The sequence below is a fragment of the Aliisedimentitalea scapharcae genome (assembly GCF_045277565.1).
GTDB lineage: Bacteria > Pseudomonadota > Alphaproteobacteria > Rhodobacterales > Rhodobacteraceae > Aliisedimentitalea > Aliisedimentitalea scapharcae.
Window position 1 is genome coordinate 113,759 of the sequence record NZ_CP123585.1, and the last position, 57,671, is coordinate 171,429.

Below are 57,671 nucleotides of genomic sequence, written 5' to 3' on the forward strand. Positions count from 1 at the left end.
GGAGGGCACGCGATCTGTGGCCGCCCCGCCTAGCAGATCGGACACGCTAAGCCCCAAATGTTTGCCCAGCAGATCGTGCAGGGCGATGTCCAGTGCCGCCTTGGCATAATTGTGCCCGTTCAACTGGCCGTTCATCATCCGGTGCAGAGGCAAAGGTAGCGCCTCGACACCAATCAATCCTGGTGCCATTCGTGCCAGCGCTGCCCGGGCCCCCCCGGCATGGGCTTCGGCATAGGTCGGACCCACTGGGCAGGTTTCGCCCCAGCCTGACAACCCATTGTCCGAAACCAATTTGACCAATGTCGTATCCAGAGCCCAGACCTGGGCATTGGCCATGGTATAGGGACCGTCCTTGACCGGCAGATCGTGCTGATAGATGTGAATCTCGGTGATTTTCAAACTGTGATATCCTTGAAGCCAACAAATGGCCCCACCATAACCGGCGGGGCAGGGGGGATCAGTATTCCTGGTTCAACTCGTCTGCAGCGGGAATTTCGCGTTCGCGTCGCGCAATATAGTCGCGCAGTTCTTCGTCCTTGGCGATGTCCAGTTTGGGTTCCTGATACTCGCTCAACAGTTTGCGGGCGTGGTTCAGGGCGCGTTCTGTGACTTCGATGCTGCCTTCAGCCACCCATTGTTCGATCGAATTGTTGTCGAACAACTCTGGCATGAAAAATGCGGTTTGAAAGTTATCCTGTGTATGTGGGTGGCCCAGATAATGACCGCCGGGGCCAATGTCGCTGACGGCATCAATCGCCTGATCAAAGTCGTCCCAATTCAGCCCCTGTGCCATGCGATAGGCCATGGCACATTGTTCGCTATCAACGATGAACTTGGCCACGGAACAATGCATTCCGGCCTCGTTCCAGCCTGCTGAATGCCAGATATAGTTGGCCCCCGCGTGCATCACCGCCTGCAAGGTGGTGGCAGATTCATAACCGGCCTGGGCGTCAAATGTTTTGGCCCCACCCAACGTATTGGACGTCCGCCAGGGCACACCATAGTATCGTGCCATCTGACCGATCATGAAATTCATCTGGCTGATTTCGGGAGTGCCTGCCATCGGGGCACCCGATTTCATCGAGACCGTAGACAGATAGTGGCCGTAGATCGCAGGCGCACCGCGGCGGATCACTTGGGTATAGGCCAATGCCGAAAGAGCTTCGGCATTCAATTGGGCAACAGAGGCTGCGACCGAGGCGGGTGTATTGGCCCCACCCAGGACAAAGGGAGAGCACAGCACTGGTTGATTGCGACGGCTGAATGCCCGCATCGCCCCCAGCATGGTTTCATCCCAGACCAAGGGCGAGTTTCCGTTGATATTGCCGGTCGTGACCGGGTGGGTATCGATGAAATCTTCTCCAAACAGGATGGCGCACATGTCCATAACGTCTTCGGCGTTCTTGGGGCTGGTGGTCATGCCCATGAACATTTTGTCAGAGTGTTTCATCGACGAATAGGTGATACGCAGATGGCGCTGGCTGATCGGGTGATCATAGGGTTCTACGATGTGATGGGCCGAACTGTGCAGCGCAGGCATCATGTGGCTGAGTTTGTGAAACATCGCCAGATCGTCCAGCATCGGATTGCGACGCACGTCGTCCAGATCACGCAGGAAAGGGGCCCCGGTCATCGGAACAAACACCGAATTCCGACCTCCCAGCCGTACGCTTTTTTGCGGATCGCGGGCGTGATAGGTGAAATCACTGGGAATGGTCGAGATCAGGTCGCGCACAAGGGCCCGGTCTAGAAAAACGGTCTCATCCACAACCTTGGCCCCGATGCGTTTCCAGTCGGCCAGGGCGATGGGGTCACGAAAATGCACGCCAACATTTTCCAAAATGTCCATGGATGCGTTGTCGATGCGCTCGACCTGACTGCCCGACATGATTTCGCACAGTGGCAAAGTGTTTTCCAACCCAGGCAGCATTTCGAAATTGGGTGCACTGCGCAGGGCGCGCCGTGCGTTGCGGCCTCCTGCGCGGCTGCGCGGTTTTGGGGTCTGATCATTCATGACGCGATCTCCTTTGATCCAAACCCTAGGGGCGGAAACTGCGTCCGACGTGTAGAATTGCGAAATCCATTTGCAGATTGCGACCTGTTTGGGTCCAACAGCGAAAGTGTCCAGCCCACTGAACCCCGTCGAATCGGTATACGGTCGACCCCGCCACACTGGCCTGGTGATGTCGGGGCGAGGCACAGCGCCAAGCCGCTTGAACCCTGCTCAAACGCCTTGGTACCTGTGGGATATGCTGGATTTAGTCGGAAGGCTGCTCGGCTTGGATCCGCCGGGCCACTTTTTGACGGAACCGCATCGCTCCTGCATCCAGTCCCAGGTTCAGATACGCAGACTTGCGATTGGCCATTCCGCGCTGGACCTCTTCGAGCACTTCCTTGTCCTCGGTAAATGCCATGATCGCCCCTTCGAACATATGTTTGTCGATCTCGGCGACGCCAGCATGGCGGTTGCGGTGCTGAAACCAGAAGTACAGCGAATTTTCATGATCCACTGGTGTGATGAAGTTGTAGGAAATGTTCACGAATGCTTCGTCAGACAGCGGCCTGTCCGCGCCACCCTGTCCGGCGGGAGCATAGACCGACATGTTGATTGCTGTAGATGGCACCCGACATTCGTAATGCTGTTTGCGGTCACAATTGTCACCAAAGGTCAGCATCGATGCATAATAGGGTGCGGCTGGCTCTGAATGGATCCAGCGGAAGATCGTGACATGGTCGTCGCTTTCTTCCATCTCCAGTGGCCTGTTGTCGGTGCCGGCTCCGGCAAATGACGTCAGGTGGACCCACGCCACATGACTGGGATCCAGTAGGTTATCGGTGATATAGAGATAGTTGCAGGCCATCCCCATTGATCCGCGTTCGGTGCGCCCCCATTGGGGATTGTCAAAGTTGGGGATGTCTATGATTTCGCCAGGGTCGGCAGTTTCTTCATCGCCCATCCAAATCCACAGGAACCCCCAACGATCTTCAACCGGATAGGATCGCACGGTCGCTCTTTTGGGGATCGCATTTTCCTGGGTTGGGGCGGCCACACAGGCACCGCTGCAATCAAAGGTCAGGCCATGGTACCCGCAGACCACGGTGCTGCCCTGGATTGACCCTCTGGACAGGGGCAGCTTGCGGTGTGGGCAGGCGTCCTCCAATGCGATGGGTTCACCGGACTCGCCACGAAAGATAACGACATCATCGCCCAGGAAACGGTTCGCCGTCAGGGATTGGCCAAAATCTTCGCTCCGCCCGGCAACATACCAGCAGTTGCGAATGAAGCCGTCACTGCCCGTTAAATCGTTTTGCATGAAATATCTCCCGATTGCGATCCGACCTCGTGATTAGGTCTGGAGCGTATTTAACCATCAGTTGAAAAATTTCATATCAAGAAAAAATGTTCCGAGCAAGAAAAAACACGGCGCAAAGCCCGGCATCAATTCATATCTGCACTTTCCGCCTTGGAAATCACGGTTACGAATGTGACCTTGGGTGTCAGCAATTCCACAGGACCATGAGCGGCGTTGGACACAAAAGACAAACTGTCTCCGGGCTTCATCGTGAACTGCCCATCGCCGCAACGATAAACCATCTCACCGTCCAGCACGTGAATGAATTCAATCCCGCGATGTTGGTACAATGGCCGCTTGCTGAGCGGTTGTTCCAGTGTGACGGCAAAACTCTCAAAGCTGACATGGTTCGCATCGGCGCGTCCAACCAGTTTGTAGGAGTGGCCAAAGGCACTGCCTTGGCGTTGGACTTGAACGCCTTCGCCTGCAGGAACAAAAGAGACATCCGTCTTTTCCACGGTTCCGGCAAAGAAGTTGATCAGTGGCACGCCGATCGCTTCGGCCAGCGCCCCCAGTGTGGTTAACGACGCCGAAACCTGACCGCGTTCGATCTTGGAAATCATTGCTGTGGACACAGAGGCGCGTTTTGACAATTCAGCCAAGGTCAATCCGGCGAGCATGCGGTCATTTTTGACAGCAGCACCGACGATCAGATCAAGAGATGGCCTGTCGTCCAAAGCCTTGCGGGGTTCTTTCATGATATCCTGTGGCGCGTTGTTTTGACTGGAACAGAGTTGCACGGAACGCCGCTCCTTGGAAGTCGTTGCCGTTGGCATTTTCCCATTTTCGCCAGAGCAGGGTCAGATTTTCACAGCTGCTGCTGTGGCAAAGGCGCAGCTGTCATCCCCGTTTCTTCAATCCATCCGTTGGCCGGGCGCGCCGTGAAGGAGCACGACGAAGAACAGCGGGGGCGATATCCAGAACATCGAGGCGCGCCAATAGTGTGTTCGCCGGGCCTGGGACCAGCACCGACAATGTCGATGGGGAGCGGGTCCATCCGATTGATCCTGTTGGGCGCACGGCAGAAACACAATGCTGGCCCCACAACATGAAGCACAATGCGCATTGCTGCGCATAGGGCGGCACGACGAATGGAGCCATGGGGGATTGGCTATTGCCCCTGCCGCCGCCTCAGACGCCCAAATATTGATTGGTCACATCATGAGACAGCTCGGCAAAGGCCCCGGTCCAGACAGATTTTCCTTTTTCCAGAATAACAGCCGTGTCAGCGACAGTGGACAATTCGCGTATGGATTTGTCGATGACCAGAATGGACAAACCAGCGTCTTGTTTCAACCGAGCGATGGCAGACCAGATTTCCTGGCGGATCACCGGAGCAAGCCCCTCGGTGGCTTCGTCCAAGATCAAAAGGCGCGGATTGATCATCAAGGCGCGCCCGATGGCCAGCATCTGTTGTTCACCGCCCGACAATGAAGCCGAAGATTGGTCCCGCCGTTCTGCCAGGCGTGGGAACAGGTCTGACACGGTCTCAAAGCTCCACGCGCCAGGACGCGCCGCTGCGATCAGATTTTCGTAGACTGTCAAGTTCGGAAAACACCGCCGCCCCTCTGGAACCAATCCGACGCCCAAACGGGCGACCCTGTGCGAAGGCAGGTGTGTCAGGTCTGTGCCGTCGAAATTCACAGCCCCGCCGCGGGCCTTTAGCATCTGGCATATGACTTTGACCGTGGTGGTTTTACCCATGCCATTGCGTCCCATCAGCGCAAGAACTTCGCCCGGTGCAATGTCCAGAGAGACATCGAACAACGCCTGTGAGGGACCATAAAAGGCGGATACATTGGTCAGCTTTAACAGGCTCATGACAGGTCCTCCTCTCCCAAATAGGCTTCGCGGACCGCCGGATCGGACCGGATGTCATCAGCGGTTCCAGTCGCGACGATCTGGCCATAGACCAGCACGCTGATCCGATTGGCGAGCGAAAACACAACGTCCATATCATGTTCGATCAACAGGATCGGAGCCTGATGGCGCAATGTGTCCAAAACACCCGTCAGATGGTGCGACCCTTCGGCCCCCAGACCGGCCATGGGTTCATCCATCAGGAACACCCGCGGGTTCAGGGTCAGGGCGACTGCGACCTCCAGTTGACGTCTCTGACCATGAGACAGGTCGGCGGTTCGATAATTGGCAAAATCCTCCAACCCGACGCGGTCCAATGCCGTCATCGCGGTCTCCAGCAGGCCAGCGTCCTTCATCACCCGGTTGAACAGGCGAAACACTGTGCCACGTTTCCCCAGCGCACCGAGTACCACGTTCTGTAAAACGGTGAATTCCATCGCCAGAGACGAGATCTGGAACGTGCGCCCCAGTCCCTTTTGGGCGCGTTTCACTGCATCCAGTGGTGTGACGTTTTCGCCCTGAAACCAAACCGTGCCGCTGTCAGATGCCTCGCTGCCCGCGATCTGTCGGATCAGAGTGGACTTCCCCGCACCATTGGGGCCGATCAAGGCGTGGATCTCGCCAGGACGCAGGTCCAGAGACACACCATTGGTCGCCTTGAGAGCGCCATAGGATTTATGCAGGTCCCGAACGTCCAGAATGGGCTTAGTCATGGGCGACCTCCCGTCCGGCCAGCAGTTCGATCAGGCCACCACGGGCAAACAACACAACCGCCAACAGCAATCCACCCAGATAGATGTGCCAGAATTCGGAAATGCCACCCAGCACATGTTCCAGCAGGATGAACAGGGCCGCGCCGACGACTGGCCCAAACAACCGGCCTACACCGCCAAGAATGACAAAAATCATGATCTCTCCGCTGGTTTGCCAACTGAACATTGCCGGGCTGACAAAACGGTTGAGATCCGCATAAAGCGCGCCGGACAAACCAGTGATCGCACCGGACAAGGTAAACGCCATCAACCGGACGCGAAACGGTTCGACACCGACGGTTTGCACCCTTTCGGCATTCTGCCGTGCGGCGGACAGCACCAGGCCAAACGACGACCCCGCAACCCGTCCGGAAACACCCAAAACCACCAGAAGCAACACAAAACAGATACCAAAGAACTGCATCGGATCCAGGGTGTTGAGGCCGGGGAATTCGTTGCGGACATAGATCGACAATCCGTCTTCGCCGCCATAAGCGGGCCAACTGATTGCAAAGTAATAGAACATCTGACCAAAGGCCAAGGTGATCATGATAAAATAGACGCCGGCCGTGCGCAGTGAAAGTGCGCCGATCAGCAAGGCCGCCAAGGCGCTGATTACAACAGCCAACACCCAAATCACAGGCATCTGGTTGCTGCCCTCGATCAGGAACGGCCATTCCATCAGCGGGGAATAGTCCTGTGCGTGGCTGGCCAGGATGCCCATGGCATACCCGCCGATGCCAAAAAATGCAGCGTGACCAAAGCTGACCAAACCGCCCAACCCAAGAGCCAGGTTCAACCCGACCCCGGCGATGGCAAAGATGACAACCTTGGTTGTCAGCGAGATGATAAAGATCTCGCCGGTCGATTTTGCCCACAGCGGCACGGCGATCAGCACCGCCAGAACCGCCAGATTGATCCATCGTTCACGTGTCATCTCAGGCCTTTCCATACAGTCCAGTTGGGCGGAACAGCAGGATGCCTGCCATCAACACATAGATTGACATCGACGCCAGCGAAGAGCCGACCGAATTGGCGGCCGCTGGGTCCATGAACAGGCCGAACACACCAGGCAGCAGCACGCGGCCAACAGTGTCGGTCAGGCCGACGAGAATAGACCCAACCAGCGCACCTTTGATCGAGCCGATACCGCCAATCACGATCACAACAAATGCCAGGATCAGCACAGGTTCTCCCATTCCGACCTGCACCGACTGGATCGCGCCCACCAATGCCCCGGCAAATCCGGCCAACGCGGCCCCCAAGGCAAACACCAATGTATACAGCCGGGAGATATCCACGCCCAATGCGGCAATCATTTCACGATCGCTTTCACCGGCGCGAATACGGATACCGATACGGGTCCGGCGGATCAGGGCGAACAGTCCGACGGCAACAGTCAGACCAATGGCGATGATGGTTAAACGATACAGCGGATATTCGATCCCACCGGGCAGGCTGACCGGGCCCGAAAGGGCAGGGGGGACATCCAGAAACAGCGGGAATGACCCAAAGATCCACCGCGTGCCTTCGGAAAAGATCAGAATCAACGCGAATGTGGCCAGCACCTGATCCAGATGATCCCGGTCATATAATCGGCGGATGATGGTGAATTCGACGATCGCACCGGCCAGCGCGGCCGCCATCAGACTGGCCGCCAGAGCCAGCACAAAGGATCCGGTGGCCGCAGCCACGGCCGAGGCTGCAAAAGCACCGATCATATAGAGCGAGCCATGCGCCAGATTGATCAGCCCCATCACGCCAAAGATCAGAGTCAGCCCTGCCGCGGTCAGAAACAGCATGACGCCAAATTGCAGCCCGTTCAAAAGCTGTTCGAAGAAAAGAACGAATGTCACAGGATTTCTACTTTGTTTGTTTTGATCACGCCCGCGCTCTTGTGATCGCGGGGGTCAACCTTTGGACGTGTCAAAAGGCGGTGGAGAACAATCAACGTCTTTGTCAAATCGCCACAGTTTGACGGACCAGGATTTATCCAGAGAGCGCCTGAGTTCATGCGATAGGCAATAGGACCGTGTCCTGAGATAGGGCGAGCCATCTTCAAGCGCGGTCTTGAAAGCCGCCATTTCTGCTTCGACTCGCGAATTTTCGACCAACACCAGTTCACCCCAATACAATTCGAAGAACCGGCGTTCGGCTGTTTTCCATTCAGGCGTGTCACGACCGGCGGTCGCAAGAACGGAAACTGTGGAAACAGCGTCGCGATACATTTCCAGCTGATAGTCGAGAAATGGTCGCTTGGCCTCAAGACGTTTGCTGATCAGAAACTCCGTCGCCCCCCAGGCGATACCCAAAAAGGCGACGAAGGTAGCCAGGAGCTTCAATTTGGCTTCCAGGGCCGAAGGCTCTTTTACCATGTTGATCTCCTGATCCTTTGCCTATGCTTACATCTTGCAATCGGCGGCGTAGACGTCGGCATGGTTGCTCAGCGCAGTGCCGATGATTTTATTGGTGAACACGTCACCTTCCTGAATCACCTCACGCACATAGATATTTTGGATTGGATGGTGGTTCGACCCAAAGGCGAAATCACCCCGGACACTGTCGAATTCCGCTGCTTTCAAAGCTGCTCGGAAAGCATCCTGATCGTTTACATCAGCCTTGGCCGCGGCGCTGATCAACAGGTTGGCCGTGTCGAAACCCTGGCTTGCATACAGGGAAGGCAAGCGGCCGTATTCGGCCTGGAAGCTTTCGACAAAAGCTGTGTTTGCCGCGTTGTCGATGTCCTTGTTCCACTGGCTGGTGTTTTTCACCCCCAGAGCGGCAGACCCAACAGCCTGCAAGATACCCTGATCAAAGCTGAAGGCAGGGCCGACAACGGGCAGGTCCACGCCACTGTCAGCATACTGCTTGAGGAATGCGATCCCCATGCCGCCGGGTAGGAAGAAGAAGACGCTGTCTGCGCCGCTGGCGCGGATTTGGGCGATCTCGGCGGCGTAATCCTTTTGTCCCAGCTTGGTATAGACCTCACCGGCCAGTTCGCCACCATAAGTCCGTTTGTATCCTGTCAGCGCGTCCTTGCCGGCGGGGTAATTCGGCGCGAGAATAAAGGTGTTCTTATAACCTTCGCTCTGGGCATAGGCCCCGGCCCCTTCGTGCAAGTTGTCATTCTGCCAGGCGACGTTGAAGTAGTTTTTGTGGCAGCGCTTCCCGGCCAGCGCCGAGGGACCTGCGTTTGGTGACAGATAGAATTTGCCCTGTGCGGTGGCGGAAGGCACTACGGCCATCGCCAGGTTGGACCAGATGATGCCGGTCAGGACATCGACCTTTTCGGACTGAATCATCTTGTCAGACAGCTGAACCGCCACGTCGGGTTTGCGCTGGTCGTCTTCGATCACGACTTCGATGTCATCGCGGCCCGATTGTTTCATCGCCAGCATGAACCCGTCACGCACATCGATGCCCAGACCAGCGCCGCCGCCGGACAACGTGGTGATCATGCCAACCTTCAGCCCTTCGGCTTGGGCATTTGCGCCGAATGCGACAACTGCGGCAACCGCCGCCAGAGTTTTGAAATTCATGTCCCTGTCCTCCCCTTGGGATCGTTTTTGCGCCCCTACCGTAAGATCGGAATTCTGATCTTACAATTCGCAAAGGGTCTTGGAGACTATTCCGCACTGAATGGAATTAAAATTCAACCCTAAAAATTTAGAGCTTAAAGTAATTGGATTTTGGAGGGCTCATGCAGGCGTATCCAGCGTCGCCCATGGTCCCGTGGAGCATTGAATTAATTATATAATATGCAGTTTGAACGGGCAGGGCTCATGAAGCGGACTCTACTGAACCTCAAGGGTACAGGTTCCGCAAATGTAGTTGTCATGTTTAGTAATATGAAAGCGAAACCAGGCCGTTCAGACAAATAGATCCAAAAGCGGATCACCTGGGGTCGGCCCGTTCAGATCAGTCGCGCTATAGGGATTATCAAACACCGTATCATAGCCCATATCTTCGAGAGCTGCGATGGTCATGAGGGACACAAAACTGTTGGTGTCCACATAGCCAGTCATGATTTCCGTATCAAATTCCGTTTCGTCCCAATGTCCGCCGGCGGTGCCAGGCCCGCCATCTGTTTCCACCGGCACACCCAACAGAGATCCTGAATCTGCACTTGCAATATCCGAGAATTCGGTTTGATAGACGTCGGTGGCATTGGCACCGGTAAACCGCATGTCGCCACCAGCAACTGAACCGCTGGTCAGCCCCATCAGAGACCACAACGTACCAAACCCCAAGGCGTGCATCATTTCGTGCAGTACAATGGTTTCCCAATTGCCAAGATCAAATTGGTCCTGCGCATCTGCGCTGTCAAAGGTCATGGCCCCTGTTGCGGACAAATAGGTGCCATCATTGCGGATCATGCGAGGTCCTGCACTTCCCAAGGTGCCGCCGATGCCGTCGATCCCTTCGAGTGTGGCCGTGATGGTGATATCATCAACCACAACCCCATCGACAACAGCGTCCGGAATGTCGGCTAGAATGATCGTGCTGAGATAATCGGCCGCTTCGGTGAATGCGGCCTGCAAGCTGGTGGTCCAGGTGCCGATGAATTCGATTGCGACGTTATACGAGGACGCAGCCGGACCGCCGCTGACATAGTCGGCAACTGGGCCGGTGACCGGGGGAACATCAGGGGTGGCTCCGGGATCGCGGCCGTATTCGGCGTTGTCATCGCCCGGCGCAATGCTGGGCGGGGTTACCCGTGGCGTACCAGGGGTTTCCCCGGTTGGGCGGCCGTTGTTTGTTGGGGCTGGCGGGGTTTCCGGTAGCGCAACAGGAGTCGGTGCCGGGTCTGCATCAATGTCTTCAGGCGGTGTGTCATCGGAAGCGGGCCCTGTGTCATCGCGACCATTGCCGCGGTCAGCCGCCATATCGCCCGAAAAGGGTGTTGTTGTGTCGTCACGCGTGTTCTGGTCATCAACCGGGATCGGTTCCAGATCCGACAGCGGCACGAATTCGAAATCGTCGACGCCCCAGGGGGTGATATCCTGGTCCAGGCGGGTTGTCTCCGGATCGCGCCCCAGGTTGACCAGAACAACATCTGTTTCTGCAATCACTGGAACCACCGGATTGCGTCCGGAGGGTCCAGATGCAGAACGATTGAGTAAGTTCTCGGACTCTCTGGAACGCATGGGCTATGACCTAAACAACAACTGACGTGTCGACCGTATCACCCATGGCCTATTTGCGAAATGACTTCCTACTTAAAATAGGGCCGGTTTCCCCACCAACATGTTACGCTGGTGGGGCATCGGGGATCGGGGACTATTCAGCCGCCGCACGCACCTGTTGTTCCGCATCAATCAGCTTTTGCAACCGGCGACGATACAACAGCGGGCCCGCGTCAATGGCAATGTCGATATTGCGGGTGGTTTTTTCCTCCATGCCCTTTTGCACTTCGATCAGAATGTCGCGGTCTTCGTTGAACGCGAACATCACCGAGTCGCTCATGTATTGAGAGATTTCTTCGTCGTCTGGCTTCACATTCCGGACCTGAAACCAGAAATACCGTGTGGTACGTTCGTCGACGGGTGTCATGAAGTTATAGCTGTCCATCTGGAAATATTGCCCATCGGGAAGATTTTTCGCGTCGCCTCCGGTGCCCTTTGGGGTGAAGATCGCCTTGATGTACGCCAGCGAAGGATAGCGGACTTCATAGTGTTGTTCGCGGTCGCAATTGCCCTCAAACGGAACCAGTTTCTTGTAAAAGGGTGCAACCTCGACGTCATACATCCAACGCGACACGATCACGCCGGTGTCCGTGCCGGTGACGGTCAGGGGCTCTTCTTCGCAGGCCGCATTCCCGAACGAACTTTGATGCACCCAGGCGACGTGCGAAGGATCCAGCAGGTTGTCGGTGATATACAGGTAATTGCAGGGAAACGGAATCGCGTCTCCCTTGTTGATCCCATAGTTGGGGTCGTCGAAATGTTCGACCACAAAGATCTTGTCTGGATCGGCCAACGCCGGATCGCCCATCCAGATCCAGACCAGCCCATAGCGGCTGACGACAGGATAGGAATGTACATTTGCCGCGCCGGGAATACGGTCCTGACCCGGCACCCGCACGCAGGAGCCCGAACAATCAAATGTCAGCCCGTGATAGCCGCATTCGATCTGATCACCTTTGATCCGGCCCTTTGACAGGGGCAATTTGCGATGGGGGCAGGCGTCCAACAGGGCGACCGGGTCACCGGCTTGGGTGCGGTACGTGACGATCTTTTCGCCCAAAATCTTGATCTGTTTGGGCTCTCGTGTGACTTCGCTGTCCCATGCAGCGACGTACCAGGTATTGCGGAGATACATGTTCAGCCTCTTCTGTCTGGAGCGTCCGGTGCCACCGGGCGCGGGGTTTTGGATGGATCGGCGGGGGGGTGTCGCAGCGACAGTGCCCTCAGGTGATCGGTCAGAGATTGTGCCAGGGACCGATCTGTTACGATGTGGACATCGCGGGTGTTGGTCCACCAGATCGTACAATCAAAATGGTTCAGCCGGGTGCGCACGGCGCGCGCCTGACGAATGGGGGCGCTGTGCAAATCGGCGCGGGTATACTGGGCGACGAAATGCAACGCCTCTACTCCGCGTAAACGCAGATGCGTTACGCCGTGGGAAATATCGGTTTGGCGAAAATCTCCCTCGGGGAGCAGACCGCTGGCCCAGATTACATCGGGCCAGAGCCGAAGGCACAGGCCCGTGCTGTCCGAGCGAACTTGGCCAAAGGGCAACGCCATGTCCAGCGTGGCAGTCGAGCCGGACAGCGACATCAGTGGCAGGAATTCTTCGTCCAGCCGCAGCCCCAGTGGCCCTGGCAGGAACCCGGCGGCATCGGTGGCGGGGCGCGGAAGCAGGGTTTCAGACATGCAGACGCTCTCCTTTTGGGTCATAGGCGCAAGCGGGTGTGACACGCACGCGGACCGATTGCCCGGCGATGGGGGAATGAGCCCAAAGGGTGTCACCCATACGGGCACGTCCGTTGGTCAGAAGCGCCAGGGCAATGGGGTGCCCCAAGGTTGGACTGAGGACAGCAGCTGTCAGGTGACCGCAGGTCTGCGCCAGTCCATTCGCATCCAGTTCCGTATCGCTGAGATGCGCGGCATAAGGAATCTGTGTGGTGCCATCTTCGGGGATCAACCCGACCAGCTGTTCGCGCCCTTCTGCTTGCAAGGCCGGGCGCTGTAACAGCCCGCGCCCGACAAAGCCCTTCTTTTGAGAGACCATGCCGCCCAGACCCAGATCAGCCGGTGTGCGCCGCCCGTCAATTTCTGTTCCGACCGAAAGGTGGCCCTTTTCAATCCGCAGCACGTCCAGTGTTTCCAACCCGTATGGGGTGATGTTCCATTGGCTGCCTGCGGCCATCACACGATCAAGCAAGATGTCGGCAAACCCTGCTGGAGTGTTGATCTCGTAACTCAACTCGCCCGAAAAGCTGACCGAAAACACCCTGACTGGTAGGTCATCCAGAAGCCCTTCGCGCACTGCGGCAAACGGAAAGGCGTCGCCCGATGCGTCAAAATCGGGCATGAGCGCGCTGAGAAGGTCGCGGGCATGCGGGCCTGCAATGGCCAGCGACGCCCAGTGATCACTGACCGAGGTCAGCGTCACATCCAACTCGGGCCACTCCACCTGTGCGCATCGCTGCATATGCCGCCAGACCGATCCCGAATTGGCGGTTGTGGCGGTGACCAGAAAATGGTTTTCGCTCAAACGTGCGATGGTGCCGTCGTCAAACAGATACCCATCCTCGCGCAGCATCAGCGCATACCGCAGCCGCCCTGGTTGTAGCTTGGCAAAGGCATTGCAATACAGCCGGGACAGAAACTCCAATGCGTCCGGTCCCTGAACGTCGATCTTGCCCAGGGTGGACATGTCGATACATCCCAGGCTGCTCCGTACGGCGTTACATTCCCGCGTGATGGCCTGGGCCATGGTTTCACCTGCAACGGGAAAATAGCGCGAATAAAGCCAATCTCCCGAGGTCTGGAACACGCACCCCATTCGTTCAAACCCAGTGTGAAATGGGGTGCGGCGGGTCGGGGTCATTTCGGTCCCGACTTCGGTCCCGACCAACGCGCCAATGGAAACGGGTGAAAATGGGGGGCGATAGGTCGTGTGGCCGATTTCGGCAGGGTCGTTGCCGGACAATTTGGCGATTTCCAGGATCCCATTGGTCCAGCTGGTCTTGCCCTGATCAGTGCCCATGCCAAGCGTTGTATAACGCTTGGTCAGCTCCACATCGCTGTACCCTTCGCGCTGTGCCAGCGCCACATCGGCGCGGGTCACATCATTTTGCAGATCGACAAACGCCTTTCCCGGCCCGGATTCGAACGCTTGTGTGGGGGCAGGTGTCGGGGTTGGGCGTGGCAGGTCGAGATGTTTGTGCTTCTCAAGTTCGGCCATGGCCTGATGTGCGCCGGCCTTGCCGTCGGTCAGACATTCGTCCAGGCCCAGAACGCCGCGGGCACCGCCAACAGGTTGCAGGATGCCATCCCTGGCGGGGGGCAGCAGGCTTTGAGCGTCTGCATCGAAACTGAGCCGTGGGCCCATATGAGCAAGGAGATGGGCGGTGGGCATCCAGCCCGCGGACATGGCGATCAGATCACAGTAGGTTCGATGGCGTTTTCCAGCCTCGTCGCGCCAGACAAGGCCGCTCAGATGCCGCTTGCCGGAGGTGCCCAGCAAACGGGCTCCAGGTTCCAGAGCAGCGACGACCTGGATATCGGCTGCAAGCAACGCGGCAATTGTATCTGCGCGTTCCGCCGGATCGGCAACCGCGACTATAGCGCGTTTGCCCGGAACAACAGCAAAGCGACGGATATAGCTGCGCACTGCGCCTGCCAGCATCACCCCAGGGCGGTCGTTGCCGGGAAAAACCACAGGGCGTTCAATCGCACCGGCAGCCAGGAGGATGCGTTTGGCGCGGATCTTCCACAGGATGGCGCGGGTGACGCTGCCGGGGGGCTGAGTCTCGACCGCCTGCACATATCCATGATCATAGTGGCCAAAGGCCAGCGTATGCGGCATCACGGTTACATTTGACAGCGCGGCCAACGCGTCGCGCGCGTCCTGGACCCAGGTCCGGGCTGATATGCCTTGTATCTGGGTGTCGCTGTCCAAAAGAGCCCCACCCAATTCGTGGTCCTGTTCCACAATTATGATCGTGGCTCCGGCCTGGGCCGCTGTGAGAGCCGCCGACAGACCGGCCGGGCCGCTGCCAATGACCAGCAGGTCGCAATGGCGATGGCGTTTGTCATAGAGGGCCGGATCGGCCGTCGGATCAACCTGACCATGCCCGGCTGCGCGGCGGATGATCGGGGCATAAGTCTTTGACCAGGCAGCCTGGGGCCATTTGAAGGTCTTGTAGTAAAACCCTGCGCTCAGCATCTTGCCGCCCAGCCCCAATACCGCTGCGCGGTCGTTCTCCAGGGAGGGATGGGCGTTCTGGCTGCTGACCTGCAATCCATCCCTCAGAAGAACTTCGGTGACTTTGAGGTTGGGCGTGCTGCCGGTTTCATCCGTGACGGTGACCAGCGCCGATGGTTCTTCGAGCCCGGCCGACACGATGCCGCGCGGGCGGTGGTATTTGATCGACCGAGCCACCAGATGACGCCCATTGGCCAGCAGCGCCGAAGCCAGCGTATCGCCGGCATGGCCAATCATCTTGTGACCATCGAACGTGAAAGTCAGTGTAGTTTCGCGGTCAATCAGACCGCCGGTGGACAGGCGCATCATATGTCCCCTGTCACAAAATCATGGGTGGCGGTGTCACGGGTCAGGGTGATCCAGCATTCACAACCGGATGTATGGTACCATAGCTCGCGCAACGGGCCTCGCGGGTTGACCCCATGATAGAGCGCGTTGTGACCAGTGTTTACGTCAGCCTCCAATGCAGGCAACGCGCGGGCCGGGCCACCATAGGAAAATTCACCTTCGTCGCGGGGGCCGCAGTTGGGGCAAGGGATCAATAACATCGCACCTCTCCTTAGTGCAGCCAGGGATATGGGCCGAGACCCGCATCATCTTGTTCGGTGCCGCTGGTGAACCGGTCCAACGCAAATGGCGCGATCAGGGCGGGTGTTTTCCCGGTGGCCAGCAACTCGGCCATCTGGTGGCCGACTGCCGGAGTTGCCTTGAACCCGGCGTAACCCCAGCCGCCATTGATCATCAGACCCTGGATGGGGGTGGGGCCCATTATGGCGTTGCCGTCCATCGGAATGTCGGCGGTTCCCGACCAGTGCCGCATCACCCGCAGTCGCGACAGAAAGGGAAACATTTGCATCGCTCGGGCCAGCACGTCTTCGATGCGCTCAAAGCTGCCGCGCCGGGCAAAGGAGCCATAGCCGTCAGTCGCTCCTCCCAGAACAAATTCACCCTTGTCTGTCTGGCTGACATAGGACAGGCCCGCATTGTAGTTCACCACTGCATCCAGAGCGGGTTTTACCGGTTCGGTCACAAAGGCCTGCACATTGATCGAATTCAGTGGCAGATCGACCCCGGCGAGGCCCGCAACATGGCTGCTGGCACCCGCGACGCTGATCATTGCCTGCTTGCAGCTAATGCGGCCCCGTGTTGTTTCTACTGCGTTCAAACGACCCTTCACGATGTCAAAGCCGGTTACCGGACAATTTTGTAAGATGTGAATGCCTGCCTTTGATGCCTTGCGGGCAAATCCCCAGGCCACTGCATCATGGCGCACCACCCCGCCGGCTTCCTGCACCAGAGCGCCGCTGACCGGGAACCGCTTGCCGTTGGACAGATCCAATTCCGGTACACGTGCTTGTAAGGCGTCACCCGTCAGGATCGAGGCGTCCGCCCCGCCCAACCGCATGGCGTTTGCCCGCAAGGTAAAATGCTCCAGTTCGCCGTCCGAATGGGCGAGATCCACATAGCCGCGGGGTTCATACATCAGGTTGAAATTCAGATCACGGCTCAGGTCGGCCCACAGTCCAAGAGCGAAATTCTTGAGCTCGAAGCTGGAATTCAGGAGGTAATCCGACCGCACGATTGTGGTGTTGCGGGCGGTATTGCCCCCGCCGATCCATCCGGCTTCAACTACGGCAATATTGCTTAGCCCGTGGTTGTCCGCCAGATAATAGGCGGTCGCCAGCCCATGACCGCCGCCTCCGACAATCACGATGTCATAGGTTGCGCGCATGTCCGGCGCAGCGATGATCGCTGGCCAATGCCTGTTTCCCGTGATTGCATGTCCCAAGAGGGACAGTCCTGAATAGCTCATGCTCGGATCCGTTTCGCGCTGAATCTGTGATCACAGTTAGCGCGGGAAATTCTATTTGGCAAGCTGCAGATTTTTATTGATCTGTGATCACAGAAGAGTCATAGCTGAGTCCATAACAAGACTTTTGCCAAAGGGGACGAAATGGCCGAGATCGCTTTGGAACAATTGGTACCTGGGGCACGTAACCTGTTGCTGGCCTGTGCGGGCGCACAAGCCGGGGACCGGGTTTTGCTGGTCGGCGAAGAAGGTCCTGATCTGTATTTCGATCCAGCCCTGTGCGACGCCGTTGCCAAGGTCGCCACCGATCTGGGCATGACACCAGAGGTGGTTATGGCAGCTCCCGTTACAGATGCGAGCGCGTTTCCTGCCAATGTGCGCGAGGCGATGGAGCGGGCAGACAGGACCATTTTCTTTTCCCGACTAGGCGATCAGGTGCGGTTCAATCTGTCGGGCGACAAGGCTAAGGCCGTGATGACCTATACGTTGGACCTGGGGTATCTTTCGGCCCCCTTTGCCAGTGCGGATTTTGCGGTGATGAAAAGGGTGCACGATGCGCTTCTGGATCTGATCCTGAGTGCGCGCAGTTACCGCATCAGTGGCGATTGCGGCACGGATCTGATCAGCGAGATCAAAGTGGGGCGCGAGGACGCCGTGGCCGATTTTGCACTAGAGCTGTTTCCGGTGATGATCTTTCCGCCAGTTATCTGTCATCGGATGCAGGGGACCCTTGCGATCAAGCACTTTGTCACGTCGTCTTCGACACGGGCCTATGACGACAGCACCCTGGTGCTGAACGAACCGATCCTGACCAGGGTCGAAGATTCGCGCATGATTGACTTTCAGGGGCCTGCCGACCTGGTGGCCCGGCTAAAGTCGCAGCTGGAACGCGCAGCGGCATTGACCGGTGGTGATCCTTATCTCATCAATTCGTGGCACACGGGGATCAACCCAGGCACGTATTATGTCGGCGATCCCTATGCAGATCTGGAAAAATGGGGCACGGTGACCTATGGTTCGCCGCGCTACACGCATATGCATGCAGCCGGGATTGATCCCGGAGATGCCGCCTTTCATCTGATGGACCTGACGATTGCATTCGATGATCAAGTGGTGTGGGACAGGGGGCGATTTGTTTTTCTGGACCGACCGGAAATTCAGGCCATGATGGACCAGGACCAGCAGAAGCTGCTGAATTCTTCGGTGTTGCACGAAATCGGGGTCTGATCAGGTGGGCGACAAACAGATTGCATGGGTGCAGGTCATCCCTCAGGATCATGCCAGCGGCGATCTGTCCAAAGCTTATGACGCGGTCAAGGGCAAGGATGGTCAAGTCGAAAACCTGTATCTCGCCATGTCACAGACGCCCGGGGCCATCCAGCCAGCCGATGCGCATTATTTGGCGCTGCTGCACAATCCGGACAACCCGTTGCCCTGTTGGTTGGCCGAACTGGTCAGCACCTATGTCGCGATCTTGTGTGGCAGTGACTATGCCGCTGCGAACCATGGTGCCAACTTCATCATGTACCTGGGGGATCCGGCACGGGGAGAGGCGATCCTGCAATCCCTGAGAGATGGCCAATTGGAGGGATTAGGCGATGCATCGACACAGGCGGCACTGACCTATACGCGCAAGCTGTCTTTGCACCCGGATCAGATGACCGAGGACGATGTCAAAGCTCTGCGGCAGGTTGGGTTCTGTGACAAAGGTATCTCTTATCTGATTCAACTGGTGGCGGCATTCGCCTATTGGGCGCGCATGATCAACGGGCTGGGAACGCAATTGGGTGGCACCGTCGGGTTGGAACATGTACCTGCCAAAGGGACCGGGCGGTGAAGCGGGCCGGGTTCATGTCGGGGTTGTTTGCGCGCATGACCTGTCGGTCGCCCTGGCCGTCCTTCGTAATTGATTGCCGCAGTTCACCAGCTCTCTGACGTGATTCCGAAACACCTCTTGCGAGAGGGCATGATTCACGATCGGGGCGCATGCGTCCTGACAGGAGAGACACATGGATATCATCAAAACAGAAACCGGCCATCTTGCCGAAGAATACAAACGCGAAGGCGTGGTTGTGGTGCGCGGGGCGCTGACACCGTTCTGGCTGGATCAACTGCGAGCGGCAGTCGAGCAAGAGTTGAAACGGGGGGAACGGTATTTCGCCTATCGCAATATGCGCACCAACCCCGGCATCTTTCAGGACTTTTGCCTAAAATCCGGGGTCGGGCGATTGGTGGCGGATATCGGCGGGTCGGACTGGACCTCGTTGATCTTTGACCAGATGTTCGTCAAGGAACCCGGGACCAAGACCCAGACCGGATGGCATACCGATCAACCCTATTGGCCGGTTGCGGGGCCAATCATCACGACTTGGATCGCGTTGGACGCGGTGGATGCCAACAATGGTGCGCTGGAATTTATTCCGGGCAGCCATGCCTGGGGCCAGAAATACCGCCCATTTACGACCGATCAGCTGGGCGGGTTCGTGGACTACGTCAAAAAGGACGATCCGCAATATGTAGACATGCCCGATTTCGAAGCCGAACGGGATCAGCATCGGGTTGTACAGTGGGATCTGGAACCAGGGGACCTGTTGGCGTTTGACGGGTTCATTGTGCATTCGGCCATGGGCAATCGGACATCGATCCGACGGCGGCGTGGATATGCAGTGCGGTTCGGGTTGGATCAGGCCCGATATGATCCCGATCAGGGAGTGGCGGAATGGTTGGAGGATGATCTTCTGTCGCCTGGTGCCCCCTACGTGAGCCAGAAGTTCCCTCAGATCTTTGCACGGTAGATGCCTCAATTGCCCCCGCTCGATATGGGCGGGGGCCGACCGACCCTAGCGTTTGCGCCGGGCTGTTTCGGCCCGGTGCTGATCCTGCATCCGCTGAACCGAGGGGCGGGCACAGATAGCGTCGCGGTGACGGGCGATATTGGGATAGGCGGTGATGTCACCTTCCGGGAAAATCACGTCCCAAAGCGTCTGCATCCCCAGCACGAAATCTGGCACCGTCGGGTGATCGCCAAAGAAGTAGGGCCCATCCGCAAGCGCAGTGTTTAACGTTTCAAACACCCCACGAAGCCGCTGCATCGAGCTGTCCCTAAGCTGAGCCTGCAGTGTCGGGTCTGCGTGGTAGAACTCTGGATGATACTGGATGATCACGTCCGGTTGCAGGGTCGTGGCCAGATAGTGAAACCATTGCAGAAAAGCACCACGGCGTTGGTCGCCCACCGGGATGACCAAACCTGCTTCGGGGTGGCGTTCGGCCAGATACAGACAGACCGCCCCGGTTTCAAACACTGTACCATCAGGGCCTGCCAAAGCAGGGGTGCGGCAGTGGGGGCTGGCCGCCAGAAACGCCGGATCTGGGTCATTCTCGAACAGGTGGACCCAGTGTACCGCATAGTCGGCCTGGACTTCTTCGAGGACAGCATGGGCCCCCATGGCGTAGGTGTCAGGGGCACAGAACAGAGTATAATCGGCCATGTCAGAGGCTCTCCAAGAGATCGAGTGTCTTCTCGCGCAGCTGGGCCCGCAGAACCGGCCGCCCGGCGTCTTGCCAGTTTTCAATACCTTCCCGTCGCATCAAGCCGGGGATCCACATTTCAGTTTCATAGCGTTCCAATGTGTGTGGGTCAGTCAAAAAGGAATTGTCAGCCGAGGCGCGGGCAATCACATCTGTGGCAATGGTCTCGGGGGTCACTTCGATCCCGGCACCGAACTTGGTCGCCATGGCGGCCATCTCATCACATGCCACGAGCATTTCCATCGAGCCGGTGCGTCCGCTCGACAGCACACCCAGATTATGGGTCAGCGCGGTACCCGCGACGCAGGTGCCATGCAGGCTCGCGCTGGCCTCGGCAAAGGCCTGGGGGCTGATGTCATGCGCGTCAGTGCAACCTGATCCAACCCAGCTGGGGATCCCGAGGTGGCGGAACACATCCGCGGCCCCTAATCCCGCCAGTGTGTATTCTGGAGACCCAATGGCCATATCGGCACGGCGCATGTCCATGGGCATGACGGATGACCCCGACATGACGGGGGCACCCGGGGCGGCAAGCTGGCTGATCACGATCCCGGCGACGGATTCTGCCGTCGCCTGAGTGATTGCCCCCGCCAAGGTCAAGGGACACGCCATTCCGGGAAAGATCGCCGGATAACAGACGACCGGCAGGTGCAGGCGGGCAGCCATCATCAGCCGCTGGCAGGTTTCCCCACCTAGCTTTAGGGGCGACACGGGACCCACCAAATCCAAGCCAAATGGCCTGTCGGCGAGGTTACCCATGCCGCCGGCGCGCGCTGCCATATCCTCCCAGATTGCGCGCACGCCGTGTTCGTCATGTCCGGTAAAAAAGATCGGTTTGGATGTGGTTTCCATCAAGGCCCGGGCGCTGGCAAGCGCTTCGGTGGCTGCGTCCACATCACTGGGATATCCCAGCGCGGCCGCTATATCTATATGGGGCAGGGCCTGTTGCAGACGTCCATGGTCCGAGATGTCGGATAGAACACAAGGGCGGTAATCGCCACTGCGCGGATCCAGAACCTGCACGCAGTTAACGGCCGTTCCAAATCGCGGCACCGCGTCGTCGGTGGCAAAGGCCTGATCGCCGTTCTGCGAAAAGAAGGCAATGCGCGCCGGTACGGTTTCCAATGCTCGGCGAACCAAGTCCGGAGGATAAAAAATCCGCTCGTCCTGCGCACGGGCACCTGCGGCCACCAGCATTGCCCGGGCTTCGGAGTCTTCGACCAGCATGCCGACGTTGCTGAGAACACTCAGCACCCCTTCAAAAATCATCTCGGCCTGATCGTTGGTGATAGTTTCCAGATAGGATTGCCGGGGTCTGCGTTGAGAGACAACAGAGCCAGCAACCCGCCTGCGACCACGGGATCGGATGGCCATTTCGGCACCTCATGTATTGGGGTTCAGTGGGAAAAAGGGCCAGCGCGCAAAACGCTGGCCCAAGTCAGAGGTAGGGGAGATCAGGTTATTCGTCGATCCAGGCAGTACGCTGCATCTGATAGAAACCCAACGGTCCCGAACCATGGGGAGTAATGCCCTGCACTTCGTTACGCGCCGCGTCGACAAAGTTGCGGAAGCCCAAGGTGATATGGCCACCATCGTCATGCAGCATCATTTGCATTTCGTCGTACATCTCTTTGCGCTTGGCAAAGTCGGTGACCGAACGGGCCTCGACCAAAAGCTTTTCGAACCGGTCGTTGCTCCACAGGGTTTCGTTCCAGCTAGAGGTGTTGGAAAACGCGATGGAAAAGATCAGATCCGGCACCGGGCGCGGATCCCAGCCCGAGGTGACCATGGGCTTTTGGATCCAGACCGCCGACCAGAAACTGTCCGAGGGCGGGTTGATCACATTCAGGTTGATGCCGCCCGCCTTGGCGCTTTGCTGCAGGTGCTGGGCTGACGCCAGCGCACCAGTGCCCGCCACGTCGGAGCCGTAGATGTCGATGGGCGTGTTTTCCAGGCCTGCCTTCTTGATGTGGAAGCGGGCCTTGTCCGGGTCGTACTGCCGCTGTGGGATATTGGAGTTGTAATAGGGGTCGATCGGCGCGATCGGGTGGTCGTTGCCGATGCTGCCCAACCCTTTGAGGATATTGTCGCGGATGCCTTCGCGGTCGACGGCGTATTTCATTGCCTGACGGAAATCGGCATTGTTGGTGGGTTCGCGGTCCAACATCATCGCCAGGTTGATGAAGGCACCTGACGGGGCGTCGATCACATAGCCGATGCCGCTGTTGTCGATCAGGCGGGTCGCCTTTTGATCCAGCTGCAACAGGACGTTGATGTCGCCGGCGATCAGCGCGTTGATGCGGGCGGTGTTGTCGGCGATGCCAACAAATTCCAGCTCGTCCACATAGGGCCCGTCATCACCCCAATAGTTTTCATTGCGCGCCATGACATAGCGGCTGCCGGGAGTGAATTCGACCACCTTGAACGGGCCGGTTCCCGGAGGTGTGCCGGTGAAATCTTCGAGATCGCGTTTGGTCACCTGCACGCGGGTGTCCGACAGGATCATGGGAAAGTCGGCGTTTGGTGCGACCAGGTCAAAGCGGACCTGATGTTCGCCCAGCTTCACGATATCCTTGATCTGGCTCATGAAGGATTTTGAAGGTGCTTCGGACCCTTCGCGATAGTGGCGCTTCATCGAATAGATGACGTCTTCGGCAGCAAAGTCCGAACCGTCATGGAAAGTTACGCCCTGTCGTAGATCAAAGACCCACGACGATGCATCAGCGTTGGATTCCCATGATGTTGCCAGCCAGGGTTGGGGTTGCAGATTCGCGTCCCGGTTCACCAGATTGTCATGCACCGCATAACCCATCTGGATATTCGAGGTGCTGAAATATTTGGTTGGGTCCAGGCTGTCCTGGGCTTGGGCAGATTCGATGCCAACGACCAGACGTCCACCCTTTTTCGGTGTTGCAGCCTGGGCGCGCTGCGCAGTCAACCCATTGATAACGCCTGCAGTAACCCCCGCTGCGGCCAAGGTTCCCATGAACTTGCGGCGCGAGATCTTGTTGGCCACATATTGTTTGAAAAGGTAGTTGTTGAACTTGTCGTCTGACATTCGCGCTTCTCCGCTGTTGGACGGTCCCGGCTGGTGCCGCCATTGGCTTGAACGGGGTCTTTTGCAACCCCTTATTATTCGCTATTTTCAAACTGTGATCACAGAATGATGCCAAAAGCAAGCATCTTTGATCACAGTTTCACGAATGCCCAGAAAATGCGCGACGCTGGATTAAATCTGATTCTCGGGCTAGGAATCAGCTAAACAACAGTGAGAAGCAGCCCATGGACAAAGCCGTGACGTCGGAAAATAGCGCACCTGAGAACCTGAGCGCCCGAATCTATTCCGACTTGCGGTTGAAGCTGATCGTTGGTGAATTGCGGCCCGCGGAATCTCTGTCGATTCGGACCCTGGCCGAAGAATACGACGTGTCGGCAATGCCTGTGCGCGAGGCGCTGCGCCAACTCGCGTCCGAAGATGCGCTGATCGGAGCCGCGAAAAAGGCCTACCGTGTGCCGGATCTGACCCCGGATGAGGCGGCGAACCTGTTTTTCGTACGGTCTGTACTCGAAGGCGCAGCGGCCGAAGTCGCGACTGAAAACATGCGCGAATCGGATATCAAGATGCTCGAAAAACTGGCGCGGGACATGGAAAAGGCGTGGGAGAAGCGCGACCCGAGCATGTTCCTGTTGGCCAACTTTCGTTTTCACAGCCGGATCTATGGGGTGACGGGCAACACGGCGCTGCAGTCGATGATCGAAGCGATGTATGTGCGCACCGGCCCCTGGTTGGCGCATGGTATCGTCAATTTGGTCAATCCAGACCATTGGTTGGGCGAGCACCCGGACATCATCGAGGCGCTTCGGAAAAAGGATGCTGCCGAGGCACGTCGCCTCATGGAAACAGATGCCCAGTGGGGCGTTGATCTATACCGACGGCTTGGGTGACATCAAACGGGCTGTCGAATTTTTTTTGATGTATGGCAAAGTAATCTCTTGCATTGAAATCAATCTGTGATCACAGTTAGCTCTGTTCTCCGGCCAGACAGGCCCAGCACGAAGGGGGAATTGGATGAGTTTGCTGGAAATCCTGGGAAAGCGGTTGGTACTGGGCGTGGGCACATTGTTGTTCGTGTCGGTTCTGGTTTTCCTGGGGACAGAAATTTTGCCGGGGGATGTTGCGAACGCAATCCTTGGGCAAGGTGCAACACCGGAACTGATCGCTCAAGTTCGTGAACGGTTGGGTCTGAACGAACCACTGCACATACGTTATATCGTTTGGCTGACGAATTTCCTGACGGGTGATTTCGGAACGTCGTTGGCGAATGGGGCAGATATCGGAACCGAAATCAGCCGTCGCGCCAGCAACACGATCATTCTAGCTGTTTGTACGGCGTTGATCGCGGTGCCGTTGTCGGTGTTGCTGGGCCTGGCAGCCGCCGTAAAACCGGGGGGGCTGTTGGACCGGATCATCACCTCGACATCTTTGGCGTTGATCTCCTTCCCTGATTTTCTGGTCGCGGTGGTGCTCGTCACTATCTTTGCGATCAAGCTGCGCTGGCTTCCGGCGATTGCGTCGATCCGGCCGAGTTATGATCTGGTCGATTGGATCCGCATTTTGATCCTCCCGGTGATGGGCCTGACCTTTACCATTCTTGCCCATATGGTGCGTATGACGCGCTCTGCGGTGCTCAGCGTTCTGTCCAGCCCGGCAATCGAAATGGCGATCCTCAAGGGTGTGCCGCGCCGCCGATTGCTGTTGCGACACGCGCTGCCCAATGCGCTGGGTCCGATCATCAATGTTGTTGCATTGAACCTAGCCTATCTGATCAGCGGCGTTGTCGTGATCGAAACCTTGTTCAACTTCCCGGGTCTGGGACGTTACATGGTCGAAGCGGTGACGAACCGCGACGTACCGATTGTCCAGACCTGTGCAATGATCTTTTGCACCTTTTATGTCCTGCTGAACATGACCGCCGACATCCTGTCGATCATGGCGAACCCGCGCGTGAGGTACAAGAAATGAACCCCGAAACCCGCACATGGCAAGGTGAGCTGCGCGAGGCGATTTTTGATCTGACGCCGGGTGTCAGCCTGTGCATCCTGATCCTCGTGTCTGTCTTTTTTATCGGGGCCTTTGCTCCTTGGCTCGCCCCATATGACGAAGGCGCTATCCTGACAAACGATAGCTTCCTTCCGCCGAACGCCGAACTGTGGCTGGGCAGCGACTATCTGGGTCGGGATGTGCTGTCACGGCTGATTTATGGTGTACGCGTCACGTTGTTCCTGGCGCTTATCATCACCTTCCTGTCCTTTTTTGCCGGAGTTGGCCTGGGGTTTCTGGCTGCCGCGTTTGGCGGGCGTGTCGACAATTGGATGAGCCGTATCAACGATGCGATGTTGTCCTTTCCGGCGCTAATGTTGGCATTGATTGTGATCAACTCGCTTGGATCGTCTTTCGTGGTTCTGGTCTTTACCATCGCCTTTATCGACATGACCCGGGTGTTTCGTGTCGCCCGAGCATTGGCCGTGAACATCATGGTGATGGATTATGTCGAAGCGGCCGTGGTCCGGGGTGAAGGCAAGGGCTGGATCGTCTGGCACGAGGTTCTGCCAAATGCGCTGACGCCGCTGGCTGCTGAATTCGGCATCCGGTTCACCTATGCGATCCTCTTCATCTCGGCCCTGTCGTTCCTGGGTTTGGGGGTGCAACCACCGCAGTCGGACCTGGGTGTGATGGTAAAAGAGAACATGCAGGCAATTCTGTATGGCGAATACACCACGCTCTACCCCGCCATCGGCATCGCGTTGATTGCCATTTCCATGAATGTCTTTGTCGATTGGCTGTTGCAACGGTCGAGCGCAAAGCTGCCTGACGAGATCTGATATGCGTGATACATCCCACATCGACCTGACAGAAAATCCTCTGCTCAAGGTGCGCAATCTCGAAGTTTCGGTGCGCGACAAGAAGGGCCATGAGTTCAAGATCGTCGATGACATTTCATTCGACGTGCAACCTGGCGAAGTTATCGCGTTGATTGGCGAATCCGGATCGGGGAAGACCACGATTTCATTGGGCTGCATGGGGTATACCCGCCCGGGCTGCCATATCACTGGTGGCACAGTGGATCTGGGCGAGACCAATGTTCTGGGGCAATCCCTGCCGGAACTTCAGGAATTGCGCGGCAAGGAAATCACCTATGTGGCGCAATCTGCGGCGGCGTCGTTCAACGGGGCGATGACAATTGACGCACAGGTGACGGAGATCCCTGTCATCACTGGCGCGATGAGCCGAGAACAGGCGTTGGCCAAGGCCGCCCGGCTGTACAATGATCTGGAACTCCCTGACCCGGAGACTATCGGCAAACGCTACCCGCACCAGGTTTCCGGCGGACAGTTGCAACGTCTGATGGCGGCGATGGCGATGATCAGCGACCCGCGTTTGCTGATCCTGGACGAACCCACCACCGCGTTGGATGTAACGACCCAGATCGAGGTGCTGTTTTCCTTTAAGAAGTTGATCAAAGACAACAATACGGCTGCGATCTATGTGACCCACGATCTGTCGCTGGTGGCCCAGGTTGCGGACCATATCCTGGTTCTGAAAAACGGCCAGATGGTTGAATATGGCGCGACGGAACAGATCATTTCCAATCCGCAACATGATTATACCAAGGCACTGATGGCCGCGGCGCATGTGATGCCTGACGAAATCCATTCGCCATCAATTGGAACCGAAGAGCAGCCCCCCCTGATGCAGGTGCGCAATGTGACTGCCGGATATGGGACTGAACAGGAGATCATCGCCCTGCGTGACATCGACCTAACCATTCAGGCCGGTGAAACTGTTGGGGTGATCGGTGAATCCGGATCTGGCAAAACCACTTTGGGTCGTTTGATGTCGGGTCTCATGAATGCCAAATCCGGCGGTGTTTTTCTGGATGGCCAGCAATTGGCACAGAGTGTTTCCAAACGCTCACGCGATGAACTGCGGCAAATCCAGTTTGCGTTTCAAATGGCGGATGTGGCGTTGAATCCGCGCCAGCGGCTGAACAAGATCCTGAGCCGCCCGATGATGTTCTATCGCGGGCTGTCCCAGTCAGAAGCGACAAAGGAAGTGGCCCGGTTGTTGGAACGGGTCGACCTGCCGACCGAATTCGCCTGGCGGTTCCCGCCAGAGCTGTCGGGCGGTCAACGCCAGCGGGTCAATTTGGCTCGCGCGCTTGCGGCGGAACCCCGATTGATCATCTGCGACGAGATTACGTCGGCGTTGGATACGATCGTGGCGCAGCAGATTCTGGATCTGCTGGAGGATCTACAGGATGAATTGGGCCTGAGCTACATGTTCATCACTCACGACATTGCGACGGTGTCCAAGATATCCGAACGCATTGCGGTGATGCGGCATGGGCGCATCGTGGCACAGGGCCCGGTGAACGAGGTCCTGACCCCACCCTGTCACGAATACACGCAATTGCTGCTGAACTCGGTTCCTGAAATGCGCACCGACTGGCTGGACGAGGCCGTGGTCGAGCGGCGCAAGCTGGTGGCCGCGCTGGATGGTGCCTGAGACGCGCAACACGAAACCCTGAAACCTGAACACTGGGAGGCCCGGGATGAACAAGCGATTCATGATGATGATGGAAGAAACCTGGGCCGGGGCCTGTCGGGAAATGTTCCCACAATCAGGCACCATTTTTCAGGAGATCAGCAATGGCACACCGCCGCTTTGGCCGTCTCACCGGCACATTTGACTTAACACCCGCATCCCGGCAGCTGACCGAGGTGACATCATGAATTCGACAGCACGTGTGGTGGTGATCGGCGGCGGCGTTGTCGGCTGTTCGATCCTGTATCATCTGGCGAAAAACGGCTGGACCGACGTGACCCTGTTGGAACGGCAGGAGCTGACATCCGGTTCCAGCTGGCACGCGGCGGGGGGGCTGTTCACCGTGGTGCGGCCCAATGCATCCGCCGAAATGCACCGCTATACCTTTCAGATTTACCGTGAGCTGGAGGAAAAATACGACCAGCCCTGTGGCTTCCATTTTACCGGCGGGATCAATGTCTGCCGGACCCAGGATGAAATCGACAGCAACGCCATGATGCAAAGCGCCTGTCGCCGACTGGGGATCGAGGGACATTTCATCTCTTTGGAAGAAGCCAAGGACAAGGCCCCGGTGCTGGACACCGACCATATGATCGGCGCGTTTTGGGAGGAAGAGGGCGGCCATGTGGATCCGGCCTCGGCCACGATGGCGTTTGCGGGGGCGGCGCGCAAACTGGGCGCAACGATTCACCGGCACACGCCGGTCATCGCCACCACGCAGCGGGCCGATGGCACCTGGGATGTGGTAACCGACAAGGGCACGATCCACGCCGAATATGTGGTGAATGCCGCCGGTTTGTGGGGGCGCGAGGTCGCGCGGATGGCAGGTATCGAACTGCCGTTGATGCCGGTCGAACACCACTATCTGGTAACCGAAAACATACCGTTGATCGAAAACCTTGGGTTCGAGCTGCCGCAGATCAACGACAATGAAACCGGATCCTATGCACGCCAGGAAGGCATGGGGATGCTGCTGGGTGCCTATGAGCTCAAGATGACCCATTGGGCCAAAGAAGGCACGCCGCTGGATTTCGGGCATGAATTGTTGGCCGACAATCTGGAATGCATGGAGTGGAATTTCGAGAAATCGGTGGAGATCATGCCGGTTCTGGGCGAAGCCGGGGTGAAACGGGTGATCAACGGGCCGATGATCTTTTCCCCCGACCTGGGGCCGCTGATCGGGCCGCATCCAGCCTTGCGGAATTACTTCTGCGCCAATGGGGTGATGGCCGGGTTCAACCAGGGCGGCGGCATTGGCCGGGTTATGGCGGAATGGATTATCGGGGGCGAGCCCGAGATCGACATCTTCAACTGGGACGTGGCGCGGTTCGGCAAATTCGCCACCGCGAAATACACCGAGGAGATGACGCGGTATTTCTATGAACACCGCTCGGAAAAGATCTTTCCCTATCAAAGCTTCCCTGCCGCGCGGCCCCAGGCGAAATCGCCGGTGCATGACCGGCTGGCGGCCGAGGGCGCAGTGTTCGGCACCGGTTTTGGCAGCGAACACGCCACCTGGTTTGCACCCGCAGGGGTGGAGGCCGAGGACAGTCTGACCTACCGCCAGCCCAACTGGTGGGAGCCGGTCGCACAGGAGGGCCGCGCGGTGCGCGCGGCCGTCGGGCTGTTTGAATTCTCCGACATGGCGAAGTTCGAATTTTCCGGCCCCGGAGCCGAGGCGTATCTGGACCGGATCATGGCCAATCGCCTGCCGAAACCAGGGCGTCTGTGCCTGACCCCGATGCTGTCGGAAAAGGGGCGCGTGGTGGGGGATTTCACCATCTCCAATCTCGGCGATCGCTATCTGGTGGTTGGGACTTATGCGATGCAGTTGGCCTTTATCCGACATTTCAACCGCTACATGCCGGACACGGGCGTGGTGATGCGGAACCTGTCGGATGATCTGGCCGGGCTGCACATCGCCGGGCCGAACGCCACGGCGGTTCTGTCCGATCTGCTGGGGACGCCTGCGGACCTGCGGTTCATGGATGCGCGGCAGATGTCGCTGGCGGGCATCGACGGGGTCACCGTTCTGCGTGTCTCCTACACCGGGGAGACGGGGTACGAGCTGTACCTGCCGCGTGCTGACCAGCCGCAGCTGTTCGATGCGCTGCGTGAGGTGGGCACCGGTCACGGGATGCGGTTGTGTGGTCTTAGGGCGCTGATGATGTTGCGGCTGGAGAAGAGTTTTCCCGCCTGGGGGCTGGAGATCACCGCCGACTATCAGGCGCATGAATGCGGGATGATGCATCACGTAAAGCTGGACAAGGGCGCGTTTGTCGGGCGCGACGCGGCGGCAAGCTATGGCCCGGCCGAGGAACGTCCTGTCACCCTGACTGTCGATGCCGGGGACCTGGCGATCTGGGGGGACGAGGCGATTTTCCTTGATGGCAAACCGGTGGGTTACATTTCATCCGGCGGTTGGGGGCCTGTGGCGCGCCAGCATATCGCTTTGGGATATGTGAACAGCGGTGACTATAGCGAAAGCGGAACATACGAGGTCGAATTGTTCGGATCATTGCACAAGGCACGCCTGCACCTGGAGCCGCTTTATGATCCATCAGGACAGAAGATGCGATAAAACTAACAGGAGAGTGAAGTCATGTTCGTTTCTGCCAACCAGCCCTATCAGGGCTACAGCGTCGGAATTTTGATGTTCGACGGATTGGAATTCCCGATGCCGCCCGGCGATGTGGGGAATGCGACCACCTATCCGTTTCCGGTGCTGCTGCGGGTGATGGAAGGGGTATTCGACAACCCCTTTCCCCCGCTGACAAATCCGGATGGCAGCTATACCGAACCAGTCCAGAAGTGCATCGCCGCCGCGCAACAGATGGAGAAAGACGGAGTGCGCGCTCTGGCGATGTGCTGTGGGTTCTTTTCGCTGATCCAACCCATTGTTGCGGCACATGTGGCCATTCCGGTGATGACTTCTCCGCTGATGATGATCCCGGTCATCCATCAGATGTTGAAACCCGATCAATCGGTGGCGGTGGTGACTGCGGATGGCAAATTGCTGACCAACGAATTCTTCACCGCCGTTGGCGCTGATCTGGACAATCGTATCACCGTGGCAGGGTTGGAGAACGCCCCGACCTTTCGGTCGTTTTGCATGTTCGGATCGGAAACCAGCTATGAAACAGACGATGTGCGCGACGAAGTCATTGCCTCGATTGCCGAGGCGCGCCAGCGCGACCTCAATATAGGCGCAGTGGTGTTGGAATGTACGTCGCTGACACCATACGCGCATGACGTGCGGGCTGCGACTGGCTTGCCCGTTTATGATTTCATCGCATGCGTGGAATGGATGCACCGGGCCGTCGTCCCAAAACAGTATTCGGGATATATCTGATACCATGAGCGCGCTATTGGCATATTTTGACGTGATCCATTCGGAAACCTGGGCGGGGGTGTCTGGGGGTTGAGCCCCCAATCCACAAACCCAACAGGAGTATCGAAATGGCCCGTCGCCGCACCCCTCGTAAACCCCGGACCTCCGGGATCACTCAACGCCCCTTTGCCGAGCTGCACAACCCGCTGCGTCCGGTTGAATTGATTTCAGCGGATCAGGTCGAAGCCATCCACCACGCCAGCCTTCGCGTGCTGCGCGATATTGGGCTCAAGGTGGACAGCGCGGTTGCCCGGCAGTTGCTGGGCGATATTGGTGCAAATGTCGACGCGGACAGCCATATCGTCCGCTTTGACCCGGCGCAGATCGAAGAGATGATCACGGGGATTCCTTCAGAATTCACCATTCATGCGCGTAACCCTGCAAAAACAGTAACTGTGGGTGGCAATTCTTTGACCTTTGCCACCGTATGCGGCCCATCGTTCGTTTCGGATCTGGATCGGGGTAGGCGGGCTGGAACCCTGCAGGACATGCAGGATTTCGTAAAGCTGTCGGCCTCGCTCAATGTCTTTCACCACGAAGGAGGGGCAGGGTGCGAACCGTTGGAGCTGCCGCCGGAAACCCGCCATCTGGACATGATGCTGGCGCAGACGACGCTGTGCGACAAGGGCTGGCAGCCATGTTGGATGAATACGGCCGAACGGGCCCGCGATTGTATCGAAATGGCCCGCATCGCGTTGCAAGTCAGCGAGGACGAGCTGCGCCAGAGGCCGGGAATTCTGGGTGGGATCAATACCAATTCACCTTTGTTGCTGGATGATGGCCAGGCCGAGGCGATGATCGAATTTGCCCGCGCCGGGCAGCCTGTTCACATCACGCCATTTACGTTGGCCGGGGCCATGGCACCGGCCACTGTGGGCGGAGCCTTGGTTCAGCAGAACGCCGAAGCCTTGGCGGGGGTGGTGTTGGGACAGGCCGCCTGTCGTGGTGCGCCGGTATTTTATGGGCATTTCACCTCCAACGTGGACATGAAAACTGGCTCGCCTGCCTTTGGTACACCCGAATATGCGCAATCGGTAATGGTCTCCGGCCAAATGGCGCGCCGTTATGGATTGCCGATCCGGTCTTCGAACACCACTGGCGCAGCCTGCGTGGACGCCCAGGCGGCATATGAATCCGACATGTCGATCAATGCATGTATTCAGGGCCATATCAACGTGATGATGCACGCGGGTGGTTGGTTGGAGGGCGGGCTGACCTGCTCGTTCGAAAAGCTGATCCTGGATGCGGAACTGTTGCAATTGCAATCGGCGTTGCTGGACCCGATCGACCTGAGCGATGCGGCCATCGGGCTGGATGCCATGGCTGAGGCCGGACCGGGCGGACACTTCTTTGGCACGGCGCACACGTTGGAACGATATGAAGATGCCTTTTACAGCCCGATCCTGTCCGATTGGCGCAACTTTGAAACCTGGCAGGATGATGGGGCCAGAACAGCGACACAACGTGCCAATGGCATCTGGAAACAACTGCTGCGCGACTATGAAAAACCACCGATCGACCCCGGTGTCGAGGAAGAGCTGGAGGCCTATGTTGCCAAGCGTAAACGTGAAATCCGTCCCGGTTCCTGAAAGGATTCCATATGGTGCCGCAGCTTTGGCGGTGGCGTCGCTGGCGATGTTTCCCGCCGCCGATGCCTTGGCCAAATCGCTAGCGGATCATCTGGGTGTGCTGGTCATCGTTTGGGCGCGCCTGTTGGGGTCGGCCGTGCTGATCAGCCCGATTTGGCTGTGGCAGCGTCCGGGCCGTCCCACCCGTCGCGCTGTCGCGACCGAAGCTCTGAGGGCCGTGATCATTATTGCCGCCTTTGGCAGCTTTGTTCTGTCGTTTCGCACAATCCCATTTGCCGAGGCGATGACCTATTACTCCTTTGCGCCAATCGTTGCCTCGGTCCTGGCTGTTCTGGTGCTGAAGGAACGAATGACCGCTGCCAGAACATTGGCCCTGATGCTGGGATTGATCGGAGTTCTCGTTGCCCTGAACCCCGGAGCAACCCCCGCCGTTGGTGCCTATTTTGCAATGCTGACCGGATGCCTGTACGGCGGGTACCTGTTTCTGAATCGGGTGGTGGCGGTGCGCTGGCATCCAATTCAAGCACTGTTCCTGCAATTCTGGATCGGAGCGATACTGTTGACCCCTTTGGTGTGGACACAGCTGGGTCCGCACGTGGTCGAATACCTGCCACGGCTAGCCGCGATAGCTGGGGTCTCTGTGATTTGCAATGTGTTGCTGATCTATGCGTTCCGGATGGCCGAGGCGTCGTTCCTCGCGCCGTTCATGTATATCGAAATCCCTTCGGCCCTGTTGATGGCTGTTGTGTTTCTTGGTGAAACTCCGTCACTCAATCTGTTGTTGGGGGCGGCAATGATCTTGGGGGCCGGATTGCTGGTGATCCGACCCCCCCGAGCTTCTCAAATGAATGGAAATTGACCATGCTTACACACGGCCCAGTCAGGACAAGTTTTGATTTTGACGCTCCTGGTAAACGCAGCGGGTTTCTGGACCTGACCCATTCCAGCAATGACTTGGCATTTAGCGCCATCCGCGTGCCGGTTGGTGTGATCAACGGGGGCGATGGCCCAACGGTATTGATGAGTGCGGGCAATCATGGCGATGAATACGAAGGTCAGGTGATTTTGCACCAATTGATGCAAACGCTGGACCCAGGCGACATTCAGGGGCGGATCATATTTCTGCCTGCGTTGAATACCCCTGCCGTGCGGGCGCGGGCGCGGGTGTCACCGCTGGACGGCGGCAATATGAACCGCAGTTTCCCCGGGAATCCGACATCAGGACCAACGGCAGCGATTGCAGCCTTCGTCAACGCGCATCTGATCGGGCGGGCAGATGTGGTGTTGGACTATCATTCTGGTGGTACTGCTACAGAGTATGTCGATTGCGGGTTTCTGTGTGTCGGACCGGACGCGACATTGAATGCGGCCAATTTGGAGTTGGCGCATGTGTTTGGTGCTCCGTTTACGATGGTTTGCCCAATTGACGGGACTGGTGGCGATTTCGACACCGCCGCATATCTGCAAAACACCCGGTTTCTGTCCTGCGAATTGGGCGGATTGGGGCGCTTTTCACCGGCCGCGTTTCAAATCGGCTGGGATGCCACGCGGCGCGTGCTGTCACATCTGGGTCTGATCCAAAAAGAGACAACTCCGCCCAAGACGCGTTTCATGGACATCTCTGGTCACAGCAGCTTTACCAGCGCTGCACATCACGGGTTGGCGCAATTGCATGTATCGCCGGGGGATCAGGTCGCTGTCGGAGATCTTTTGGCGACGTTGCACGACTTGCACAATTTTGGTGAGCAACGGGCGGCATATCACGCAGATCGGGCCGGAGTAATCTCGATCTGTCGGCGCAACCCTGTGGTCGCGCCAGGTGATCACCTGTGCCTGCTCAGTGCGGAAATTCCGGCCAAAGACGTGCTTTAGACCTGATAATAGTCGCGGTACCAGTCGACAAATTGGCGAACCCCATCGGTGACGGATGTGGTTAATGTGACCCCTGTCAGATCCTTTAACAGTTGGGTTTCGGCCCATGTGGCCGGAACGTCGCCGGGTTGCATGCCCATCATCCGTTTTTTTGCGGTCCGCCCGATGGCGTGTTCGATTGCAGCGATGAAATCCATCAGCGCCGTCGGCTGGCTGGCCCCAATATTGACCACCCGGAACGGTGCCACAGGGCTGAGGCTGTCGTGCGCGCCAACTGGCTGTTCTCCCGGCGGTGCATCGGCCAGCTTGATGATCGCAGTCACGAGATCGTCTATATAGGTGAAATCGCGTTGCATCTTGCCATGGTTGTAGATGTCGATTGGCTCTCCATCCAGGATCGCACGGGTGAATTTGAAATAGGCCATGTCCGGGCGTCCCCAGGGTCCATAGACGGTAAAGAACCGGAACATGGTGATCGGCAAGCGATAGAGATGCGCATAGGAATGGGCCATCGCCTCGCTCGCCTTTTTGGTGGCGGCATAGAATGACATCTGGGTGTCAACCTTGTCCGTCTCGCGGTAAGGCATCTGTTCGTTGGCACCATAGATCGAACTGGTTGATGCCAACAGCATATGTGCAGGTGGATGGGCACGGGCGGCTTCGATCAATTCAAAAGTGCCCATCAGGTTCGCTTCGACGTAATCGCGGGGGGCGTCGATGGAATGGCGGACCCCGGCCTGGCCGGCCAGATGGATGACAATTTCAGGGCTGTGATCGGCAAACAGCTGAATCATCTGACCGGGGTCTTCGACCTTGGCGATGATGGGGATGAAACTGTTGTACTTCGTCAGATGGGCCTGGCGATCCCGTTTCAGATCGGGGTCATAATAGGAATTCATCGAATCGATCCCGACAACCTTCCAGCCCGCCTTGAGCAAGCTCAGGCACACAGTGCTGCCAATGAAACCGGCCGATCCGGTGACCAAGGCAGTGCGGGGACCATTAGTGTCAGAATTCGCCATGGTGACTCCCGCGAATGACGTCATTGAGTGTGTGGGCCGTTTCTGTCAAATTGCACGGTCAAAGGCAACGCGCGATCCCGTTATGCCCCGGTCGCGCGTTCAAGGCCCCCGAGGATGTGGCAAAAAATGGCCGGATCCCAAACTGCGGCGGTTCACCTGCATTTGGATGGCACCAAGCGCCGTGCGCTGTTAAGGTTTCCGGGATGAAACCTATCCTGCCCTTGTCCAACCAATCCACCGGCCATAGTGCTGAAATTCCTGCATGGGTTGCAGCCCGGCGTGGTGAAACGGCAGAGATGGCTGCATTTTCCTCTGGTGCCGCGTTGGCTGTCCTGCATCCGTTCGTCGCGCAGCGACATGCCAGCGTTCCGGGGGCGTTGTTGCGTCAAAGGTTGGCATTGCAGGCCACGGAATATTGCCTGACGCTGGAAGGGCGTCGCGATAGCCCCGGCGACATTCGCGATGCGGTATGTCTGCACCGTGCGGGCGAGGCGTTGGGACCGGCAGGAGAGGTGTTCTCGCTGTGGTCGCAGGCAACCCGTTTGCCGATGACCCACCGCAATTGGCTCAACCTGCTGACTGATCTGCTTCCAGCGACATTGGGGCCAGACGTTCCCGCGCTGGTGGCCGAGGCCGGACATGGGGATCCGGTCGGCGGGGCGACATCTGTTTTGGTGCAAATGTTGACCCGATGGCCGCGGGCGGAAACTGCGGCGTTGATCTGTGCCGATGTGGTCCTGGCACGGGCGTTGGGATGGTTCCAACCGGTACCATTACTGGGTTGGACCTTGCCGCGCAAATTGGTGCGGCAGGCCGCCGATGGGGAAAAAAATATGACCGGCTGTCACCAGGCTTTGACTCAGGCGGCAACCCAAGCCATTCGGATCGTACGGGATCTGGAGCGGCGCGCCGAACAGCTACGGGCGGCGGCCCCCAAGCTGCGGGCTAAGGCATCGGATGCGGCGGTCGAGTTGTTTCTGACACAGGACGCAGTTTTCCCTGGAACCATGCTGACACCAATCGTTCGGGGGACTTCACAGCCCATGACCGATCGGGCGGCCCGCCGTCTGTGCGACCGGCTGGTCAGCCTGGGTGTCATTCGGGAGCTGACTGGCCGACCCAGTTTTCGCATCTACGGGGTGTAAACATGGCCAGGAAAAAGGATACGTCAGATCTGGACCGCGAACTGAAGGATTTGCCGCAGGCGCAACGCTGGCGCGAATGGATGCATCGGATCGAAGCGGTGCTATTTGCCAGTGCCACACCGGTGCCGCGGGCAGATTTGGCACGTGTGGTTGGTCAGGGCGTGTCGGTTGACCTGTTGATCGACGATATTCAGGCGGATCTGGTGGACCGCCCCTACGAAGTGATGGCGGTTGGAGACAGCTGGAGCTTGCGGACCCGCCCGAAATTCGGTGTCGTGATCCGGGCCGCAGCGGATGTACGGGATCAGTCACTGGACCTTTCCGAGTTCGAAGTCGCGGTATTGGGCGCTATTGCCTATCATCAACCGTTGGACAGGGCCGGGTTGCAAGACATTTTTGGCAAGGACGTTTCGCGCGACGTGATCTCCCGACTTCGCCAAAACGAACTGATTTCGACGGGGCCGCGCAGCCCCCGCCCGGGTGCGCCATATACTTATGTAACAACGGAAAAGTTTCTGATGATGTTTGACCTCAAATCCTTGCGTGACTTGCCGGACCGCGAGATGCTGGAAGATGCCGGGTTGGTGCAGAAGATCGGATGAGCGGATCAGCCAAGCAAAGCGCCAACGCCCCATAGGCCCAACCAGAAACCGATGCCACACAGGATCAGGCTGAGTCCGATGTTGCCTGCCGCGGTCAAAACGCTGCGGTCGCGGTGCAATTTCAGGGTCTGATAGGCAAAGCTCGAAAAGGTGGTGAACCCACCGCAAAAGCCGAATACCAGTTGACGCTCTTCTTCTCCCATCGAAGGGAGGCCGCCCAGGTTGGCAATCCAGGCACCCAAAAGCAGGCTTCCCATGACATTTACGACAAGGGTCGAGACCGGCAGGTCATGGGTGATCGTCTGGGCAATCCAATGACGCAGGACAGCACCCAGCCCACCACCCAGTGCAAAGAGACCATGGAGATAGAGGTCATTCATGAAAATCGCCCCCCCCCATACATCCAGCGACCGATGGTCTCTCCGATCATGGCGGCACCCAGACCACACAGGATTTCCATACCCGGAGCGGTGATCACATGAATGCTGCCGTCGGCTGCAAACCGGGCAATCTCTGCCATAAAGGACGAAAACGTCGACAGCCCGCCACAAAATCCAACTGCTCCCAAATGCACGATATGGGCATGGACCCGGTGACGTATCGCATACAAATATCCCAGCACCAGACAGGCGGTGACATTGATGGCGAACGTTGCACTTAGAAATGGCAGGCCGGGGATTTGAGCAGAAAACACTTCGCGCAGAACCGACCCAAACGCACCGCCGACAAAGACAGCCAGATACATCAGCCCCCGGTTCAAGATATCTGTCCTCTTGTGTTTTGGTGGTCAGGTTAGATTGCTTTTTGAAGAGGCCGCCAAAGGCGTGCAAGAAGAAAACATGTTCGGTATATTGGTTTGGAGCATGATTGTGCTGGAAAACCTGTATTTGATCAAAACCCATGTGGATGGGTATTTCTTGTCAAGCTGTATCATACGGCACCAAGTTGGCAGGAAGTGGCTGGTTTGACAGAAAATGAGACCAAAAGACCTCCAGGTGCCGTCCGGCATTGATTGACAGGAATGATAATTTGATCATAAATTCGGTCAAACGTCGCCTCTGTCCATCCGGTTGCTTTGACCGGTGTCGACCTGCAACGCGAAATCGCAACACCTGACGCGCCGGGCCGTACCGGAGCGCATGACATGGGGCCCTCTGTGGATCTGTTGACCGTCAATGACCAACCGGGGGTCTATCCGGCCTCTTATTATGCAGCGTCCGCAACGCCGCTGGCTCCGTTTGCTCAGGCCCAGGGGCAACTGCAGTGCGATGTCTGTGTGGTGGGTGGCGGGTTCACAGGGCTGTCGACTGCGCTGCATCTGGCGCAGCGGGGATATGACGTGATCCTGATCGAAGCACAACGCGTCGGCTTTGGCGCTTCGGGCCGCAATGGAGGGCAGGTCGGGCAGGGGCAGCGGGTCGACCAGGAAGAACTGGAAAACATGCTGGGTGTTGATCACGCCCGGGCGCTTTGGGCCATCGCGAACCAGTCGGTCGATCTGGTCCGCGGCCTGGCCAAATCCGATTTTGTCCATGCGGACTTTCATGATGGGATCATTCACGCGGATCATCGCAAACGTTATGTGGCACACAGCCGCGACTACGTTCGAAAGCTGAACGACGACTATGGCTATGACAGGGTGCGTTTCCTGGATGCCGAAGAATGCCGGCACCTGGTTAACTCTCCTGCTTACTTTGGCGGATCCATTGATATGGAGGCCGGCCATATTCATCCCCTGGAACTGGCACTGGGGTTGGCCCGCATGGCAGTTGCGGCCGGTGTGCGGATTTATGAACAGACGCGCATGACCAACTTGGAGCATGGAACCCCGGCAACTGTAAATACCGATCAGGCCCAAATCCGGGCGGATCACGTGGTGCTGGGGTGCAATGGATATCTAGGAGATGTGAACCGTCACGTGGCCGAACGGGTGATGCCGATCAACAATTACATCATTGCCACCGAGCCCATGTCACCCGAGGCCCAAGAAAACCTGATCCGAAACAATCATGCGGTGGCAGACAGCAAATTTGTGGTGAACTACTTCCGGTTCTCAGATGACCATCGGTTGCTGTTCGGCGGCACCGAAAGCTATCGCTACAAATTTCCCGATGACATCGCAGGGGCGGTGCGCCGCCCGATGCTCGAAATCTATCCCCAACTCAAAGAGACCCGAATTGATTTCGCCTGGGGTGGGACATTGGGGATCACCATGAACCGGATGCCCCATTTTGAGCGGCTGGCAGGTAATGTGATCAGTTGTTCGGGATTTTCAGGGCATGGTGTGGCGATGGCCACCTTGTCAGGTCAGATCGCGGCCGAAACCATATCTGGTCAAGCCGAACGTTTCGACCTGATGGCCAAGGTGCCGACGCCGACTTTTCCGGGTGGCGCGGCGTTGCGATCCCCTCTTTTGGTTTTGGCGATGCTGTGGTTTTCCTTGCGCGACAAACTGTAACCGGAGGGGGTAGACATGAAGCGCATTTATGAACCCATGGCCTACCAGAACCGCCCGATCCGTGACCGGTTTTGGGACGACACAGTGCCCAAACAACGACCGGAATACCCGGAATTGACCGGTGAAGTGGTCGCAGAATTTGCCGTGATCGGAGGAGGTTATACGGGTTTGTCCGCGGCGTTGCGTCTGGCCGAGGCGGGCGCAGATGTCGTGCTGGTGGATGCCGAGACGCCCGGGTGGGGTGCCTCGGGGCGCAATGGTGGTCTGGTGTCCGTGGGCGGATCCAAGGTCGAGGACGACTATATCATTCGTCGGTTTGGCCAAACCGACGCACGGCAGTATTTCGAAGCCGAACGGGGCGGTGTGGATCTGGTCGATGGATATCTGAACCGGTTCGAGCTGGATGTTGACCGGCATTCCGAGGGCTATACCTCTGTTGCCCATACACCTGCAGCGATTTCCGATCTCAGGGCTTATGGAGAAAGCTATTCAGCCCGCTATGGGTTGCCCTACCGGTTTGTGCCCAAGGGTGAAATGGCCGAGCAGGGTATGGACAGTCCCGATTTTTACGCTGCGGGGCATTTGCCGATCGGGTTTGCGTTGAACCCGATGAAGTTTGTTTTGGGTTTGACACGTGCGGTCAAGGCAGCAGGCGTTCGCATGTTTTCCGACACGCCGGTCTCTGCGATTCATCGGGACGGGGCACATGTGTTGACCACGCCACAGGGGCAAGTCCGGGCAAACAAGCTGTTGATTGCCACCAACGGATACTCCAGCGACGACGTGCCCGGTGCGATGGCCAACCGATATTTGCCTGTGCAATCGAACATTTTGGTCTCCCGCCCCTTGAGTGATCAAGAAATCGCTGCCCAAGGGTGGTCCAGTCGCCAAATGTTCGTCGATACGCGGACATTGCTGCACTATTTTCGCCTGCTGCCGGACAATCGAATGATGTTGGGTTTGCGCGGCTCAGTGCGGGTCAGCGAAGCCCATTTGACCCGTACCCGGGCCATTGCCCGGGCGGATTTTGACCGGATGTTTCCGGCCTGGACGCATGTCGAGACGCCGTATTTCTGGTCAGGTCTGATTTGCATGACCCGCGATCTGTTGCCTTTTGCAGGGGCGTTGCCGGGCGCTGATAATATGTGGGGTGCCTTTGGGTATCACGGCAATGGCGTAACGATGGCAAATTACTCTGGGGCTTTGATTGCTGATCTGGCGTTGGGTCGCCGCGCATTGCCCCACCCCGATTTGATGCAGCGCCGGTTGCGCCGGTTCGAACTGGGTCCATTTCGGCGCTGGTCGCTACCACCCGCTTTTGCCTGGTACCGGATGCAGGATAATCGGCGCAATTAGGGTCATTTCAGGTACGGCGAAAAAGGGGTTAGTAGCTTCCCGGACTGGTGGGTTGGAAAGCGATTGTTCGCCTCTCCGGCACGACGGAAGACGGCCCTCAGACGGAGGGAGATCAACACCCCAACCGGGATCATGCACGGCATAACGCTGCCGGGCGCTCGTCAGGCAGTCAATGATGGTTCTCGTCGCGTCACAGAGCTACAAAGCGGCGATTGCAATGACACTGGGGAGCCAGACTTTTTGTGTTTGGAACATTTAATGGACCCCTGGATCCCGGGGGAAAGACGCCATGATTGGTTACCTGAGCCTATTTGCTTCGGCGTTGATCGCGGCGACGGTTCTGCCGATGCAATCCGAAGCAGTCCTGGTCGGACTGTTGTTAAACGGGAGCCATTCGGTGGGTGTCCTGTTGGGTGTGGCGACGGTAGGGAATGTTTTGGGGTCGTTAGTCAACTGGGTACTGGGTCGGTTTTTGCTACGGTATCGGGATCAACGCTGGTTTCCCGTCAATGATCAACAGCTGCACCGAGCACAGGGGTGGTATCATCGTTATGGTCGTTGGTCGCTTTTGGGGAGTTGGCTGCCGATTGTCGGGGATCCACTGACCGTGGTTGCCGGTGTGATGCGGGAGCCGCTGGTTCCTTTTTTGGTGTTGGTCACGGTGGCAAAAGGCACGCGATACCTGGTTCTGGCTGCTGCCACTTTGGCCTGGGTGTAAGTCGGGCGTGGGACGAACCCACGCCCGGTTGATCCCGGTCAGCTCAGGTCAAAGCGGTCCGCGTTCATCACTTTTGTCCAGGCGGCGACGAAATCAGAGACAAAGGCTGCCTGATTGTCGTTCTGGGCATACACTTCGGACAGGGCTCGCAATTGCGAGTTCGAGCCGAAGACGAGATCGGCCCGGGTTGCGGTCCATTTAACGTCACCAGTGCTCCGATCGTGACCGTTGAATGTACCGGGTGCATCTGCGCTGGCTTTCCATTCGGTGCCCATATCCAACACGTTTACAAAAAAGTCGGTGCTCAGCGTGCCGACCCGATTGGTGAACACCCCATGTTTGCTGCCACCGCTATTGGCACCCAGAACCCGCAGACCACCGACCAGAACGGTCATCTCTGGCGCACCCAATGTTAACAGCTGTGCCCGATCGACCAGCAGTTCTTCGGCCGAGACGCTGAACTGTTTTTGCTGATAGTTGCGGAACCCGTCCGCTACCGGTTCCAGAACGTCGAACCCTTCGGCATCTGTTTGTTCGGCCGTTGCATCACCACGCCCCGGTGCAAAGGGCACCTTGACATCATGGCCACCATCGCGCGCGGCCTGTTCTACCGCTGCCGATCCTGCCAGCACGATCAGGTCAGCCATGGTGATATGACCGGATCCGGCGTTGAAGGCGGTACGGACCCCTTCGAGAGTGTCCAGAACACGGGCCAGTTGCTCGGGGTCGTTGGCTTCCCAACCATTTTGCGGGGCCAGACGAATGCGGGCACCGTTGGCACCGCCGCGGCTGTCAGACCCGCGGAAAGTCGAAGCCGACGCCCAGGCGGTGGCAACCAATTCCGACACGCTCAGGTCCGCGTTCAGAACCGATGCTTTCAGCGCAGTGATATCCGCGTCCGTGACATTGGTGTCCGAGGCGGGGATCGGGTCCTGCCAGATCAGGTCTTCGGCCGGAACTTCGGCCCCCAGATAGCGCGCCTTGGGCCCCATGTCGCGGTGGGTCAGCTTGAACCAAGCACGGGCAAAGGCCTCGGCGAATTGATCCGGGTTTTCGTGGAAGCGTTTCGATATCGGGCCATAGATCGGATCCATGCGCATCGCCATATCGGCGGTGGTCATCATGGTCTTGACCTTCTGCGTCGCGTCATGCGCGGCAGGGGCCATGTCTTCTTCGGTGACGCCGACAGGTTCCCAGATCCAGGCACCCGCAGGGCTTTTGGTGAGGTCCCAGTCATAACCGAACAACAGGTCGAAATAACCATTGTCCCATTTGATCGGGTTTGCCGTCCAGGCACCTTCGATGCCGCTGGTGATGGTGTCACCGCCCTTGCCGCTGGCATGGGTGCTGAGCCAGCCAAAGCCCATGGCCTCGATTGGGGCTGCTTCGGGTTCGGGTCCGATATGGGACGGATCTCCCGCGCCATGTGCCTTGCCAAAGGTGTGCCCCCCGGCGACCAACGCCACAGTGTCCTCGTCGTTCATGCCCATGCGGCCAAAAGTGTCGCGGATGTCCCGGCCCGATGCCAGCACCTTTGGGTCGCCGTTGGGGCCTTCGGGATTCACATAGATCAGACCCATCTGCACCGCAGCCAATGGGTTTTCCAGATCGCGTTCACCAGAGTAGCGTTCGTCGCCCAGCCAGGTGTCTTCAATACCCCAATATATGTCTTCTTCTGGGGCCCATATGTCGGCACGACCCCCACCAAACCCAAAGGTCTTGCCGCCCATGGATTCAATTGCGCAGTTGCCTGCCAGGATCATCAAATCGGCCCAGGAAATCTGATTTCCGTATTTCTGCTTGATCGGCCACAACAGACGTCGCGCCTTGTCCAGGTTGCCGTTGTCGGGCCAGCTGTTCAACGGGGCAAACCGTTGGTTGCCGGTTGATCCACCGCCCCGACCATCTGCGCTGCGATAGGTGCCAGCTGCATGCCACGCCATGCGGATGAAGAACGGACCATAATGCCCATAATCTGCCGGCCACCAATCCTGGCTGTCAGTCATCAACGCATACAGATCCTGCTTCAACGCCCCCAGATCCAGCTTCTTGAATTCTTCGGTATAGTTGAAATCAGCGCCCATCGGGTCGGATTTCGGTGAATGCTGATGCAGGATTTTGAGGTTCAGCTGGTTTGGCCACCAATCGCGATTCGATCTGACGCCGTTGCCGACAGCCCCATGCATGACCGGGCATCCGCCCGAAGTGTTCATATCGTTTCCGTCCATAGTGTTCTCCGATCGTGGCTTAAAATGTTGAATCTTATTGAGGTCCAGGCGCCGCCTGGGTGCGGATGCATGTTTGTTCAGGGCATTGAAATTGGGTGGATGGCTCCTTTGGTGCGTGCTTAGAATAATTCTAGCAAAGGAAATTGATTGGATTAAGTTGCATTTTCTGATCGTAACGATAGGAAAAGGTTATGATCAACTTTACTCTCAGACAACTGCGCTATTTCGAGGCGCTGGCGCGCATCGGTCACTTTGGTCGCGCCGCTGATGACCGGTCGATTTCCCAGCCAGCGCTGTCAGTGCAGATCCGAGAATTGGAGGAATCGCTGGGCATGACGCTGTTCGAACGCAATGCCCGCCAGGTGAGATTGACGGGGTTTGGCGAAGAATTTGCGGTGCGGGTTCGCGACATCCTGCGCTCTGTCGAAGAGCTGGGCGAACTGGCGAGGGCATCGCAGGAGCGGTTGGTGGGACGTCTCAGAATTGGGGTAATTCCGACCATCGCGCCCTATATGTTGCCTCAGATCATTCGCGATTTGTCACAGTCGCATGGGGATCTTGATCTGCATGTACGCGAAACCCTGACACCGAACCTGTTGCAGGAACTGGCCGAAGGGCGCATCGACACGGCCATTCTGGCGCTGCCGATTTCTGATCCTGCCTTTGCCGAAGTTGATCTGTTCTCGGAGAATTTTGTGCTGATCCGCCCTGGTGTGGATGCCAACAAACCGGTGCCGGATCGGGACATGCTGCGCGAAATGCGGCTTCTCTTACTGGAAGAGGGGCATTGTTTCCGTGATCAGGCGCTGACCTTTTGCAATATCCAATCGGCACGTCCGCGGGAATGGCTGGACGGTAGCACACTGTCGACGCTGGTTCAGATGGTGAATGCCGGGATTGGCGTGACGTTGATCCCCGAGATGGCTCAGCAGGTTGAAACCCGGTCCGCTTCGGTGGCGGTGTCGCGGTTTCCGGAACCGCAGCCGTCGCGCAGCATCGGGATGATCTGGCGCAAGTCCAGCCCGCTTGCCTCACAGCTGACCCAGATCTCGGATGAAATACGCCAGTCGGCCCTGACAATGCGCGAAGCGCACGCAACGACGTTCAAGGGTTGAGAACGGAAAACGCGCGCAGGTTTGACCCTGCACGCGTTCCGGAAGAGTGGCCTGACCCGCAAAGGGTCAAACCCTTTGGCTTTATTCGGCTGCGCTGGTCGCCACGGCCGCAGCTTTGTCGCGCTGGCTGTCGCGGAACAATGCCTTGGCCAAGGCCACACACATCAGGCCCATGACCATGGTAAAGGGCAGTGCGCCGATGATCATCGCGCTCTTCAACGCTTCCATCGGATCGGCACCACCGTTGGTTTTACCTGCGATCAGCAAGGTCGCGATCACCAACGTCAACAACAGACCCCAAACGATACGGTGTTTGATGCCGGTTTGCTGTTCGCCGCCGGACATGATGGTGTTCATCACCAGAATGCCCGAGTCCGCCGACGTGACGAGGAAGGTCATGATCAGGACCACACACATGATGGTGATGGCCGACAGGAACCCACCCGAAATCATTTCACCCAAGGTGACAAACAGTTTCGCAGTGTTGGAGGCCCCGATGATGGCACCTTCGGCATTACCTGTCAGCTCCAGATCAATCGCAGTTCCGCCCAGGATGGTCATCCACGCGAAACAAACCATGGCAGGTGCGAACACGCAGCCGATGATGAATTCACGTACCGAACGACCTTTGGAGATGCGGGCCAAGAACAGGCCAACGAATGGCGAGAACGCGATCCACCAAGCCCAATAGAATGTGGTCCATCCGGCCTGCCAGCCGAATTGACGACCCTGTTCACCAGCCGCGTAGGCAGCGGTCAGAACTTCGTCGGACAGGTTGGCAGCTTCGCCTTCCAGGCCGGATTTGAACCCGGCAAACGATCCCCATGCATTGGTTGCACCACCGCGCAGCGCATCAGCATGCGGTGCGGCATCAGCAGGCAGCCCCGCCGCAAATGCGTCAGCAGACATTGGACTAAAGGCACCAAAAGACAGCGATACATAGTGCAGGATGTAGTCAACAAAAGCCGACACATAAGTCGACATGGCAAACAGGAACGATCCAAAGATAACAAAAGTCATCAGCAGGATGATCGACAGAACCAGGTTGAGGTTCGACAGGTATTTCACCCCGCGGCCAACACCCGACACGGCGGACAGGATCGACATGCTCATGATGACCAACAGACCTGCTACCAGACCGACTGTACCCGGTTTGGGTGCGTCACCAGTCATATCCATCATCCATTCCATGCCCGTGATGGCATACATGCCGTCGATGAACTGCGAGACACCGAAACCGATGGTCACGGAAACACCCAGAATGGTTGCCACAACGCCCAGGACGTCTACGACGTGACCCAGGAAGCCGTTCATCAGGCTACCGAACAATGGTGTCAGGGCCGACCGGATGGTCAATGGCATGTTGCGGGTATAGGCGTAGTAGGCCAACGCCAGGCCTGTGGTCACATAGATGGCCCATGCGTGGAAGCCATAGTGCAGGAACGTATAACGGTATCCAGATTGAACGGCCTCTTCGGTGTTCGGCGCGACATTGCCGGACAGGACTTCGGGGTTTGATCCCCACAGGCCCAGAGGTTCTGCGGTGGCGAAAACCATCAGGCCGACGCCCAGACCAGCCCCGAACATCATCGAGAACCATGAGAAGTTCGAAAACTCCGGTGCTTCACCCGGGGTTCCCATCACGCGTTTACCCGTGCTGGGCAGAATCGCGACAACCAAAAGGAAGAAGGAAAACAGGCCAACAATGATGATGTAGAAGGCATTGAAATCTTCCAGCAGGCGCCAGTTCAGGCTACCCAGAACGCCATTGGCGTTGGCTGGCCATATCAATGCCCAGATCACCAGCGCGACCATGATCCCCTTGCTCAGCAAGGCGATCTCGACGCTGTGACCTTCGTAAAAACCGCCACCAGCTTTGGGGATCTGGAGATCGGTAAAGGGTTGTTTGATAGACATGTGTTCCTCCCTGTTCACACAATTGTCCTAGTTTTCCCAATTGCGCCGTTTGCACTTGCTCTTGTCCGGTGGAAAACGGTCAAGAAACGACACATGTGTCGAGAAAACTGTCGTGTCAGAGCAGAATCGCGTTGATCCGCTCCAAAGTTGCGACGTTGACTGCAACGCCGTGTTCAGCGGACTTGCGCCGCTTGGCCTGACGTCCATCGCCAGGAAGATGGGCACCATCCTGTTCGTGGATGGCTGCCACCAGCGCTGACATGCGCGCGGCGAAATCGCCCTGCGATGTCTGGCCCGGGTCAATGGCGATAAAGAATTGTCCGGTTTTTGGGGGACCGCCTGCGGTGCCGGAAAACGGCGACGCATCTATGCCCAGCGTCGCGCCGGTCATTGCGGCGGCCATGATTTCGGTCAGCAGGGCGATGCCCACGCCTTTGTATCCACCCGAAGGGGCCATGGACCCTTTGAGGCCAACGTTGGGGTCCGTGGTGGGGTTGCCCTCGCTATCCAATGCCCAACCAACCGGGATCGATTTGCCTTCGCGGGCGTGTTTCATCACTTCGGATTTGGCGATGGTGCTGGCACTTTGGTCGATCAACAGGGCGGGTTGCCCGTCAGCTCCGGGGGCGGCGATGGAAAACGGATTGGTCCCGACAACGGGTTTGGACCCGCCCGAGGGCGCGATGGACGCAGGTGCATTGGTGAACCCCATGCCCAGCAGTCCGGCCTGGGCCAGCCGGTATGTATGGCAGCCCAGAACACCACAATTATAGCTGTTGTTGATCGCCAATGCGGCAATTCCCTGTTCCCGGGCCAGCGGGATCAGGGTTTCGAAACCCATGTCGATGGCTGCATGGGCGAACCCTGTGGCCGCATCGACTTTGACCACACCGGGGCGGGGTTGGGTCAGCACCGGTGTGGCCTGCCCATCAACCTTGCCACACTGCACATGTTCGCAATAAATCGGAATATAGGCCAATCCGTGGCTTGCAACGCCGTCCGCTTCGGTCTGGGCAGTTGCTGCGGCCAGCGGGCGGGCATTTTCTTCGGATGTGCCAGCGGCCATGAGGGCGCGCAAGGACAGGTCTTCGATCTCGGCAAGAGTCAGTGTTTTGGTTTCAATCATGGTGTCCTCGGCGTGTCAGTCGTTATCGGAGAGGCCAGCACCGGCCCCCTTGAGACGGGATTCTTCGGTTGCGGGGGCGTAGGTGCGCCCGGCTAGTTCGTTCAGATAGGTCCAGTCATTCACGTCCGGCGTCGCACGGCTGTGCTGGGCGACTGGCTGACCTATCTGCCCGCCCAAACGGACGGTGACGGTTTCGGCGATGGCGGTGGTTGGCATGTCCGCCGCGTCCAGCCTGGATCCATCTGTCGCGATTTCAACGCCACCCCAGCCAATGGTGACGGGCTGACCCAATTGACGGGCAGCCGCGGCGGCGAACGGAATCAATAGCTGCGGCGCGATGACGTTTTCCATGTGGATCTCGCCCTGTGGCAGCCGATAGGCGCAATCCGAGAGGCTGGCCCCAGCAATCAGAGCGCACAATCGGCCCGATGCCCCGTGCCAATTTCCATCCAGCGATACGGGAGCCATATCTGTGGCACGGTCTGTCTTGCGTAGCAAGCCGGCCAAGGCCGCGCATCCATCCATGCCCTGCGCGCACAGCCAACGGGTCGCTTTGGAAGCTTCTTCGGCCAAACCCCAAGTGTAAGCCGCGCCGCGTGTCGCTTTTTTGGCGGTGGCTTCGACTTCGTTCAATGCAAAACTCATTGCGCGCCCTCCAACTCGGGGTAGACCCAGCGATCAGGGTCGCTGGTTGTCAGATCATTGGGGTAGGGCGCGCCGCCATACATGCTGATGCGCACCCAGCGATCTGACCGCGGATCGAAATGGGTCGCCCCAAAGAACGCCAGCTTGCACCGCAGCATATCGATGGGCAGCACGGTTGAGCTGATGGTGTTGTCGTGGATTTCCGCATAAGGCGCGCGGGCATTGATCTGGGCGCGGCGCACCATGTGGCGGTGTTCGGGATGTTTTAGCAGGAATTCCGCCACCGGCGTTTCCGCCGGCCATTGGTTCAACGTCGCGTGTAATGCTGCAGCGTCACGGGCTGGTGCCAAAGGCTGTTCATAATCTGCCACCGGTTCTTCAAAACGTTCGCCCAGACGGGGTTCCAGCTTTTCCTCAGAGACATACCAGGCGCGGGCACAGTTCTGGGCGGCCTGCCAATCCGTGTTAAAACCCCAACCGAAACACCCGGACAATAGTTCGTTGACTTGACCAACGCTCATAGCGCCGTTGATGCGGAAGGCATTGGTGTCGAAATCAGCCATGCAGTCCGCCAATCCATCAACCAATTCGCCATATGGTTCCAGGATCAACGATGCGACCAGTTCCTGACCTTCTTCGCTCAGGTTCTGTTCTGCCCACGAATAGAGGCGGTTCCATGGGAGATCGTTGATCAGATCATCTGCCGCGACAAAGCTGTTGATCTTGTCCAGATCGGCACGCAAATCGGCCAGTTTATCAATTTGGATCGGGTGTTCGGACCGCCATAGAGCCACGGTTTTTTCCGACCGGCGCAATAGGTGACGGAAGGTGTCGACCTCTTCTGTGTTGGCGGTTTCAACTGAACGCACCCTGGCAATTGCCTCTTCGCGGGCCATGATCCAATTGTTGAACAGAACGGGGTGGTTGACGATATAGGGGGCCATGCCCAGCCCGGTTGAATTGCCAATGCCCAGTGACAGCGCAATATCCGGGTCGAGTTCAACAGCCGTGTCGCCACCACGGGCGTGAGCCATGTGATTGACCAGATCGCGCACAAACCATCGGGTTAGAAATACCGACAGCATTTCCACTTGGAATGGGACCATGGTTTCGGGCCGGTTGGCGGATTTTTCACGATCCGCCGCGCCCAACTTGCCCGACCCATAAACGGCGGTGGTGCGCATCAAATATCCAACAGCAGCGGTTTTTTCGCGATTGGGTTGGTGACCGGCGGCCAATGAGCTAACAAAATGCTCCCACAGGCGTACAGACCGGTTGGCGCGTGATACCGACAGTTCGGTCTCCTGCACGCGGCCCGCTTCCTGATGGGGAACGTTCTGGTGCAACCTGTCTATGTCGGCCTGGGTCGGAACTCCGTCAAACAGGGTGAATGTCGCGTCCCATGCGGTGGCAATCACCCGGTCCGAGCGCATTTCCGGCGGCAGATCATGTGCAAATGCGATCAGCGAATAGGTGCGATCCGGGCCGATGGCCGAAAAGACGGCGTGGCCAACGCCCTTGGCGTCGATCTCGAAAACCGGACGCTCAAAACGCCAGTTTTCGCGCGCCATGCGCCGGGTCAGGATGCGCATAAAGCTGAGGCGGCACTGATGCAGAGATCCCAGGCGCGACAATCGCATGACTGTCGCAGGATCACGCCGTGGTATGGTGGTCTGCGCGACTGTTTCCATATGGTCAAACCCTTGTTTATCAACCCCGGGGATTACCCTCGGGGGCCAAAGTTGTCGGCAAAGAACCTGTACCAGTTCCCGCCCATGATCCCGGCAACTTCATCGTTGCTCAGGCCGGTCGCGCGTAGTCCTGTTTCGATCTGTCCAAAGTGGCGGTTGTCTTCGAACCATGTCGGCATCGGAGGAAACCCCGGAGCCGACGCGGATCCTTCGCCATAGTCGATAACCTTGGACCAACGTCCGACGCGCATCCATTCCACGATGCTGTCGGGTTGGTCCTGGCAGAGGTCGGTACCAATCCCCAGTTGGCTTGCCCCATATTTTTCGGCCGTGCGTGCGATCATCTCGCAGAAACTGCTGAGCGTGCAGTCCGATTTATCCTTCAGGTGATGAGGATAGACCGAAAAGCCCATCATGCCGCCGTTTTCCGTCACTGCGCGGATGACATCATCCTTTTTGTTGCGCAGGGCGGGCGACCATTCATGCGGGTTGGCATGGGTGATCGCGATGGGGCGTTCGGAAATCTCGGCGGCCTCGATGGTCGAGCGGTCCGCCGAATGGCTCATGTCCACTACAAGACCGACTCGGTTCATTTCCTTGATGACCTGTTTGCCCATCCGGGTGATGCCGGTGTCTTCGGCTTCGTAACAGCCGGTGGCCAGCAAAGACTGGTTGTTATAGGTCAGCTGCATGAACCGCGCACCCAATGTGTGCACGATTTCCACCAGCCCGATGTCGTCTTCGATCGGGCTGGGGTTTTGAAAGCCAAAGAAGATGGCCGTGCGGCCTGTTGCTCTGGCTTTGTCTATATCGCTTGCCCACTGTCCCTTCATGATCAGATCCGGGTATTGTTCGAACCAGCGGTTCCACTGTTCGAAATTCAACACGGTTTCACGGAAATTTTCGTGATAAGCGATGGTGACATGGACCGCGTCCACGCCGCCTTCGCGCATCTGGCGAAAGATCTTTTCCGACCAATTGGCGTACTGCAAGCAATCGATACGCATTAAATGGGGCTCCCTGCCGAGATGTAGGCCGTTTTCACAGTTGTGTAGAATTCAGCAGCAGCCTTGCCCTGTTCGCGTGGCCCGTATGAGCTGTCCCCGCGCCCGCCGAACGGCACGTGATAGTCGGTGCCAGCGGTGGGCAGGTTGACCGTGACAACGCCGGTGCGCGCGTTGCGGCGGAAGTGCGTGGCCCGGGCCAGCGACTGGGTCACGATGCCCGAGGTCAGGCCAAAGTTGGTGTCATTGACGACGCTCAGCGCCTCTTCATAGCTGTCGACCTTGATGACGGATGTCAGCGGGGCAAACATCTCTTCGCGGTTGATGCGCATGGTGTTGTTGGTGTTCAGGAATACGCCGGGGGACATGTAAAATCCGTCGTGCGGCATTTCCAGGCGCTGACCACCACAGGCCAGTTCGGCACCTTCGGATTTGCCCAGATCCACATAGGCCAGGTTTTCGCTCAGCTGCTGCTGGCTGACGACGGGGCCCATTTGGATGCCGTCGGACAGCGCGTGGCCGACTTTCATTGCCTGCGCGCCTGCAACCAGCTTTTCCACAAACGCATCGTGCACGGCGGCATGAACCACCAAACGCGAGCTGGCTGTGCATTTCTGACCAGTGCTGCCAAAGGCACCGCCCAGGGCCAGGGTGACGGCCAGATCAACGTCGGCATCATCCATGACAGCCAGCGCGTTTTTCGACCCCATTTCCATCTGAACCTTGGTCAGGTTCTGGATTGCAGCCGCAGCGATACCTTTGCCGACCGGAACCGAGCCGGTAAAGGTGATGGCGTCGACCTTGGGGCTTTCGACCAGGCGCTGGCCGATGCTGCGGCCCGACCCCATGACCAACGAGAACAGACCCTTGGGGATGTCCTGACGGTTGATGATTTCGGTCAGGGCCACAGCGGACGCGGGGGTGATGTTCGCAGGTTTCCATACCACAGCGTTGCCATAACACAGCGCTGGCGCGATCTTCCATGATGCGGTCGCGGTGGGAAAGTTCCAGGGGCTGATGATGGCGACGGTACCCACCGCTTCGCGGCGCACGTCGACTTCGACGCCTGGGCGGACGCTATCGGCGTTTTCGCCCAGCTGACGCAGGCATTCGGCGGCGTAATAGGTAAAGAACTGACCGGCGCGATAAACCTCGCCTTTGCCTTCGGCAAAGGGCTTGCCTTCTTCACGGCTGAGCAGTGTGCCCAGCTCTTCGGCGCGGGCCATCAGCTCGTTGCCGATGTTCATCAGGACGGCCTGTTTGCGTTCCATGCCGTAGGCGGCCCATTCGGCCTGTGCGATCCGCGCCTGATCCAGCGTCGCATCCAACTGATCGGCGCTGGCTTGGGCAAAGATGCCGACCAGATCGCTCAAATCCGAAGGGTTGCGGTTTTCGATTTCGCTTTCGCCTGTCAGCCATTCGCCAGCGATCAGGTTCAGTTTCGTATCAGCCATTACCAGGGTCCACACATGTCTAAGAGATGGGGCAGGATGGACTCGGGGACCAATATCAGTCAAATTCAAACTGTTTAATTCGGTTTCAGGAAAATTGAAGTATGGCCATCAAGATCGAAATGCTGCGCTGTTTCAGCGTGGTTGCGCAGGTCGGTAACCTGTCAGAAGCCGCCCAAAGGCTGGGGCGGACACAATCGGCGATTTCGATGACGTTGAAGCAGCTCGAGGAGCATCTGGGCCAGCGTTTGTTCGAAGGAGAACGCAAGAACAGTTTGACCGGCCTTGGTCAGCAGGTGTTCGAATTGGCACAGATCCAGTTGCGCCAATTTGACGACACTATCAAGACCATAGAAACCTCGGCACAGGCCCCTCGGGGGCTGATCCGGATTGCATCGATTCCGTCAGTGGCGGGGTTGGTGTTTCCGTCTGCGATCGAAACCATGACGCGACGACATCCTCAATTGATGATCGAACTGCGCGATACAGATACGCAGCAGGTCATCGATGCGCTATTTCAAGGGCAGGCGGATCTGGGTGTGGTGTCTGGCGAACACGTCCTGAACGGTATAAGAAACTTGCCCCTGTTTGATGATGAGTTCGGTCTGATCTGTGCGCCGGATCATCCGTTGGCGTTGCAAAGGGACACGCCGGATCTGGCCGACGTGATGGCCGCGGGGTTCGTCATGAATGCGCTCTGCAATCAGATCGAAACCCGTGATTTTCGGGCAGCCTTTGGTGAATGCAATGTTACGGTGCACAATACCTTGTCACTGATTTCTATGGTTCACACGCGCAATTGGGTAACGATCTTGCCGCGGTCAGTTGCGCATCTGACGCCGCATGATCTTCGGTTCCGCCAGATCCGGGGGCTGCATGATCGCCGCCAAGTCCATCTGCTGCTGCGAGAACGATCGCAGTTCAAGGAACTGGCCAGCGAGTTGGCCGATCTTGTGAAACATTTTGATTGGGAAAAGAAGGTTTGAATACGTCGCGCGAGGGGCCAAGCCCCTCGCTCTCCGGCGTCACCGTTTTTTGAAAGCATCCTTCAAGGCTGCGCCAAGCGCACCGGTCGATTGACCACCATCCTTGGGACCAGACTTCATGGGTTGTTTCCCGGTTGGTGCATTGCTGCCGCGGCCGCCTTTGCCTCCACGATTCTGCTCTGCGCGTTGGCCCCGTGCATTTCGATCATCTCGGGCCGAGGTCCCGCCATCCTTGCGCATGGTCAACCCGATACGTTTGCGCGCTACATCGACTTCGGTCACGGTGACCTTGACCACCTGGCCTGTCTTCACCACCTCGTGGGGATCTTTGACAAAGCGGTCGGCCAGTTGGCTGACGTGCACCAGCCCATCCTGGTGTACCCCGATGTCGACAAATGCGCCAAAGGCGGCGACATTGGTCACCGTTCCTTCCAGTACCATTCCGGGTTTCAGGTCAGCCATCGTTTCGACCCCATCCGCAAAGGATGCAGTTACAAAGCTGGGGCGCGGATCGCGGCCGGGTTTTTCCAGTTCGGCAAAAATGTCGCGGATCGTCGGCAGCCCAAAGGTATCAGTCACGAATTGTTCGGCACGCAGTGAAGCCAGCGCTGTGTCGTCGCCCATGATCTGACGAATATCGCGGCCACAGGCATTTACGATCTCGCGCGCAACCTTGTAGGCTTCCGGGTGAACCGAGGAAGCATCCAGCGGTTCTTTGCCATCACGAATCCGCAGGAATCCCGCGCATTGTTCATAGGCCCGAGGCCCAAGACGCGCCACCTTGAGCAACTCGCGTCGCGAGGCAAAAGCCCCGTTGGTGTCACGATGGGCGACGACCGCCTCGGCCAGTCCGGGACCCAGCCCCGAGACATGGGCCAAAAGAGGTGCGGAGGCCATGTTCAGGTCCACCCCTACTGCGTTCACTACATCTTCGATCACGGCTTCGAGCATTTTGGACAACCGGTGTTGATCCACATCGTGCTGATATTGTCCGACGCCGATTGATTTGGGTTCGATCTTGACCAATTCGGCCAGCGGATCTTGCAGGCGACGGGCAATGGAAACAGCGCCGCGCAGCGAAACATCCAGATCAGGAAACTCCCGTGCCGCCAATTCCGATGCCGAATAGACGGACGCTCCTGCTTCGGACACGACGACCTTGGTCGGTGCCTTGACAGATTTAGGCAGCATTTTGATCGTATCAGCCACCATTCGTTCGGTTTCCCGGCTGGCTGTGCCGTTGCCGATGGCAATCAACTCGATCTTGTGGTCGGCAATCAGCTTGTAGATTGTGGCTTGTGCGCCGCGCAGATCATTCTTGGGCTGGAATGGGTACAGGGTCTCGGTGGCCAGCAATTTGCCTGTCGCATCAACAACCGCAGCTTTGACCCCGGTTCGGATGCCAGGGTCCAACCCCAATGTCGCGCGCGGTCCGGCAGGAGCTGCAAACAGCAGATCCTTGAGATTGCGGGCAAAGACCTGAATGGCCTCTTCCTGGGCACGAGCACGCAGATCGGCCATCAGTTCGACCATCATCGACAGCGAAAGCTTTACTCGCCAGGTCCAACCTGCAACCTTGCGCAGCCAAAGATCGCCAGGGCCGGTGCCACGTGTCTGCAGGTGCGCAGCGACGATGGTTTCGGCCCGGTCCGCGCCGTCTTCGGGATCGGGCCCGATGTCCAAAGTCACGACCCCTTCCTTCTGGGCGCGCAACATTGCCAACGCCCGATGGGATGGAACATTTGCCCAGAGTTCGGAGTGATCGAAATAATCGCTGAACTTGGCCCCTGCCTGCTCTTGACCTTCGATGACCTTGGCGGTCAACCGTGCCTCGCGCTGCAAAAACCCGCGCAATTCACCCAGCAGATTTGCATTTTCAGCCAACCCTTCGGTGATGATATCGCGGGCACCGTTCAGCGCATCCTTAGTCGTTGCAACGGTTTCGCTCAGAAAACCCTGTGCCACATGTTCGGGATCAGCGTTGCGGTCTGCCAGAATGGCTTGCGCCAAAGGCTCCAACCCGTTTTCGCGGGCGATCATCGCCTTGGTCCGGCGCTTGGGCTTATATGGTAGATATATGTCTTCCAACTGGGCCTTTGTGTCCGCAGCAACGATGGCTTTGGCCAGATCATCCGTCAGCTTGTCCTGATCCTTGATCGACTTCAGGATGGTGTCACGGCGGGCTTCCAGCTCTCGCAGATAGGACAATCGATCAGACAATGTTCGCAATTGTGTATCATCCAGTCCTCCTGTCACTTCCTTGCGATAGCGGGCCACAAAGGGAACGGTTGCACCTTCGTCCAACAACTTGACCGCGGCACCGACCTGTTCTGGGCGGGCGCTGATTTCAGTTGCGATAGTGCGGGCAATACGGGCAGGCGTGTCCAAGTTCGGCTCCAGAAACAGGAAATCGGGATCTCAGTTATATCGCCAGAACCAAAAACCGAAATCCCCTATCTGCGTGTGGCCGGGTTGTCGCAGAATGGATTACAGGCTTCTATGCGGACACAGCAGGAGATCGCTATTGCACGTGCAGCAAATCGGCCTGTTGGAGCGTAACCATGAAAGGAACGCCGATGGGTGGTGAGACAAATTTGGATGTTCTTGTTGGATCTATGTCGGCCAGGCTTGATAAGGGATTGTATGTGTTTGCGACAGTGCCTGACCGGGGTGTGCCGGACGGGGTGCGCCCTAGGATGATCTTTCATGAGGCCGAAGGCGTGACGCTCATCTTGTTGCAAGAGGAGGCCGAGGCGGCAGGGCTCGCCTGGGAGTTCCCAAGTCGCATGATTACTTTGGGTGTGCATTCATCGTTGGAAGCCGTGGGTTTTCTGGCGCGGATCACCACGGCGTTGGCCGGGCAGGGCATGGGGGTCAACCCTGTGTCGGGGTTCTATCATGACCACTTGTTCGTGCCGGACGGGCGAGAACTGGACGCGATGGCAGTGCTGGCGGAAGTGGCCAAAAGGTCTGCGTGACCTGCGGGCGACGCGGTGCCCCTGTTGAATTTG

Annotated in this window: 51 protein-coding genes (1 of these 51 cut by a window edge); 21 read left to right on the plus strand and 30 right to left on the minus strand. The window is 57.8% G+C overall.

All coding sequences use genetic code 11. From position 1 onward, the window contains the following. From QEZ52_RS21210 to QEZ52_RS21285, 16 genes are all read right to left on the minus strand, one after another. Nucleotides 1–399: the start of a mandelate racemase/muconate lactonizing enzyme family protein gene (locus QEZ52_RS21210; RefSeq protein ID WP_343212008.1), read on the minus strand. Its footprint begins 705 nt before the window's first position; the window shows 399 of its 1,104 coding nt (coding positions 1–399); its start codon is at nucleotides 397–399; its stop codon lies off the left edge, out of view. Nucleotides 400–457: 58 nt separating this feature from the next. Continuing rightward, the gene (locus QEZ52_RS21215) at nucleotides 458–2,014 is read right to left on the minus strand and encodes a trimethylamine methyltransferase family protein (protein WP_343212009.1); all 1,557 of its coding nucleotides are present in this window, start codon (nucleotides 2,012–2,014) and stop codon (nucleotides 458–460) included. A 244-nt stretch (nucleotides 2,015–2,258) separates the two neighbouring features. After that, nucleotides 2,259–3,314 (minus strand): aromatic ring-hydroxylating dioxygenase subunit alpha, encoded by a 1,056-nt coding sequence (locus QEZ52_RS21220; RefSeq protein WP_343212010.1) that lies wholly within the window; start codon nucleotides 3,312–3,314, stop codon nucleotides 2,259–2,261. Nucleotides 3,315–3,439: 125 nt separating this feature from the next. Then, nucleotides 3,440–4,051, minus strand: coding sequence for an XRE family transcriptional regulator (locus QEZ52_RS21225; RefSeq protein ID WP_343212011.1), 612 nt, complete (start codon nucleotides 4,049–4,051; stop codon nucleotides 3,440–3,442). 433 nt (nucleotides 4,052–4,484) lie between these two features. Then, nucleotides 4,485–5,174 carry an ABC transporter ATP-binding protein gene (locus QEZ52_RS21230; RefSeq protein ID WP_343212012.1) on the minus strand — a complete coding sequence of 230 codons (690 nt, stop codon included), beginning with the start codon at nucleotides 5,172–5,174 and terminating at the stop codon, nucleotides 4,485–4,487. Then, on the minus strand, nucleotides 5,171–5,926 hold the full coding sequence (locus QEZ52_RS21235) for an ABC transporter ATP-binding protein (RefSeq protein ID WP_343212013.1): 756 nt from the start codon (nucleotides 5,924–5,926) through the stop codon (nucleotides 5,171–5,173). The genes QEZ52_RS21230 and QEZ52_RS21235 overlap by 4 nt, the downstream gene beginning before the upstream one ends. Further along, nucleotides 5,919–6,902: a branched-chain amino acid ABC transporter permease gene (locus QEZ52_RS21240; RefSeq protein WP_343212014.1), complete on the minus strand. Its 984-nt coding sequence runs from the start codon at nucleotides 6,900–6,902 to the stop codon at nucleotides 5,919–5,921. The genes QEZ52_RS21235 and QEZ52_RS21240 overlap by 8 nt, the downstream gene beginning before the upstream one ends. A gap of 1 nt (nucleotide 6,903) precedes the next feature. After that, nucleotides 6,904–7,821, minus strand: coding sequence for a branched-chain amino acid ABC transporter permease (locus QEZ52_RS21245; protein WP_343212015.1), 918 nt, complete (start codon nucleotides 7,819–7,821; stop codon nucleotides 6,904–6,906). A 54-nt stretch (nucleotides 7,822–7,875) separates the two neighbouring features. Then, nucleotides 7,876–8,340 (minus strand): hypothetical protein, encoded by a 465-nt coding sequence (locus tag QEZ52_RS21250; RefSeq protein WP_343212016.1) that lies wholly within the window; start codon nucleotides 8,338–8,340, stop codon nucleotides 7,876–7,878. 27 nt (nucleotides 8,341–8,367) lie between these two features. Continuing rightward, on the minus strand, nucleotides 8,368–9,504 hold the full coding sequence (locus QEZ52_RS21255) for an ABC transporter substrate-binding protein (protein WP_343212017.1): 1,137 nt from the start codon (nucleotides 9,502–9,504) through the stop codon (nucleotides 8,368–8,370). Between the two features lie 330 nt (nucleotides 9,505–9,834). Further along, nucleotides 9,835–11,037: a leishmanolysin-related zinc metalloendopeptidase gene (locus QEZ52_RS21260; RefSeq protein WP_406651306.1), complete on the minus strand. Its 1,203-nt coding sequence runs from the start codon at nucleotides 11,035–11,037 to the stop codon at nucleotides 9,835–9,837. 208 nt (nucleotides 11,038–11,245) lie between these two features. Further along, nucleotides 11,246–12,286 (minus strand): aromatic ring-hydroxylating dioxygenase subunit alpha, encoded by a 1,041-nt coding sequence (locus tag QEZ52_RS21265; protein WP_343212019.1) that lies wholly within the window; start codon nucleotides 12,284–12,286, stop codon nucleotides 11,246–11,248. A 2-nt stretch (nucleotides 12,287–12,288) separates the two neighbouring features. Continuing rightward, on the minus strand, nucleotides 12,289–12,840 hold the full coding sequence (locus QEZ52_RS21270) for a hypothetical protein (protein ID WP_343212020.1): 552 nt from the start codon (nucleotides 12,838–12,840) through the stop codon (nucleotides 12,289–12,291). Further along, nucleotides 12,833–15,709: a 2Fe-2S iron-sulfur cluster-binding protein gene (locus QEZ52_RS21275; RefSeq protein ID WP_343212021.1), complete on the minus strand. Its 2,877-nt coding sequence runs from the start codon at nucleotides 15,707–15,709 to the stop codon at nucleotides 12,833–12,835. Before QEZ52_RS21275 ends, QEZ52_RS21270 begins: the two co-directional genes overlap by 8 nt. After that, nucleotides 15,706–15,948 carry a sarcosine oxidase subunit delta gene (locus tag QEZ52_RS21280; RefSeq protein ID WP_343211806.1) on the minus strand — a complete coding sequence of 81 codons (243 nt, stop codon included), beginning with the start codon at nucleotides 15,946–15,948 and terminating at the stop codon, nucleotides 15,706–15,708. Before QEZ52_RS21280 ends, QEZ52_RS21275 begins: the two co-directional genes overlap by 4 nt. 11 nt (nucleotides 15,949–15,959) lie before the next feature. After that, the gene (locus QEZ52_RS21285; protein ID WP_343211807.1) at nucleotides 15,960–17,213 is read right to left on the minus strand and encodes an FAD-dependent oxidoreductase; all 1,254 of its coding nucleotides are present in this window, start codon (nucleotides 17,211–17,213) and stop codon (nucleotides 15,960–15,962) included. Between the two features lie 141 nt (nucleotides 17,214–17,354). Here QEZ52_RS21285 and QEZ52_RS21290 point away from each other — a divergent pair, with 141 nt between their 5' ends. From QEZ52_RS21290 to QEZ52_RS21300, 3 genes are all read left to right on the plus strand, one after another. After that, nucleotides 17,355–18,437 (plus strand): hypothetical protein, encoded by a 1,083-nt coding sequence (locus QEZ52_RS21290; protein WP_343211808.1) that lies wholly within the window; start codon nucleotides 17,355–17,357, stop codon nucleotides 18,435–18,437. Between the two features lie 4 nt (nucleotides 18,438–18,441). After that, on the plus strand, nucleotides 18,442–19,047 hold the full coding sequence (locus tag QEZ52_RS21295) for a peroxidase-related enzyme (RefSeq protein ID WP_343211809.1): 606 nt from the start codon (nucleotides 18,442–18,444) through the stop codon (nucleotides 19,045–19,047). A gap of 172 nt (nucleotides 19,048–19,219) precedes the next feature. Beyond that, nucleotides 19,220–20,005 carry a phytanoyl-CoA dioxygenase family protein gene (locus QEZ52_RS21300; protein ID WP_343211810.1) on the plus strand — a complete coding sequence of 262 codons (786 nt, stop codon included), beginning with the start codon at nucleotides 19,220–19,222 and terminating at the stop codon, nucleotides 20,003–20,005. Nucleotides 20,006–20,050: 45 nt separating this feature from the next. On the opposite strand, the gene QEZ52_RS21305 is transcribed toward QEZ52_RS21300, so the two are convergent. The 3 genes from QEZ52_RS21305 to QEZ52_RS21315 form a co-directional block, all read right to left on the minus strand. After that, complete coding sequence (locus QEZ52_RS21305) at nucleotides 20,051–20,698, minus strand: glutathione S-transferase family protein (protein WP_343211811.1); 648 nt, start codon at nucleotides 20,696–20,698, stop codon at nucleotides 20,051–20,053. 1 nt (nucleotide 20,699) lies between these two features. Further along, on the minus strand, nucleotides 20,700–22,112 hold the full coding sequence (locus QEZ52_RS21310) for a trimethylamine methyltransferase family protein (RefSeq protein ID WP_343211812.1): 1,413 nt from the start codon (nucleotides 22,110–22,112) through the stop codon (nucleotides 20,700–20,702). Between the two features lie 85 nt (nucleotides 22,113–22,197). Continuing rightward, nucleotides 22,198–23,796: an ABC transporter substrate-binding protein gene (locus QEZ52_RS21315; protein ID WP_343211813.1), complete on the minus strand. Its 1,599-nt coding sequence runs from the start codon at nucleotides 23,794–23,796 to the stop codon at nucleotides 22,198–22,200. A 224-nt stretch (nucleotides 23,797–24,020) separates the two neighbouring features. Here QEZ52_RS21315 and QEZ52_RS21320 point away from each other — a divergent pair, with 224 nt between their 5' ends. The 10 genes from QEZ52_RS21320 (at nucleotide 24,021) to QEZ52_RS21365 (ending at nucleotide 35,196) form a co-directional block, all read left to right on the plus strand. After that, nucleotides 24,021–24,683, plus strand: a complete 663-nt coding sequence (locus QEZ52_RS21320) for a GntR family transcriptional regulator (protein WP_343211814.1) — start codon at nucleotides 24,021–24,023, stop codon at nucleotides 24,681–24,683. Between the two features lie 124 nt (nucleotides 24,684–24,807). Then, a complete protein-coding gene (locus QEZ52_RS21325; RefSeq protein WP_343211815.1) occupies nucleotides 24,808–25,761 on the plus strand; it encodes an ABC transporter permease in 954 nt (317 codons plus the stop codon). Continuing rightward, entirely contained in the window at nucleotides 25,758–26,621 is an 864-nt protein-coding gene (locus QEZ52_RS21330) for an ABC transporter permease (RefSeq protein ID WP_343211816.1), read from the plus strand. Before QEZ52_RS21325 ends, QEZ52_RS21330 begins: the two co-directional genes overlap by 4 nt. A 1-nt stretch (nucleotide 26,622) precedes the next feature. Beyond that, nucleotides 26,623–28,305, plus strand: coding sequence for an ABC transporter ATP-binding protein (locus QEZ52_RS21335; protein ID WP_343211817.1), 1,683 nt, complete (start codon nucleotides 26,623–26,625; stop codon nucleotides 28,303–28,305). A gap of 46 nt (nucleotides 28,306–28,351) precedes the next feature. Beyond that, on the plus strand, nucleotides 28,352–28,489 hold the full coding sequence (locus tag QEZ52_RS21340; protein ID WP_406651198.1) for a hypothetical protein: 138 nt from the start codon (nucleotides 28,352–28,354) through the stop codon (nucleotides 28,487–28,489). Nucleotides 28,490–28,528: 39 nt separating this feature from the next. After that, nucleotides 28,529–30,925, plus strand: a complete 2,397-nt coding sequence (locus QEZ52_RS21345; RefSeq protein WP_343211818.1) for an FAD-dependent oxidoreductase — start codon at nucleotides 28,529–28,531, stop codon at nucleotides 30,923–30,925. 21 nt (nucleotides 30,926–30,946) lie between these two features. After that, a complete protein-coding gene (locus tag QEZ52_RS21350; protein ID WP_343211819.1) occupies nucleotides 30,947–31,696 on the plus strand; it encodes an aspartate/glutamate racemase family protein in 750 nt (249 codons plus the stop codon). Nucleotides 31,697–31,803: 107 nt separating this feature from the next. Beyond that, entirely contained in the window at nucleotides 31,804–33,324 is a 1,521-nt protein-coding gene (locus tag QEZ52_RS21355) for a trimethylamine methyltransferase family protein (RefSeq protein ID WP_343211820.1), read from the plus strand. Beyond that, nucleotides 33,284–34,183 (plus strand): DMT family transporter, encoded by a 900-nt coding sequence (locus QEZ52_RS21360; protein WP_343211821.1) that lies wholly within the window; start codon nucleotides 33,284–33,286, stop codon nucleotides 34,181–34,183. Before QEZ52_RS21355 ends, QEZ52_RS21360 begins: the two co-directional genes overlap by 41 nt. A gap of 2 nt (nucleotides 34,184–34,185) precedes the next feature. Further along, nucleotides 34,186–35,196 (plus strand): succinylglutamate desuccinylase/aspartoacylase family protein, encoded by a 1,011-nt coding sequence (locus QEZ52_RS21365; protein ID WP_343211822.1) that lies wholly within the window; start codon nucleotides 34,186–34,188, stop codon nucleotides 35,194–35,196. Here the strand turns inward: QEZ52_RS21365 and QEZ52_RS21370 are convergent. Beyond that, nucleotides 35,193–36,218 (minus strand): NAD-dependent epimerase/dehydratase family protein, encoded by a 1,026-nt coding sequence (locus tag QEZ52_RS21370; protein WP_343211823.1) that lies wholly within the window; start codon nucleotides 36,216–36,218, stop codon nucleotides 35,193–35,195. The two genes, QEZ52_RS21365 and QEZ52_RS21370, sit on opposite strands and share 4 nt — an antisense overlap. Nucleotides 36,219–36,421: 203 nt before the next feature. Here QEZ52_RS21370 and QEZ52_RS21375 point away from each other — a divergent pair, with 203 nt between their 5' ends. Together QEZ52_RS21375 and QEZ52_RS21380 are read left to right on the plus strand one after the other, a co-directional pair. After that, nucleotides 36,422–37,363, plus strand: a complete 942-nt coding sequence (locus QEZ52_RS21375) for a DUF1403 family protein (RefSeq protein WP_343211824.1) — start codon at nucleotides 36,422–36,424, stop codon at nucleotides 37,361–37,363. Nucleotides 37,364–37,365: 2 nt separating this feature from the next. Further along, nucleotides 37,366–37,965 (plus strand): SMC-Scp complex subunit ScpB, encoded by a 600-nt coding sequence (locus QEZ52_RS21380; protein ID WP_343211825.1) that lies wholly within the window; start codon nucleotides 37,366–37,368, stop codon nucleotides 37,963–37,965. A 5-nt stretch (nucleotides 37,966–37,970) separates the two neighbouring features. Here the strand turns inward: QEZ52_RS21380 and QEZ52_RS21385 are convergent, their stop codons facing one another. Beyond that, complete coding sequence (locus QEZ52_RS21385) at nucleotides 37,971–38,345, minus strand: CrcB family protein (RefSeq protein ID WP_343211826.1); 375 nt, start codon at nucleotides 38,343–38,345, stop codon at nucleotides 37,971–37,973. After that, on the minus strand, nucleotides 38,342–38,725 hold the full coding sequence (locus QEZ52_RS21390; protein ID WP_343211827.1) for a CrcB family protein: 384 nt from the start codon (nucleotides 38,723–38,725) through the stop codon (nucleotides 38,342–38,344). Before QEZ52_RS21390 ends, QEZ52_RS21385 begins: the two co-directional genes overlap by 4 nt. A gap of 396 nt (nucleotides 38,726–39,121) precedes the next feature. On the opposite strand from QEZ52_RS21390, the gene QEZ52_RS21395 reads away from it, so the two are divergent. The 3 genes from QEZ52_RS21395 to QEZ52_RS21405 all read left to right on the plus strand — a co-directional run bounded on the left by QEZ52_RS21395 (nucleotide 39,122) and on the right by QEZ52_RS21405 (nucleotide 42,497). Continuing rightward, nucleotides 39,122–40,423 carry an FAD-binding oxidoreductase gene (locus tag QEZ52_RS21395; protein WP_343212026.1) on the plus strand — a complete coding sequence of 434 codons (1,302 nt, stop codon included), beginning with the start codon at nucleotides 39,122–39,124 and terminating at the stop codon, nucleotides 40,421–40,423. A gap of 15 nt (nucleotides 40,424–40,438) precedes the next feature. After that, nucleotides 40,439–41,779, plus strand: coding sequence for an FAD-binding oxidoreductase (locus tag QEZ52_RS21400; RefSeq protein WP_343211828.1), 1,341 nt, complete (start codon nucleotides 40,439–40,441; stop codon nucleotides 41,777–41,779). Between the two features lie 289 nt (nucleotides 41,780–42,068). Further along, nucleotides 42,069–42,497 carry a YqaA family protein gene (locus QEZ52_RS21405; RefSeq protein ID WP_343211829.1) on the plus strand — a complete coding sequence of 143 codons (429 nt, stop codon included), beginning with the start codon at nucleotides 42,069–42,071 and terminating at the stop codon, nucleotides 42,495–42,497. Nucleotides 42,498–42,535: 38 nt separating this feature from the next. Here the strand turns inward: QEZ52_RS21405 and katG are convergent, their stop codons facing one another. Further along, nucleotides 42,536–44,725 (minus strand): catalase/peroxidase HPI, encoded by a 2,190-nt coding sequence (gene katG / locus QEZ52_RS21410; protein WP_343211830.1) that lies wholly within the window; start codon nucleotides 44,723–44,725, stop codon nucleotides 42,536–42,538. Between the two features lie 191 nt (nucleotides 44,726–44,916). Here katG and QEZ52_RS21415 point away from each other — a divergent pair, with 191 nt between their 5' ends. Beyond that, nucleotides 44,917–45,840 carry a LysR substrate-binding domain-containing protein gene (locus tag QEZ52_RS21415; protein ID WP_343211831.1) on the plus strand — a complete coding sequence of 308 codons (924 nt, stop codon included), beginning with the start codon at nucleotides 44,917–44,919 and terminating at the stop codon, nucleotides 45,838–45,840. Nucleotides 45,841–45,921: 81 nt separating this feature from the next. Here QEZ52_RS21415 and QEZ52_RS21420 read toward each other — a convergent pair whose 3' ends face one another. The 6 genes from QEZ52_RS21420 to QEZ52_RS21445 all read right to left on the minus strand — a co-directional run bounded on the left by QEZ52_RS21420 (nucleotide 45,922) and on the right by QEZ52_RS21445 (nucleotide 53,677). Next, entirely contained in the window at nucleotides 45,922–47,757 is a 1,836-nt protein-coding gene (locus tag QEZ52_RS21420) for a BCCT family transporter (RefSeq protein WP_343211832.1), read from the minus strand. 115 nt (nucleotides 47,758–47,872) lie between these two features. Then, on the minus strand, nucleotides 47,873–48,883 hold the full coding sequence (locus tag QEZ52_RS21425; RefSeq protein WP_343211833.1) for an Ldh family oxidoreductase: 1,011 nt from the start codon (nucleotides 48,881–48,883) through the stop codon (nucleotides 47,873–47,875). Between the two features lie 15 nt (nucleotides 48,884–48,898). After that, a complete protein-coding gene (locus QEZ52_RS21430) occupies nucleotides 48,899–49,528 on the minus strand; it encodes a DUF3726 domain-containing protein (protein WP_343211834.1) in 630 nt (209 codons plus the stop codon). Then, nucleotides 49,525–51,219 carry a hypothetical protein gene (locus QEZ52_RS21435; protein ID WP_343211835.1) on the minus strand — a complete coding sequence of 565 codons (1,695 nt, stop codon included), beginning with the start codon at nucleotides 51,217–51,219 and terminating at the stop codon, nucleotides 49,525–49,527. The genes QEZ52_RS21430 and QEZ52_RS21435 overlap by 4 nt, the downstream gene beginning before the upstream one ends. A 32-nt stretch (nucleotides 51,220–51,251) precedes the next feature. After that, on the minus strand, nucleotides 51,252–52,226 hold the full coding sequence (locus tag QEZ52_RS21440) for a membrane dipeptidase (RefSeq protein WP_343211836.1): 975 nt from the start codon (nucleotides 52,224–52,226) through the stop codon (nucleotides 51,252–51,254). After that, entirely contained in the window at nucleotides 52,226–53,677 is a 1,452-nt protein-coding gene (locus QEZ52_RS21445; RefSeq protein WP_343211837.1) for an aldehyde dehydrogenase family protein, read from the minus strand. Before QEZ52_RS21445 ends, QEZ52_RS21440 begins: the two co-directional genes overlap by 1 nt. 101 nt (nucleotides 53,678–53,778) lie before the next feature. On the opposite strand from QEZ52_RS21445, the gene QEZ52_RS21450 reads away from it, so the two are divergent. Continuing rightward, entirely contained in the window at nucleotides 53,779–54,660 is an 882-nt protein-coding gene (locus tag QEZ52_RS21450; RefSeq protein ID WP_343211838.1) for a LysR family transcriptional regulator, read from the plus strand. Nucleotides 54,661–54,699: 39 nt separating this feature from the next. Here QEZ52_RS21450 and QEZ52_RS21455 read toward each other — a convergent pair whose 3' ends face one another. Beyond that, nucleotides 54,700–57,048 carry a Tex family protein gene (locus QEZ52_RS21455; RefSeq protein ID WP_343211839.1) on the minus strand — a complete coding sequence of 783 codons (2,349 nt, stop codon included), beginning with the start codon at nucleotides 57,046–57,048 and terminating at the stop codon, nucleotides 54,700–54,702. Between the two features lie 188 nt (nucleotides 57,049–57,236). Here QEZ52_RS21455 and QEZ52_RS21460 point away from each other — a divergent pair, with 188 nt between their 5' ends. Further along, on the plus strand, nucleotides 57,237–57,638 hold the full coding sequence (locus tag QEZ52_RS21460) for an ACT domain-containing protein (RefSeq protein WP_343212027.1): 402 nt from the start codon (nucleotides 57,237–57,239) through the stop codon (nucleotides 57,636–57,638). Nucleotides 57,639–57,671 lie beyond the last annotated feature (33 nt).

Coding starts and splice junctions, on each gene's coding strand:
- QEZ52_RS21215 (WP_343212009.1), bottom strand. CDS start 2,014: ATGAATGATCAGACCCCAAAACCGCGCAGCCGCGCAGGAGGCCGCAAC.
- QEZ52_RS21220 (WP_343212010.1), bottom strand. CDS start 3,314: ATGCAAAACGATTTAACGGGCAGTGACGGCTTCATTCGCAACTGCTGG.
- QEZ52_RS21225 (WP_343212011.1), bottom strand. CDS start 4,051: ATGAAAGAACCCCGCAAGGCTTTGGACGACAGGCCATCTCTTGATCTG.
- QEZ52_RS21230 (WP_343212012.1), bottom strand. CDS start 5,174: ATGAGCCTGTTAAAGCTGACCAATGTATCCGCCTTTTATGGTCCCTCA.
- QEZ52_RS21235 (WP_343212013.1), bottom strand. CDS start 5,926: ATGACTAAGCCCATTCTGGACGTTCGGGACCTGCATAAATCCTATGGC.
- QEZ52_RS21240 (WP_343212014.1), bottom strand. CDS start 6,902: ATGACACGTGAACGATGGATCAATCTGGCGGTTCTGGCGGTGCTGATC.
- QEZ52_RS21250 (WP_343212016.1), bottom strand. CDS start 8,340: ATGGTAAAAGAGCCTTCGGCCCTGGAAGCCAAATTGAAGCTCCTGGCT.
- QEZ52_RS21255 (WP_343212017.1), bottom strand. CDS start 9,504: ATGAATTTCAAAACTCTGGCGGCGGTTGCCGCAGTTGTCGCATTCGGC.
- QEZ52_RS21265 (WP_343212019.1), bottom strand. CDS start 12,286: ATGTATCTCCGCAATACCTGGTACGTCGCTGCATGGGACAGCGAAGTC.
- QEZ52_RS21270 (WP_343212020.1), bottom strand. CDS start 12,840: ATGTCTGAAACCCTGCTTCCGCGCCCCGCCACCGATGCCGCCGGGTTC.
- QEZ52_RS21275 (WP_343212021.1), bottom strand. CDS start 15,709: ATGATGCGCCTGTCCACCGGCGGTCTGATTGACCGCGAAACTACACTG.
- QEZ52_RS21280 (WP_343211806.1), bottom strand. CDS start 15,948: ATGTTATTGATCCCTTGCCCCAACTGCGGCCCCCGCGACGAAGGTGAA.
- QEZ52_RS21285 (WP_343211807.1), bottom strand. CDS start 17,213: ATGAGCTATTCAGGACTGTCCCTCTTGGGACATGCAATCACGGGAAAC.
- QEZ52_RS21290 (WP_343211808.1), top strand. CDS start 17,355: ATGGCCGAGATCGCTTTGGAACAATTGGTACCTGGGGCACGTAACCTG.
- QEZ52_RS21300 (WP_343211810.1), top strand. CDS start 19,220: ATGGATATCATCAAAACAGAAACCGGCCATCTTGCCGAAGAATACAAA.
- QEZ52_RS21305 (WP_343211811.1), bottom strand. CDS start 20,698: ATGGCCGATTATACTCTGTTCTGTGCCCCTGACACCTACGCCATGGGG.
- QEZ52_RS21310 (WP_343211812.1), bottom strand. CDS start 22,112: ATGGCCATCCGATCCCGTGGTCGCAGGCGGGTTGCTGGCTCTGTTGTC.
- QEZ52_RS21315 (WP_343211813.1), bottom strand. CDS start 23,796: ATGTCAGACGACAAGTTCAACAACTACCTTTTCAAACAATATGTGGCC.
- QEZ52_RS21320 (WP_343211814.1), top strand. CDS start 24,021: ATGGACAAAGCCGTGACGTCGGAAAATAGCGCACCTGAGAACCTGAGC.
- QEZ52_RS21325 (WP_343211815.1), top strand. CDS start 24,808: ATGAGTTTGCTGGAAATCCTGGGAAAGCGGTTGGTACTGGGCGTGGGC.
- QEZ52_RS21330 (WP_343211816.1), top strand. CDS start 25,758: ATGAACCCCGAAACCCGCACATGGCAAGGTGAGCTGCGCGAGGCGATT.
- QEZ52_RS21335 (WP_343211817.1), top strand. CDS start 26,623: ATGCGTGATACATCCCACATCGACCTGACAGAAAATCCTCTGCTCAAG.
- QEZ52_RS21340 (WP_406651198.1), top strand. CDS start 28,352: ATGAACAAGCGATTCATGATGATGATGGAAGAAACCTGGGCCGGGGCC.
- QEZ52_RS21345 (WP_343211818.1), top strand. CDS start 28,529: ATGAATTCGACAGCACGTGTGGTGGTGATCGGCGGCGGCGTTGTCGGC.
- QEZ52_RS21350 (WP_343211819.1), top strand. CDS start 30,947: ATGTTCGTTTCTGCCAACCAGCCCTATCAGGGCTACAGCGTCGGAATT.
- QEZ52_RS21355 (WP_343211820.1), top strand. CDS start 31,804: ATGGCCCGTCGCCGCACCCCTCGTAAACCCCGGACCTCCGGGATCACT.
- QEZ52_RS21360 (WP_343211821.1), top strand. CDS start 33,284: ATGTTGCCAAGCGTAAACGTGAAATCCGTCCCGGTTCCTGAAAGGATT.
- QEZ52_RS21365 (WP_343211822.1), top strand. CDS start 34,186: ATGCTTACACACGGCCCAGTCAGGACAAGTTTTGATTTTGACGCTCCT.
- QEZ52_RS21370 (WP_343211823.1), bottom strand. CDS start 36,218: ATGGCGAATTCTGACACTAATGGTCCCCGCACTGCCTTGGTCACCGGA.
- QEZ52_RS21375 (WP_343211824.1), top strand. CDS start 36,422: ATGAAACCTATCCTGCCCTTGTCCAACCAATCCACCGGCCATAGTGCT.
- QEZ52_RS21380 (WP_343211825.1), top strand. CDS start 37,366: ATGGCCAGGAAAAAGGATACGTCAGATCTGGACCGCGAACTGAAGGAT.
- QEZ52_RS21385 (WP_343211826.1), bottom strand. CDS start 38,345: ATGAATGACCTCTATCTCCATGGTCTCTTTGCACTGGGTGGTGGGCTG.
- QEZ52_RS21400 (WP_343211828.1), top strand. CDS start 40,439: ATGAAGCGCATTTATGAACCCATGGCCTACCAGAACCGCCCGATCCGT.
- QEZ52_RS21405 (WP_343211829.1), top strand. CDS start 42,069: ATGATTGGTTACCTGAGCCTATTTGCTTCGGCGTTGATCGCGGCGACG.
- katG (WP_343211830.1), bottom strand. CDS start 44,725: ATGGACGGAAACGATATGAACACTTCGGGCGGATGCCCGGTCATGCAT.
- QEZ52_RS21415 (WP_343211831.1), top strand. CDS start 44,917: ATGATCAACTTTACTCTCAGACAACTGCGCTATTTCGAGGCGCTGGCG.
- QEZ52_RS21420 (WP_343211832.1), bottom strand. CDS start 47,757: ATGTCTATCAAACAACCCTTTACCGATCTCCAGATCCCCAAAGCTGGT.
- QEZ52_RS21425 (WP_343211833.1), bottom strand. CDS start 48,883: ATGATTGAAACCAAAACACTGACTCTTGCCGAGATCGAAGACCTGTCC.
- QEZ52_RS21430 (WP_343211834.1), bottom strand. CDS start 49,528: ATGAGTTTTGCATTGAACGAAGTCGAAGCCACCGCCAAAAAAGCGACA.
- QEZ52_RS21435 (WP_343211835.1), bottom strand. CDS start 51,219: ATGGAAACAGTCGCGCAGACCACCATACCACGGCGTGATCCTGCGACA.
- QEZ52_RS21440 (WP_343211836.1), bottom strand. CDS start 52,226: ATGCGTATCGATTGCTTGCAGTACGCCAATTGGTCGGAAAAGATCTTT.
- QEZ52_RS21445 (WP_343211837.1), bottom strand. CDS start 53,677: ATGGCTGATACGAAACTGAACCTGATCGCTGGCGAATGGCTGACAGGC.
- QEZ52_RS21450 (WP_343211838.1), top strand. CDS start 53,779: ATGGCCATCAAGATCGAAATGCTGCGCTGTTTCAGCGTGGTTGCGCAG.
- QEZ52_RS21460 (WP_343212027.1), top strand. CDS start 57,237: ATGGGTGGTGAGACAAATTTGGATGTTCTTGTTGGATCTATGTCGGCC.